Source organism: Kosakonia sp. YIM B13571 (genome assembly GCF_042788095.1).
GTDB lineage: Bacteria > Pseudomonadota > Gammaproteobacteria > Enterobacterales > Enterobacteriaceae > Kosakonia > Kosakonia quasisacchari.
On sequence record NZ_JBHZPL010000013.1, the window covers coordinates 55,397 to 110,009 of the forward strand.

Annotated in this window: 47 protein-coding genes, 1 tRNA gene and 1 riboswitch (1 of these 49 only partly in view); of the genes, 22 read left to right on the forward strand and 26 right to left on the reverse strand. The window is 53.9% G+C overall.

The window, feature by feature from the left end; genetic code table 11:
* From yqjA to ACFX4O_RS21580, 3 genes are all read right to left on the reverse strand, one after another.
* Nucleotides 1-123: the beginning of a DedA family general envelope maintenance protein YqjA gene (yqjA, locus tag ACFX4O_RS21570; protein WP_017457404.1), read on the reverse strand. 540 nt of this gene lie to the left of the window's left edge; 123 of the gene's 663 nt are visible here — the first part of the coding sequence; its start codon is at nt 121-123; the stop codon falls past the left edge of the window.
* A gap of 325 nt (nt 124-448) precedes the next feature.
* Nucleotides 449-1,225 (reverse strand): transcriptional regulator ExuR, encoded by a 777-nt coding sequence (exuR, locus tag ACFX4O_RS21575; RefSeq protein WP_380211152.1) that lies wholly within the window; start codon nt 1,223-1,225, stop codon nt 449-451.
* A gap of 123 nt (nt 1,226-1,348) precedes the next feature.
* On the reverse strand, nt 1,349-2,650 hold the full coding sequence (locus ACFX4O_RS21580) for an MFS transporter (protein ID WP_131407681.1): 1,302 nt from the start codon (nt 2,648-2,650) through the stop codon (nt 1,349-1,351).
* Nucleotides 2,651-3,115: 465 nt separating this feature from the next.
* Between ACFX4O_RS21580 and uxaC the strand changes: the two genes are divergently transcribed.
* The 3 genes from uxaC to ACFX4O_RS21595 all read left to right on the forward strand — a co-directional run bounded on the left by uxaC (nt 3,116) and on the right by ACFX4O_RS21595 (nt 6,751).
* Nucleotides 3,116-4,528, forward strand: a complete 1,413-nt coding sequence (uxaC, locus tag ACFX4O_RS21585) for a glucuronate isomerase (RefSeq protein ID WP_380211154.1) — start codon at nt 3,116-3,118, stop codon at nt 4,526-4,528.
* Between the two features lie 17 nt (nt 4,529-4,545).
* The gene (locus ACFX4O_RS21590; RefSeq protein WP_131407677.1) at nt 4,546-6,033 is read left to right on the forward strand and encodes a UxaA family hydrolase; all 1,488 of its coding nucleotides are present in this window, start codon (nt 4,546-4,548) and stop codon (nt 6,031-6,033) included.
* Between the two features lie 163 nt (nt 6,034-6,196).
* Nucleotides 6,197-6,751 carry a YgjV family protein gene (locus ACFX4O_RS21595; protein ID WP_131407675.1) on the forward strand — a complete coding sequence of 185 codons (555 nt, stop codon included), beginning with the start codon at nt 6,197-6,199 and terminating at the stop codon, nt 6,749-6,751.
* A 14-nt stretch (nt 6,752-6,765) separates the two neighbouring features.
* Here the strand turns inward: ACFX4O_RS21595 and ACFX4O_RS21600 are convergent, their stop codons facing one another.
* The 3 genes from ACFX4O_RS21600 to ACFX4O_RS21610 form a co-directional block, all read right to left on the reverse strand.
* Nucleotides 6,766-7,734: a TerC family protein gene (locus tag ACFX4O_RS21600; protein ID WP_380211156.1), complete on the reverse strand. Its 969-nt coding sequence runs from the start codon at nt 7,732-7,734 to the stop codon at nt 6,766-6,768.
* Between the two features lie 247 nt (nt 7,735-7,981).
* On the reverse strand, nt 7,982-8,980 hold the full coding sequence (locus ACFX4O_RS21605; RefSeq protein ID WP_131407671.1) for a Gfo/Idh/MocA family protein: 999 nt from the start codon (nt 8,978-8,980) through the stop codon (nt 7,982-7,984).
* 106 nt (nt 8,981-9,086) lie between these two features.
* Nucleotides 9,087-9,587 (reverse strand): M48 family metallopeptidase, encoded by a 501-nt coding sequence (locus ACFX4O_RS21610; protein ID WP_380211158.1) that lies wholly within the window; start codon nt 9,585-9,587, stop codon nt 9,087-9,089.
* 70 nt (nt 9,588-9,657) lie between these two features.
* Here ACFX4O_RS21610 and rlmG point away from each other — a divergent pair, with 70 nt between their 5' ends.
* Nucleotides 9,658-10,788: a 23S rRNA (guanine(1835)-N(2))-methyltransferase RlmG gene (gene rlmG / locus ACFX4O_RS21615; protein WP_380211160.1), complete on the forward strand. Its 1,131-nt coding sequence runs from the start codon at nt 9,658-9,660 to the stop codon at nt 10,786-10,788.
* Nucleotides 10,789-10,821: 33 nt separating this feature from the next.
* Here the strand turns inward: rlmG and ACFX4O_RS21620 are convergent, their stop codons facing one another.
* Nucleotides 10,822-12,843 carry an FAD-dependent oxidoreductase gene (locus tag ACFX4O_RS21620; RefSeq protein ID WP_380211161.1) on the reverse strand — a complete coding sequence of 674 codons (2,022 nt, stop codon included), beginning with the start codon at nt 12,841-12,843 and terminating at the stop codon, nt 10,822-10,824.
* Nucleotides 12,844-12,984: 141 nt separating this feature from the next.
* Complete coding sequence (lsrK, locus tag ACFX4O_RS21625) at nt 12,985-14,559, reverse strand: autoinducer-2 kinase (protein ID WP_380211163.1); 1,575 nt, start codon at nt 14,557-14,559, stop codon at nt 12,985-12,987.
* A 138-nt stretch (nt 14,560-14,697) separates the two neighbouring features.
* Here lsrK and lsrF point away from each other — a divergent pair, with 138 nt between their 5' ends.
* Both lsrF and lsrG read left to right on the forward strand, forming a co-directional pair.
* On the forward strand, nt 14,698-15,585 hold the full coding sequence (lsrF, locus tag ACFX4O_RS21630) for a 3-hydroxy-5-phosphonooxypentane-2,4-dione thiolase (RefSeq protein ID WP_380211165.1): 888 nt from the start codon (nt 14,698-14,700) through the stop codon (nt 15,583-15,585).
* On the forward strand, nt 15,582-15,875 hold the full coding sequence (gene lsrG / locus ACFX4O_RS21635; RefSeq protein ID WP_131407660.1) for a (4S)-4-hydroxy-5-phosphonooxypentane-2,3-dione isomerase: 294 nt from the start codon (nt 15,582-15,584) through the stop codon (nt 15,873-15,875). The genes lsrF and lsrG overlap by 4 nt, the downstream gene beginning before the upstream one ends.
* Nucleotides 15,876-16,059: 184 nt before the next feature.
* Here the strand turns inward: lsrG and ygjG are convergent, their stop codons facing one another.
* Nucleotides 16,060-17,439 (reverse strand): putrescine aminotransferase, encoded by a 1,380-nt coding sequence (gene ygjG, locus ACFX4O_RS21640; RefSeq protein ID WP_380211167.1) that lies wholly within the window; start codon nt 17,437-17,439, stop codon nt 16,060-16,062.
* Between the two features lie 431 nt (nt 17,440-17,870).
* Here ygjG and ACFX4O_RS21645 point away from each other — a divergent pair, with 431 nt between their 5' ends.
* Nucleotides 17,871-19,391, forward strand: a complete 1,521-nt coding sequence (locus tag ACFX4O_RS21645) for a PAS domain-containing methyl-accepting chemotaxis protein (RefSeq protein WP_131407656.1) — start codon at nt 17,871-17,873, stop codon at nt 19,389-19,391.
* 445 nt (nt 19,392-19,836) lie between these two features.
* Nucleotides 19,837-21,399 carry a methyl-accepting chemotaxis protein gene (locus ACFX4O_RS21650; protein ID WP_380211170.1) on the forward strand — a complete coding sequence of 521 codons (1,563 nt, stop codon included), beginning with the start codon at nt 19,837-19,839 and terminating at the stop codon, nt 21,397-21,399.
* On the opposite strand, the gene ACFX4O_RS21655 is transcribed toward ACFX4O_RS21650, so the two are convergent.
* A complete protein-coding gene (locus ACFX4O_RS21655) occupies nt 21,396-21,920 on the reverse strand; it encodes a PadR family transcriptional regulator (protein WP_380211171.1) in 525 nt (174 codons plus the stop codon). The two genes, ACFX4O_RS21650 and ACFX4O_RS21655, sit on opposite strands and share 4 nt — an antisense overlap.
* Before the next feature lie 240 nt (nt 21,921-22,160).
* Between ACFX4O_RS21655 and ACFX4O_RS21660 the strand changes: the two genes are divergently transcribed.
* Entirely contained in the window at nt 22,161-22,931 is a 771-nt protein-coding gene (locus ACFX4O_RS21660; RefSeq protein WP_380211173.1) for a siderophore-interacting protein, read from the forward strand.
* A 36-nt stretch (nt 22,932-22,967) separates the two neighbouring features.
* Here ACFX4O_RS21660 and ACFX4O_RS21665 read toward each other — a convergent pair whose 3' ends face one another.
* The 6 genes from ACFX4O_RS21665 to ACFX4O_RS21690 all read right to left on the reverse strand — a co-directional run bounded on the left by ACFX4O_RS21665 (nt 22,968) and on the right by ACFX4O_RS21690 (nt 29,732).
* Nucleotides 22,968-24,137: a DNA repair protein gene (locus ACFX4O_RS21665; protein WP_131407649.1), complete on the reverse strand. Its 1,170-nt coding sequence runs from the start codon at nt 24,135-24,137 to the stop codon at nt 22,968-22,970.
* 277 nt (nt 24,138-24,414) lie between these two features.
* Nucleotides 24,415-25,548, reverse strand: coding sequence for a response regulator (locus ACFX4O_RS21670; protein WP_131407647.1), 1,134 nt, complete (start codon nt 25,546-25,548; stop codon nt 24,415-24,417).
* On the reverse strand, nt 25,541-26,635 hold the full coding sequence (locus tag ACFX4O_RS21675; protein WP_380211176.1) for an HDOD domain-containing protein: 1,095 nt from the start codon (nt 26,633-26,635) through the stop codon (nt 25,541-25,543). Before ACFX4O_RS21675 ends, ACFX4O_RS21670 begins: the two co-directional genes overlap by 8 nt.
* Nucleotides 26,626-27,735, reverse strand: coding sequence for a sensor histidine kinase (locus ACFX4O_RS21680; protein ID WP_380211178.1), 1,110 nt, complete (start codon nt 27,733-27,735; stop codon nt 26,626-26,628). The genes ACFX4O_RS21675 and ACFX4O_RS21680 overlap by 10 nt, the downstream gene beginning before the upstream one ends.
* Before the next feature lie 5 nt (nt 27,736-27,740).
* Nucleotides 27,741-28,853: an FIST N-terminal domain-containing protein gene (locus ACFX4O_RS21685; RefSeq protein WP_380211179.1), complete on the reverse strand. Its 1,113-nt coding sequence runs from the start codon at nt 28,851-28,853 to the stop codon at nt 27,741-27,743.
* A gap of 803 nt (nt 28,854-29,656) precedes the next feature.
* A tRNA-Ile gene (locus ACFX4O_RS21690) sits at nt 29,657-29,732 on the reverse strand.
* Nucleotides 29,733-29,858: 126 nt separating this feature from the next.
* On the opposite strand from ACFX4O_RS21690, the gene mug reads away from it, so the two are divergent.
* A complete protein-coding gene (gene mug, locus ACFX4O_RS21695; RefSeq protein ID WP_131407639.1) occupies nt 29,859-30,365 on the forward strand; it encodes a G/U mismatch-specific DNA glycosylase in 507 nt (168 codons plus the stop codon).
* A gap of 58 nt (nt 30,366-30,423) precedes the next feature.
* Here the strand turns inward: mug and rpoD are convergent, their stop codons facing one another.
* The 3 genes from rpoD to rpsU all read right to left on the reverse strand — a co-directional run bounded on the left by rpoD (nt 30,424) and on the right by rpsU (nt 34,551).
* On the reverse strand, nt 30,424-32,265 hold the full coding sequence (gene rpoD, locus ACFX4O_RS21700) for an RNA polymerase sigma factor RpoD (RefSeq protein WP_131407637.1): 1,842 nt from the start codon (nt 32,263-32,265) through the stop codon (nt 30,424-30,426).
* A 156-nt stretch (nt 32,266-32,421) separates the two neighbouring features.
* The gene (gene dnaG / locus ACFX4O_RS21705; protein ID WP_380211181.1) at nt 32,422-34,167 is read right to left on the reverse strand and encodes a DNA primase; all 1,746 of its coding nucleotides are present in this window, start codon (nt 34,165-34,167) and stop codon (nt 32,422-32,424) included.
* Between the two features lie 168 nt (nt 34,168-34,335).
* Complete coding sequence (gene rpsU / locus ACFX4O_RS21710; RefSeq protein ID WP_001144069.1) at nt 34,336-34,551, reverse strand: 30S ribosomal protein S21; 216 nt, start codon at nt 34,549-34,551, stop codon at nt 34,336-34,338.
* 238 nt (nt 34,552-34,789) lie between these two features.
* Here rpsU and tsaD point away from each other — a divergent pair, with 238 nt between their 5' ends.
* Nucleotides 34,790-35,803: a tRNA (adenosine(37)-N6)-threonylcarbamoyltransferase complex transferase subunit TsaD gene (gene tsaD / locus ACFX4O_RS21715; RefSeq protein WP_017457433.1), complete on the forward strand. Its 1,014-nt coding sequence runs from the start codon at nt 34,790-34,792 to the stop codon at nt 35,801-35,803.
* 39 nt (nt 35,804-35,842) lie between these two features.
* Here the strand turns inward: tsaD and plsY are convergent, their stop codons facing one another.
* On the reverse strand, nt 35,843-36,466 hold the full coding sequence (gene plsY, locus ACFX4O_RS21720) for a glycerol-3-phosphate 1-O-acyltransferase PlsY (RefSeq protein ID WP_131407631.1): 624 nt from the start codon (nt 36,464-36,466) through the stop codon (nt 35,843-35,845).
* Between the two features lie 163 nt (nt 36,467-36,629).
* Between plsY and folB the strand changes: the two genes are divergently transcribed.
* Nucleotides 36,630-36,998 carry a bifunctional dihydroneopterin aldolase/7,8-dihydroneopterin epimerase gene (gene folB / locus ACFX4O_RS21725; protein ID WP_065370028.1) on the forward strand — a complete coding sequence of 123 codons (369 nt, stop codon included), beginning with the start codon at nt 36,630-36,632 and terminating at the stop codon, nt 36,996-36,998.
* Between the two features lie 107 nt (nt 36,999-37,105).
* The gene (gene bacA, locus ACFX4O_RS21730) at nt 37,106-37,924 is read left to right on the forward strand and encodes an undecaprenyl-diphosphate phosphatase (protein WP_131407629.1); all 819 of its coding nucleotides are present in this window, start codon (nt 37,106-37,108) and stop codon (nt 37,922-37,924) included.
* Nucleotides 37,925-37,935: 11 nt separating this feature from the next.
* On the opposite strand, the gene ACFX4O_RS21735 is transcribed toward bacA, so the two are convergent.
* Both ACFX4O_RS21735 and ACFX4O_RS21740 read right to left on the reverse strand, forming a co-directional pair.
* A complete protein-coding gene (locus tag ACFX4O_RS21735; protein ID WP_380211182.1) occupies nt 37,936-39,177 on the reverse strand; it encodes a multifunctional CCA addition/repair protein in 1,242 nt (413 codons plus the stop codon).
* Between the two features lie 67 nt (nt 39,178-39,244).
* On the reverse strand, nt 39,245-39,859 hold the full coding sequence (locus tag ACFX4O_RS21740) for a TIGR04211 family SH3 domain-containing protein (RefSeq protein WP_131407625.1): 615 nt from the start codon (nt 39,857-39,859) through the stop codon (nt 39,245-39,247).
* Between the two features lie 239 nt (nt 39,860-40,098).
* Between ACFX4O_RS21740 and ACFX4O_RS21745 the strand changes: the two genes are divergently transcribed.
* From ACFX4O_RS21745 to hldE, 3 genes are read left to right on the forward strand one after another with little or no spacing between them, the layout of a single operon-like run.
* Complete coding sequence (locus ACFX4O_RS21745) at nt 40,099-41,400, forward strand: inorganic triphosphatase (RefSeq protein ID WP_131407623.1); 1,302 nt, start codon at nt 40,099-40,101, stop codon at nt 41,398-41,400.
* Between the two features lie 16 nt (nt 41,401-41,416).
* On the forward strand, nt 41,417-44,266 hold the full coding sequence (glnE, locus tag ACFX4O_RS21750) for a bifunctional [glutamate--ammonia ligase]-adenylyl-L-tyrosine phosphorylase/[glutamate--ammonia-ligase] adenylyltransferase (RefSeq protein WP_380211184.1): 2,850 nt from the start codon (nt 41,417-41,419) through the stop codon (nt 44,264-44,266).
* A gap of 46 nt (nt 44,267-44,312) precedes the next feature.
* Complete coding sequence (hldE, locus tag ACFX4O_RS21755; RefSeq protein ID WP_380211185.1) at nt 44,313-45,743, forward strand: bifunctional D-glycero-beta-D-manno-heptose-7-phosphate kinase/D-glycero-beta-D-manno-heptose 1-phosphate adenylyltransferase HldE; 1,431 nt, start codon at nt 44,313-44,315, stop codon at nt 45,741-45,743.
* A 55-nt stretch (nt 45,744-45,798) separates the two neighbouring features.
* Here hldE and ubiK read toward each other — a convergent pair whose 3' ends face one another.
* Entirely contained in the window at nt 45,799-46,098 is a 300-nt protein-coding gene (ubiK, locus tag ACFX4O_RS21760) for a ubiquinone biosynthesis accessory factor UbiK (protein WP_131407616.1), read from the reverse strand.
* Between the two features lie 122 nt (nt 46,099-46,220).
* Nucleotides 46,221-46,370, forward strand: a riboswitch (FMN riboswitch).
* 106 nt (nt 46,371-46,476) lie between these two features.
* On the opposite strand from ubiK, the gene ribB reads away from it, so the two are divergent.
* Together ribB and ACFX4O_RS21770 are read left to right on the forward strand one after the other, a co-directional pair.
* Nucleotides 46,477-47,130, forward strand: a complete 654-nt coding sequence (gene ribB, locus ACFX4O_RS21765; protein ID WP_017457444.1) for a 3,4-dihydroxy-2-butanone-4-phosphate synthase — start codon at nt 46,477-46,479, stop codon at nt 47,128-47,130.
* 240 nt (nt 47,131-47,370) lie between these two features.
* Nucleotides 47,371-47,544: a hypothetical protein gene (locus ACFX4O_RS21770; RefSeq protein WP_380211187.1), complete on the forward strand. Its 174-nt coding sequence runs from the start codon at nt 47,371-47,373 to the stop codon at nt 47,542-47,544.
* 27 nt (nt 47,545-47,571) lie between these two features.
* Here ACFX4O_RS21770 and zupT read toward each other — a convergent pair whose 3' ends face one another.
* The gene (gene zupT / locus ACFX4O_RS21775; RefSeq protein WP_131407614.1) at nt 47,572-48,348 is read right to left on the reverse strand and encodes a zinc transporter ZupT; all 777 of its coding nucleotides are present in this window, start codon (nt 48,346-48,348) and stop codon (nt 47,572-47,574) included.
* A 196-nt stretch (nt 48,349-48,544) separates the two neighbouring features.
* On the opposite strand from zupT, the gene ygiD reads away from it, so the two are divergent.
* The 4 genes from ygiD (at nt 48,545) to ACFX4O_RS21795 (ending at nt 52,509) form a co-directional block, all read left to right on the forward strand.
* Nucleotides 48,545-49,333: a 4,5-DOPA dioxygenase extradiol gene (gene ygiD / locus ACFX4O_RS21780; RefSeq protein ID WP_170312054.1), complete on the forward strand. Its 789-nt coding sequence runs from the start codon at nt 48,545-48,547 to the stop codon at nt 49,331-49,333.
* A gap of 309 nt (nt 49,334-49,642) precedes the next feature.
* Nucleotides 49,643-50,620 (forward strand): TRAP transporter substrate-binding protein, encoded by a 978-nt coding sequence (locus tag ACFX4O_RS21785; protein ID WP_131407610.1) that lies wholly within the window; start codon nt 49,643-49,645, stop codon nt 50,618-50,620.
* A 62-nt stretch (nt 50,621-50,682) separates the two neighbouring features.
* Nucleotides 50,683-51,192: a TRAP transporter small permease gene (locus tag ACFX4O_RS21790; protein ID WP_131407608.1), complete on the forward strand. Its 510-nt coding sequence runs from the start codon at nt 50,683-50,685 to the stop codon at nt 51,190-51,192.
* A 30-nt stretch (nt 51,193-51,222) separates the two neighbouring features.
* A complete protein-coding gene (locus tag ACFX4O_RS21795) occupies nt 51,223-52,509 on the forward strand; it encodes a TRAP transporter large permease (RefSeq protein ID WP_131407606.1) in 1,287 nt (428 codons plus the stop codon).
* A gap of 45 nt (nt 52,510-52,554) precedes the next feature.
* Here the strand turns inward: ACFX4O_RS21795 and ACFX4O_RS21800 are convergent, their stop codons facing one another.
* Together ACFX4O_RS21800 and ACFX4O_RS21805 are read right to left on the reverse strand one after the other, a co-directional pair.
* Complete coding sequence (locus ACFX4O_RS21800; protein WP_380211191.1) at nt 52,555-53,715, reverse strand: glutathionylspermidine synthase family protein; 1,161 nt, start codon at nt 53,713-53,715, stop codon at nt 52,555-52,557.
* Between the two features lie 5 nt (nt 53,716-53,720).
* On the reverse strand, nt 53,721-54,389 hold the full coding sequence (locus ACFX4O_RS21805) for a DUF1190 family protein (RefSeq protein ID WP_131407602.1): 669 nt from the start codon (nt 54,387-54,389) through the stop codon (nt 53,721-53,723).
* Nucleotides 54,390-54,613: the final 224 nt, after the last annotated feature.

Below are 54,613 nucleotides of genomic sequence, written 5' to 3' on the forward strand. Positions count from 1 at the left end.
GCCGTTTTCAAGAAATAAAATGACAAATAAAACAAAATAAAGCATGCCGATCATACCGGGCTGCGAGAGTGTCGCGAAATCCTGGCTCCAGAGGGCATGGAGTAATTGGCTTAAAAGTTCCATTCAATGTTCCTGGTACATCGGTTTACGTCACGCCCAGCACAGCACGGCGATTATCTTTAATACATTATGGTCGCTCGTGGCACACTCGATACGGCATATTCTGGTAACGGACGTTGTGAGCAAGCACTAACTTACATGATGACAAATGCATCCAATTGTAACAAATGCCGACGTTATGAGTCAGTCAGAAAAATGAGTTTCGGTGATGATTTTGCTTGTCGCGGCAGGGGGAGGCGAGGCTATTTACAAAGGCTGACACTCTAGACGGTTTACTTACCTTAAACCGAGGCAGGCGCAGCGTAAGTGTGCGCCTTGTAGGACATTTTTATTTACTGCCGGTTGCGGCGGTATCGAGATGCACCACCGGGTTTTCCGCAAACAAATAGCGATCGGCGTTGAATTCGAAATCATCACTGGTTTCGTTAAACAGCATCTGTTTGGTGTTTTCCAGATGTTGCCACATTGCCACTTTCGCCGCGTGTGGGTCTTTGCGAATCAGCGCGCGGAGGATCTGGTCATGATCATCACACCAGTTATCCACGGTGCGTAAGTCGATATGATCGTGCAGTTTTTTCCAGTACGGGTTGTGCACACGCTGTGTCCACATTTTCTCGACGATGGCTGCAAGCGCCGTGTTCTGCGTGGCCAGCGCTACCTGCACATGGAACTGCAAATCCCATTCAGAATCGCGGAAGCACTTCTCTTTACGCGCGTTATCCTGAATTTCCATCAGCTTCATGATGTCCTGTTTCGTCACCTGGGTGGCGGCGAACTCAGCAATATTACTTTCGATAAGCTGGCGTGCCTGAAGCAGTTCAAACGGGCCGTAATTGGCGAACTCAAGGTTTTCATCCGGCACCTGAGTATGGCGCGCCACGTTGGAAATAACATGAATGCCGGAACCTTTGCGAACTTCAACATACCCTTCCACTTCGAGCATGATAATGGCTTCACGAACCACGGTCCGGCTTACGCTTTTTTCATCGGCGATGAAGCGCTCGGCGGGCAGTTTGTCTCCCACAAGATAGACGCCTTGCTCAATACGGCTTTTAAGCTCGGCGGCAAGTTGCTGGTACAAACGTCGTGACTCGGCGATTTCCATATGTGAGCTCCAGGAAAAAGAAGGGCAATAATAGATTTGTTATACCACTTTTACTGCTTTCTCACCATCGCAGATAGTAAAAAAGCCGCATCAGGCGGCTTTTTTACGTATCAGAATCGAGGTTTAACTTTGTGCGGCGGGGCCACCAAGCGAGTGCTCTTTCACGACCTCGTCGGCGGTTTTATTTTTCAGTACGGTCCAGATAACCACTGCACCCATCAGGTCGAACAGCGCCAGCACGGCAAACAGCGGGCTAAAGCCGATGGTATCTGCCAGTGCACCAACTACCAGGGCAAACATGGTACTTGCCGTCCATGCCGCCATACCGGTCAGGCCGTTCGCAGTTGCCACTTCGTTACGACCAAATACGTCTGAAGAGAGTGTAATCAGCGCGCCGGACAGAGACTGGTGAGCAAAACCACCGATACACAGCAGGCCGATTGCCACATACGGGCTGGTGAACAGGCCGATCATGCCTGGGCCAATCATCAGTACCGCACCCATGGTCACAACCATTTTACGGGAAACAATCAGGTTCACACCGAAGACACGCTGGAACAGCGGCGGCAGGTAACCACCCACGATACAACCCAGGTCAGCGAACAGCATCGGCATCCAGGCGAACATGGCGATTTCTTTCAGGTTAAAACCATAAACCTTGAACATGAACAGCGGGATCCAGGCGTTAAAGGTACCCCAGGCTGGTTCTGCCAGGAAACGCGGCAGCGCGATGCCCCAGAACTGACGGGTACCCAGAATCTGCCAGACAGACATTTTCTTACCGTTGTTGGTCTGGTGTTGTGCTTCCTGGCCGCCAATAATGTACTCGCGTTCTTCTTCGCTCAATTTTTTCTGATCGCGCGGGTGTTTGTAGAAAATCAGCCAGGCCATCGCCCATGCAAAGCTCAGCACACCAGAGATGATGAACGCCATTTCCCAGCTGTGCATGACAATTGCCCACACCACCAGCGGCGGCGCAATCATCGCACCAATAGAAGAACCCACGTTGAAGTAGCCCACCGCGATAGAACGTTCTTTCGCCGGGAACCACTCGGACGCTGCTTTCAGGCCAGCCGGGATCATCGCTGCTTCAGCGGCACCCACTGCGCCACGCGCCAACGCCAGACCACCCCAGCTGCCCGCCAGCGCAGTCGCGCCGCAGAACACTGCCCAGGTAATCGCAAAGAAGGCATAACCAATTTTGGTGCCCAGAACGTCCAGTACGTAGCCTGCAACAGGCTGCATTACAGTATAAGCCGCGGAATACGCCGCAATGATGTAAGAGTATTGCTGAGTCGTAATGTGCAGCTCTTCCATCAAGGTTGGAGCGGCAGCCGCTACGGTGTTACGTGTCAGGTAGCCCAGCACGGTGCCGACCGTCACCAGTGCTATCATGTACCAACGTAATCCTTTGATTTTACGCATGTAAACCTCATCGTTATGTTATTACCGCCTGCGCGGCCATCCTTCGATCGCGTTCGGAGGATGAAACGGGGAGGACGTAACCGGGACAACTCCCGGTACGGCCCAAACCTTGCCATAAGTAAGCGTGTTTAAGTCGGTATCCGTACCCAAAAAATCCGATTAACTTTTTATCGGGAATGCATTCCGTCGGCTTATGTGTTCGACGGCAGGAAAGATAACTTGTCATACAACTTGAAAAGGTGAGTGACATCACAAAAGTGTTTTTCTTTGTGTGGTCTTTAACTTTGCCGGGATAAGCCAGAAACGGCGCGGGTTGGCGGGATATTTGCGCGATTAGATTGTCAGTTTTTGTCTGCTTTTATTGATCCAACTCACGAAAATATCCTCGGTCTATAGAAATTGGTGTGATAACTTTGGCAGCATTAAAGGTAAGCATCAGACGCACTCGTTTAGAGGAAGACGATAATGACCCCGTTTATGACTGAAGATTTTCTGCTTGATACCGAATTTGCTCGCCGTCTGTACCACGACTACGCAAAAGACCAGCCGATTTTTGACTATCACTGCCACTTGCCACCGCAACAGATCGCTGACAACTACCGCTTTAAGAACTTGTATGACATCTGGTTGAAAGGCGACCACTACAAATGGCGCGCCATGCGCACCAACGGCGTACCTGAGCGCCTGTGTACTGGGGATGCTTCCGATCGTGAGAAGTTTGACGCTTGGGCAGCGACCGTGCCGCACACCATTGGTAACCCGTTATACCACTGGACGCATCTGGAACTGCGTCGCCCATTTGGTATTACAGGTAAGGTGTTGTCGCCGTCTACCGCCGACGAAATCTGGAACCGGGGTAATGAACTGCTGGCGCAAGATAAATTCTCTGCGCGCGGCATCATGCAGCAGATGAACGTGAAAATGGTCGGCACCACCGACGATCCGATTGACTCGCTGGAACACCACGCCTCGATCGCCAAAGACGGCTCCTTCCACGTTAAAGTGCTGCCGAGCTGGCGTCCGGACAAAGCGTTCAACATTGAACAAGCCACCTTCAACGATTACATGGCAAAACTGGGTGAAGTGTCTGATACCGACATTCGCCGCTTTGCCGATCTGCAAACTGCGCTGGGCAAACGCCTGGATCACTTCGCCGCGCACGGCTGTAAAGTTTCCGACCACGCGCTGGATGTGGTGCTGTTCGCTGAAGCCAGCGAAGCCGAGCTGGATCGTATCCTGGCACGTCGCCTGGCGGGTGAAACGCTGAGTGAGAAAGACGTGGCGCAGTTTAAAACTGCGGTGCTGGTATGGCTGGGTGCGGAATACGCCCGTCGCGGTTGGGTGCAGCAGTACCACATCGGCGCGCTGCGTAACAACAACCTGCGTCAGTTCAAATTGCTGGGGCCAGACGTTGGTTTCGACTCCATCAACGATCGCCCGCTGGCGGAAGAGCTCTCTAAACTGCTGAGCAAGCAGAATGAAGAGAACCTGCTGCCGAAAACCATTCTGTACTGCCTGAACCCGCGCGATAACGAAGTGCTGGGCACCATGGTTGGCAACTTCCAGGGTGAAGGTATGCCAGGCAAAATGCAGTTCGGTTCCGGCTGGTGGTTTAATGACCAGAAAGATGGCATGGAACGTCAGATGACGCAGCTTGCGCAACTGGGTCTGCTGAGCCGCTTTGTCGGCATGCTGACCGACAGCCGCAGTTTCCTGTCTTACACCCGCCACGAATATTTCCGTCGCATCCTGTGCCAGATGATTGGTCGCTGGGTCGAAGCGGGCGAAGCCCCGGCAGATATTCAACTGCTGGGCGAAATGGTGAAAAACATCTGCTTTAACAATGCGCGTGACTACTTCGCGATTGAACTGAACTAAGGCCGTTTGAGGTTGATATGCAATACATCAAGATCCATTCGCTGGATAACGTTGCGGTAGCACTGGCGGATCTCGCTGAAGGCGCGGAAGTCGTAATCGACAACCAGACCGTTCGGCTGCGCCAGGCGGTGGTTCGCGGGCACAAGTTTGCCCTGCAACCCATCGCTAAAGGTGAAAATGTTGTCAAGTATGGTCTGCCAATTGGTCATGCGACAGCAGATATCGCGTCGGGCGAGTACATCCATTCCCATAATGCCCGTACTAATCTGAGCGATGTGGACGAGTATAGCTATCAACCTGATTTTCAGGAGGAAGGCGCACAAGCGGCGGATCGTGACATTCAGATCTACCGCCGCGCTAACGGCGAAGTGGGGATCCGCAACGAGTTGTGGATCCTGCCGACGGTCGGCTGTGTAAATGGCATTGCCCGTCAAATTCAGACCCGTTTCCTGAAAGAGACGCAGGACGCCGAAGGTATCGACGGCGTTTACCTGTTCAGCCATACCTACGGTTGTTCACAGCTGGGTGACGATCACATTAACACCCGCACCATGCTGCAAAACATGGTGCGTCACCCGAACGCAGGTGCGGTACTGGTGATTGGTCTGGGCTGTGAAAACAACCAGGTCGACGCCTTCCGTCAGACGCTCGGTGAATTCGATCCGGAACGCGTCCACTTTATGGTCTGCCAACACCAGGATGACGAAGTGGAAGCCGGTCTTGAGCATTTGCATGAGCTTTATCAGGCAATGCGTAACGACAAGCGTGAACCGGGCAAACTGAGCGAGCTGAAATTCGGCCTTGAGTGCGGCGGTTCCGATGGCCTTTCTGGCATCACCGCCAACCCGATGTTGGGCCGTTTCTCGGACTACGTAATCGGCAATGGTGGCACCACCGTGCTGACCGAAGTACCGGAGATGTTCGGCGCGGAACGTATCCTGATGAGCCACTGTCGCGACGAAAGTACTTTTGAGAAGACCGTTACCATGGTCAACGACTTCAAACAGTACTTTATTGCGCATAATCAGCCGATTTACGAGAACCCATCGCCGGGTAACAAAGCGGGCGGTATTACGACGCTGGAAGAGAAATCACTGGGCTGCACGCAGAAAGCGGGTGCCAGCCAGGTGGTGGATGTGCTGCGTTACGGTGAACGCCTGAAAACCCACGGCCTTAACCTGCTGAGCGCACCGGGTAACGATGCCGTTGCTACCAGCGCGCTGGCCGGGGCGGGCTGCCATATGGTGCTGTTCAGTACCGGTCGCGGTACGCCTTACGGTGGTTTTGTGCCGACGGTGAAAATCGCCACCAACAGCGAACTGGCGGCGAAGAAAAAACACTGGATCGATTATGATGCCGGTCAGTTGATTCATGGCAAAGCCATGCCGCAACTGCTGAACGAGTTCGTGGATGTTATCGTCGATATCGCTAACGGCAAAAAGACCTGCAACGAGAAAAACGATTTCCGCGAACTGGCCATTTTCAAAAGCGGCGTCACGCTCTAATTTACCTTCATCTTTCGCGCCATGTCTGTGTTGGCTACGCCCATTCAGCCCGGTCGCTTACTTGTGTAAGCTCCCGGGGATTCGTGAGCTTGCCGCCTTGCCCTGGCGCGAAATCTTTTGGTAAATCGACACCCCTCCACTTCAGACCCAACAAGGAATTTCCATGACCACGTATTGGCTTGCCCAGGGCGTTGGGGTGATTGCCTTTCTGATTGGTATTACAACTTTTCTCAACCGTGATGAACGGCGCTTCAAAAAACAACTCTCGGTCTACAGCGCCATCATTGGTGTGCATTTCTTTCTGATGGGCGCATTTCCTGCGGGTTCCAGCGCCATGCTTAACGCCATTCGCACCCTGATTACTCTGCGTACCCGTAGCCTGTGGGTGATGGCGCTATTTATTGTGCTTACCGGTGGGTTGGGGCTGGCGAAATTTCACCATCCGATGGAGTTGTTGCCGGTTGCCGGGACGATTGTCAGTACCTGGGCACTGTTTCGTTTTAAAGGCTTGCCGATGCGCTGCGTGATTTGGTGCTCGACTGGCTGCTGGGTGATCCACAATATTTGGCTCGGATCGATTGGCGGTTCGCTGATCGAAGGCAGCTTTTTAGTAATGAATGGCCTGAATATTATTCGCTTCTGGCGAATGCAACAGCGCGGCATCGACCCGTTTAAAGTCGAAACCGCGCAGCAAAAAGAGACGCCTGCCGCACATTGACGGCAGGTTAGCCCTTATTCCAGCCGTTTTTTCTTGTCGTTCTGGTGGTTAACCCACGCGTTGAGCAGCATGGTCAGCACGAGGATGCCGCCCACTACGCCAAGTGAGATGGCGATGGGAATATGGAAGAAGTCGACAATCAGCATCTTAATGCCGATAAACACCAGAATTACCGACAAGCCATATTTCAACATCGAGAAGCGTTCTGCCACGCCCGCCAGCAGGAAATACATTGCGCGCAGGCCCAGAATCGCAAACAGGTTTGAAGTCAGTACGATAAACGGATCGGTGGTCACGGCAAAAATCGCCGGGATGCTGTCGACCGCGAAAATCACATCGCTCAGCTCAACCAGAATCAACACCAGCAGCAATGGCGTGGCGAACAGCAAGCCATTTTTGCGCACGAAAAAGTGCTCATTTTCGATGGTATCGGTCATGCGTAAATGGCTGCGCAGCCAACGCACCAGCGGTTTGTCGCCGATCCCCGTTTCGTCCTCTTTCGCCAGCGCCATTTTCACGCCGGTAAACAGCAGGAATGCGCCAAAGACATAGAGCAGCCACGAGAACTGAGTGATAAGCCAGCTGCCGGCGAAAATCATAATCGTGCGCAGCACAATCGCGCCGAGCACGCCGTAAACCAGCACCCGGCGCTGCAACGCGGCAGGCACGGAGAAGTAGCTAAACAGCATCAACCAGACGAAGACGTTATCGACTGCCAGCGCTTTTTCAATCAGATAACCGGTGAGAAATGCCAGCGCCTGTGTGTCGGCAACGGCGCGTCCTTCGGTTTGCGTGAGATACCACCAGAAGGCGGCGTTGAACAGCAGGGAGAGGCTGACCCAAACCACAGACCAGGCGGCCGCCTGCTTCATGGTCATCGTATGGACGCCGCGACGCCCCTGAAGCAGAAGGTCGATGGCCAGCATAATCGCCACTACAACAGCGAAGCCGCCCCATAACATCGGTGTGCCGACAGTATTCATTGCGTGAATCCTTACCTAAAAACAAAAACGGCTAACGTCGGAAGAGGTTAGCCGTTTGCTTTAGGTGCAATGGATCCTCGCCTTCCGGCAAGGTCTCACTTACGTCTGTGAAGACGCCCGGCGACCGGATGCATATACGCATCGTAATGACGATCCACCGGCAATGAAGTTACTCCCCTTTGCAGGTAACAAAATATGTCAGCACATTGATTCCGTCAATGTGAAGCCATGCATGCTTTACGAACCTTTACGCGGGGAGCTGTTCACCGACATCATCCGCCGGGAAGACGACGCCAATCTGGCGGCGAATTTCCGTTTGCAGTTTGGCCGTGACCCGGCTGACATCCAGGCCCGGATGGTTCACTTCGTTTTCTTCCACCAGGCGGGCAAAAGTTTCCGCTTCATACAGCATGGTATTGATATGCTGCGGCTGCGTCAGTTCCTGCGCTTTGCCGCCGCGCGGCACGAACGAGATTTTCTGGCATTCGGAGATTTTCTCGATCACCAGCGATCCGGCTTCGCCCTGAATTTCGCTCGGCAGCACGGAATCACTTACTTTTGAGTGTTGCAGCGTGACGCTGAAATCACCGTAATCCATGACCACCACGCCGTGCGCATCCACACCGCTTTCCAGCAGGCTGGCGGTGGCCTGAACGCTGTGCGGCTCGCCCCACAGCGCCACGGCGGATGCCAGGCAGTAGAAACCAATGTCCATAATGGAACCGTTAGAAAACGCCGGATTAAAGGTATTCGGGTTTTCTCCGTCCAGGTAGCGCTGGTAGCGTGACGAGTACTGGCAGTAGTTGATAAAGGCTTTACGCAGCTTGCCCGCTTTGGCAAGCGTTTGTTTCAGCAAGATAAAATTCGGCAGGCTGGCGGTTTTGAACGCTTCAAACAGCACCACCTGATTTTCCCGGGCGCAGGCGATGGCCGCTTCCACTTCACGCAGGTTAGAGGCCAGCGGTTTTTCGCAGATCACATGCTTTTTGTGACGCAGGAAAAGCTGCGTCTGCGGGAAGTGCAGGGAATTCGGGCTGGCAATATAAACCGCGTCAATCGCATCGCTTTGCGCCATATCTTCTAGCGAAGTAAACAGATGCTCGACAGGGTAGTCGTTAGCGAACGTTTGCGCCTGTTCAAGGCTGCGGGAAAAAACGGCGGTGAGTTTATATTTGCCCGTTTCATGGGCGGCATCGACAAACTGGCGGGTGATCCAGTTCGTACCTATGACAGCGAAACGTATCATACAGGCGCTAATTCTCCGTAAGGGGGGTCTTTGATCACTCTAGCATGACGAGATGACAAAACCAGTGCACTGCCCCGCACAAGCACAAAAGGTGATGGCTAAAACCTCAGCCGTGACGATCCAACGATAGATGCGTCAGCCACAACCGCGTATCAAACTCGAGCTGGTGGTACTGCGGCTCCATATAGCAGCACAACTGGTAGAACGCTTTGTTGTGATCTTTCTCTTTCAGGTGCGCAAGCTCGTGAACCACGATCATCCGCAAGAAGGCTTCTGGCGCGCCGCGAAACACCGTCGCGACGCGGATTTCTGCTTTGGCTTTTAACTTACCGCCCTGCACGCGGGAGACCGCAGTGTGCAGGCCGAGCGCATTGTTCAACACGTGGATTTTGCTGTCATACATCACTTTATTCACCGGCGCAGCGTTACGCAGGTACTGATTTTTCAGCTCTTGCGTATAGTGATAAAGCGCTTTATCAGTGGTGATGTCGTGGCTTTCCGGGTAGCGCTTTTTCAGCACCTCGCCCAACCGGTTCTGTTCAATCAGGGTAGTAACCTGCGTAAGCAGGGATTCAGGGTAGCCCTGAAGATAGGTCAGCTTGTTCATGGCGAAATGTGTTTACATCTCCGGATAATTAAGCGATAAAACGCGCGAATTTTAGCATTACGGAGGGTCGATGAGCCAGGTTGAGTTAAACGGACAGTCATTCACTTTAGACAGATTCCCTGTCGGCGTGGAAGAGGCGTCGCTACAGGCGTGGGACGCGGCGGATGAGTATCTGCTGCAACAGGTGAATGAGGTCGATGGCCCGGTTCTTATTTTTAACGACAGCTTCGGCGCGCTGGCGTGTGCGCTGGTGTCGCATCGCCCGGTTTCCGTCAATGATTCCCATATCGCTGAGCTTGCGGCGCAGCACAACTTGCGCATTAACGATCTGGATGAAACCGCCGTCACGCTGCAAGACAGCCTGAGCCCACTGCCTGCAAACCCGGCGTTAGTGCTTATCAAAGTGCCAAAACAGCTGGCGCTGCTGGAGCAGCAACTGCGCGCGCTGCGCAACGTGGTGACGTCGCAAACGCGGATTATCGCCGGGGCGAAATCGCGTGATGTCCACAACTCGACGATAGCGCTGTTTGAAAAAATCCTCGGGCCGACCACCACCACGCTGGCATGGAAAAAAGCACGGCTCATCAACTGCACATTTAGCGCGCCTGCGCTTGACGAGAGTTCGATGCTCGCCAGCTGGAAGCTGGACGGTACGAACTGGACTATCCATAACCATGCCAACGTCTTTTCCCGCAGCGGGCTGGATATCGGTGCGCGATTTTTCCTGCAACATCTGCCGGAAAACGTCGAAGGCGAGATGGTTGATCTGGGCTGCGGCAATGGCGTAATTGGTTTAAAACTGCTGGCGCAAAACCCGAACAGCCGTGTGTTGTTCGCCGATGAGTCGGCAATGGCGGTCGCTTCTGCGCGGCTTAATGTGGAAGCGAACCTGCCGGAAGCGGTCGAACGCAGCGAGTATATGATTAATAACTCGCTGTCCGGCGTGGAACCGGACAGGTTTGATGCGATAGTGTGTAACCCGCCGTTCCACCAGCAGAGCGCGATCACCGATCATATTGCCTGGCAGATGTTTAACGATGCGCGTTTTTGCCTGAAATATGGCGGCGAGCTGCGCATTGTTGGCAACCGCCACCTCGACTATTTCCGCAAGCTAAAACGTGTTTTTGGCAACTGCGAAACACTAGCCACCAACAACAAGTTCGTGGTGCTGAAAGCGGTGAAAGTGCGTAAAAAGCGTTAATTGAAAGTGGCCCGCTCTGCGGGCCACTTCGTTTTAAATCGTCAGCGCCAGTTTTGTCCCTTGTGCAATCGCCCGGCGGGCATCCAGCTCTAGCGCCACATCGCAGCCACCGATTAAATGTACCGTTTTACCTGCTTCACGCAGCGGTTCTGCCAGCTCGCGTTTCGGCTCCTGGCCTGCGCAGATCACCACATGATCCACAGTTAAGAGTTGAGGTTCGCCGCCGATCAATAGATGCAGACCAGCATCGTCGATCTTTTGATAACTTACCGACGGGATCATTTTTACCCCGCGCGATAGCAACGTGGCGCGGTGGATCCAGCCTGTCGTTTTCCCCAGACCTTCACCAGGTTTACTGGCTTTACGCTGCAACATCACAATGCGGCGCGGGCTTTTCGGCAACTGCGGTCCTTCCGGGCGCAGACCGCCGACTTCATTCAGGCTGGTATCAATACCCCATTCCACACAAAACTCGGCGATATTCTGGCTGGTTGGCTCACCCGGCTGGCTTAAATACATCGCCGTATCAAAGCCGATCCCGCCGCAGCCAATAATGGCCACACTTTCGCCCACCGGCACTTTATCGCGCAGTACATCAAGGTAGTTCAGCACTTTCGGATGGTCGATCCCGTCGATCGGCGGCATTCGTGGTTCAATGCCGCTGGCAAGGATCACCTCGTCAAACTCCAACAGTCGGGCCGAATCGACGCGTTGATTCAGGCACAGCGTAACACCGGTCAGATCGATCATCCGGCGGTAGTAACGTAGCGTCTCGTAAAATTCCTCTTTTCCGGGGATCTGTTTGGCGACATTAAACTGCCCGCCGATCTCCGCCTGTGCGTCAAACAGCGTGACGCTGTGCCCGCGTGCGGCGGCATTAATGGCGAACGCCAGCCCGGCAGGGCCTGCGCCGACCACCGCCAGGTTTTTCTTGTGCAGAACGGGAAGCACCGGCATCTGGGTTTCATGGCAGGCGCGCGGGTTAACGAGGCAGGAGGTGACTTTACCGACGAAGATCTGATCCAGGCAGGCTTGGTTACAACCGATGCAGGTATTGATCTCATCCGCGCGGCCGCTTTGCGCTTTCGACACAAACTCGGCATCGGCCAGAAACGGGCGCGCCATCGATACCATATCCGCATCACCACGTGCGAGGATCTCGTCCGCGACCTGCGGATCGTTAATGCGGTTGGTGGTGATCAGCGGCACCTTCACTTTGCCTTTCAGCTTGCGCGTCACCCAACTGAATGCGCCGCGCGGCACCGGTGTGGCAATGGTTGGGATGCGCGCTTCGTGCCAGCCAATACCGGTATTAATCAGCGTCGCGCCTGCGGCTTCCACTGCCTGCGCCAGCGCGATGGTTTCCTCAAGCGTACCGCCGCCTTCAACCAGATCCAGCATCGACAGGCGATAGATAATAATAAAGTTGCTCCCCACGCGCTCGCGCACGGCGCGCACCACTTCCAGCGCAAAGCGCATGCGTCGGGCATAATCGCCGCCCCATTCATCATCGCGGTGGTTAGTACGCGCGGCGAGAAATTCGTTAATCAGGTAGCCCTCAGAACCCATCACCTCAACACCGTCATAACCGGCCTGCTGCGCCAGCGCAGCGCAGCGGGCGAAATCATCAATCAGCGTGAGAATTTCATCATGGCTCAACGCATGAGGTGTAAAGCGGTTGATCGGCGCCTGTAATGCCGACGGCGCGACCAGCTGCGGTTGGTAGCTGTAGCGCCCGGTGTGCAGAATTTGCAGGGCGATCTTGCCACCTTCCTGATGCACCGCTTCGGTGATTTGCCGGTGGTGAGGAAGCTGGCTGGTATCGTGCAGCACCGCGCCGCCTTCCATGGTGACGCCGGAAAGCGCAGGCGCAACGCCACCGGTGACAATCAGCGCGACGCCATGACGGGCACGTTCGGCATAGAATGCCGCCAGCCGCTCGGCGCCGTCCGGGCGCTCCTCCAGCCCGGTGTGCATCGAACCCATCAGCACACGGTTTTTTAGTGTGGTAAAGCCCAGATCGAGTGGGGCGAACAGCGACGGGTAGTGGCTCATGCTCTCTTCCAATGTAAAATTATTGTTATGTGGTCGGATGAGTTCTACTTTAGCCGTCGCAGCAGAAAAGGGAAAAAGCGGAGCGAATGATTGTGATGGGATTCAAATATCCCTCTCCCGCGCGGGAGAGGGAAAAGCGCTTCAGCTACCGGTTGTCAGGCCGGGTGCCTGCCACAGGGATGTGGTTAAACCGCTGTCGACCAGGCCGAGCTGCTCCGCGTAGATTTTTTGCCACTTCAGCATCATGGTGTCGTACAGCTCGCGGTGTTCCGGGTTCGGCGTAAATTCCCGGCTCCAGCACACCAGTCGTTCGCCGGTGGTGGCCATATCGTCGTACAACCCGGCACCTACACCCGCGGCGATAGCGCAGCCCAGCGCAGTGGCCTCTTTCACTTCCGGCACCCGTACCGGCAAACCTGTGACATCGCTTAAGATCTGGCTCCACAGCGCGCCTTTCGCACCGCCTCCTGCGAATACCAGGCTGTCGAACTGCACGCCGGAGAAACGCGAAATCTGCGCCAGATTGCAGGCGGAGACAATAGCGGCGTTCTCTTCCAGCGCGCGGAACAGCGTGGCTTTGTTGCATTTTTCCGGGTCGATGGAGAGATTAATAAACGACGGTGCGGCGTGATACCACTGCTTAAAGTGCATGGCATCGGAGAAAATCGGCATCACGCCCCATGAACCTGCCGGCACCCGGTTGGCCATCTCTTCCAGTAAGGTGTAGGCGTCAATGCCCATCCGTTCAGCAATCAGCTTCTCTTCGGCGCAAAACGCATCACGGAACCAGCGCATGGTCAGGCCGGTGAAAAAGCTAATCGACTCTGCTTGCACCATGCCGGGAATGACATGCGGATTGACGCGGATATTCATCTCCGGGTCGGTGCGCACTTGCGGCAGGTTTACCACTTGCTGCCAGAATGTGCCGCCGAGCACGGCGGTTTGCCCGGCGCGAACCACGCCAAGTCCAAGGCTGCCGAGCTGCACATCACCGCCGCCCATCACTACCGGCGTGCCTTCCCGCAGACCGCACTCCTGCGCTGCCTGGTGAGTCACTTCGCCCAACAGGCTGCCGGTCTCTTTCACGGGTGACAATAGATCCGGGCGTAACCCGGCCATATCCAGAAAGTCGAGCCGCCAGTCACGGGTAAAAAGATCGAGCATGCCGGTGGTGCCAGCGTTGGAGGGATCAACCGCTAACCAGCCGGAGAGACGTGAGGCCAGCCAGTCGCTGATCATGGTGATGGTGGCGGTATCGCGGTAAATATCGGGGCGGTGGTGAGCCAGCCATAGCAGACGCGGCATGGCGCTCAGCGCCAGCGTCTGCCCGGAAACGCGGTAGACTTCGGCTTCAAACTGCCAGTCATGAATCTCTTTTAACTCGGCAACTTCATGGCTGGCGCGGGAATCAACGTTGGCACATGCCCAGATGGCGTCGCCGTTGTTGTTATACAACACAATCCCTTCGCGCATGGAGCAGCAGGCTACTGACTGGATATCTGCGCCGCTCAGACCGGCGGTTTTCAGCGCCTGCCGGATGCACTGGCAGGCAAGTTGCCAGTTGGTGTTGATGTCGAACTCCATTGAACCGGGGACATTTTCTACGCTCAGGTGTTTCCACTCGGCCTGGCCGACAGCGATTTGCCGCCCGCTTAAGTCGAAGATCACTGCCCGAATGCTGCCAGTTCCTGCATCTAACGCTAAAAGGTAACTCATGGGTTTTGCCCCCTCGCAAGCATCATAGATAAAACTGTGATCCTCGTACGGTCGTAAATATAGTTCAGCGCCTACGCTTTTGAACGTTCTTCAGTCACAAAATCACTTGTTCTATCACAGCTTTTTGCGGGAGGGAGGATGGCAGATTTAGATGACATCAAAGATGGCAAAGACTTTGGATTGGGCACAGCGCAGCAAAATGTGCCTTTCACGCTGAAAGGCTGCGGTGCACTGGACTGGGGGATGCAATCGCGGCTGGCAAGGATCTTTAACCCGCAGAGTAATCGAACGGTGATGTTGGCCTTCGATCACGGTTATTTCCAGGGGCCGACCACCGGCCTTGAACGCATTGATTTATCGATAACGCCGCTGTTCGCGCAAACCGATGTGCTGATGTGTACGCGTGGCATTCTGCGCAGTGTGGTGCCGCCAGCCACCAATAAACCGGTGGTGCTGCGTGCTTCTGGCGGCAATTCAATACTTGCAGAGCTTTCTAACGAATGTGTGGCGGTAGCGATGGAAGATGCGCTGCGGCTTAACGTTTGTGCAGTGGCGGCGCAAATCTACATTGGCAGCGAATACGAGCACCAGTCGATTAACAACATCATTAAGCTGGTGGACGCGGGTAACCGCTACGGTGTGCCGACGATGGCGGTGACCGGCGTGGGTAAAGAGATGACGCGCGATGCCCGTTACTTTTCGCTGGCTAGCCGTATCGCCGCCGAAATGGGTGCGCAGTTTGTGAAAACCTACTTTGTTGAAGAGGGGTTTGAAAAAGTCACCGCCAGCTGCCCGGTACCGATCGTGATTGCTGGCGGGAAAAAGTTGCCCGAGCAGGAAGCGCTGGAGATGTGTTTCCGCGCTATCGATCAGGGCGCGTCGGGCGTGGATATGGGGCGCAATATCTTCCAGTCCAGCGCGCCACTCGCCATGCTCAAAGCGGTGAAAAAAGTGGTACACGAGCATATGCACGCCCGTGAGGCGTACCAGTTCTGGCTGGAGGAAAAACAAGGAGAGCAACCATGAATGTGACGCTGGTGGAAATCAATATCAAACCGGACCGTGTAGAGGAGTTTTTAGCCGTGTTTCGCGCGAACCATGAAGGCGCGATCCGCGAGCCGGGGAACCTGCGTTTTGATGTATTACAGGATCCGAAAGTGAAAACCCGCTTTTTTATTTATGAAGCGTATCAGGATGATGCTGCCGTACAGGCGCACAAAGCGACACCACACTACCTGGCGTGCGTGGAAAAGCTGGAGGAACTGATGTCGGAGCCGCGTAAAAAACGCAGCTTTATTGGTTTACTGCCGCAGTAAACATCCGCTTTCATGGTGGGATTGATTGCGCCTGGAAGCGCATACCACACCTGTAAAAGCCGTTTCTGCGTGAGATTGAAATCTCAAGGTAATAGGGCAGAAAACCTGAACGTGGTGATGACTACGGGTTTTCAATGAGCAATAAAAACCCCTCTCCCGCAGGGAGAGGGGTTTATGCGTACATCTACGCCAGCTCTTCAGTAACCCGCAGCGCTGCAAGCGCGTTGGCTGCCGCTTTCAGCACTTCCTCACACTGCTCGATTGTCAGCGTTAGCGGCGGTTCGATACGAATGGTTTTCGCGTTATTGAGCGTCCCGGCGACCAGCACACGCTGGCGGAACATCTCACTGGCAAAGTTGTAGCCCGTTTCGTTATCGACAAATTCAATAGCCATCAGCATCCCACGGCCGCGTGCATCCTGCACCAGATCCGGGTATTGACGCACCAGCGCGCGGAAACCGTCCAGCAACATGTCGCCTTTCTGCTCCGCCTGAGCGGGCAGGTTCTCTTCCAGCAGTACGTTGATGGTCGCCAGCGCTGCCGCACAGGCCAACGGGTTACCGCCAAACGTCGTGGTATGCAGGAATGGGTTGTCAAACAACACCGAGAACACCTCTTGTGTGGCAACCGTTGCGCCAATCGGCATAACGCCGCCGCCCAGCGCTTTCGCCAGGCACAAGATGTCTGGTTGCACGTTTTCGTGTTCGCAGGCGAACATTTTCCCCGTACGACCCATGCCGGTTTGCACTTCGTCAAAAATCAGCAGCGCGCCAAATTCATCGCACAGCTTGCGAACCGCTGGCAGGTAACCTGCTGGCGGTATGATCACGCCACCTTCACCCTGAATTGGCTCCAGGATCACTGCGGCGACATCATCACCGGTTTTCTGGCATTCGCTAAGCAGCGTACGCATCGCGTCGATGTCGCCAAATGGCACATGACGGAAGCCCGGCAGCAGCGGCATAAAGGGTTTGCGGAAGGTCGATTTTGCCGTTGCCGACAATGCGCCCAGCGATTTACCGTGGAACGCACCGCTGGTGGCGACAAAGGTGAATTTGCCGCGCGGTGACTGGTACGCTTTGGCCAGTTTCAACGCCGCCTCGACGGATTCTGTTCCGCTGTTGCTAAAGAAGCTGTATTTCAGTTTGCCGGGCGTCAATGCCGCCAGCGTTTTGGCCAGCATCGCTCGTAATGGATCGAGCAGTTCCTGGCTATGCAGAGGTTGTTTTGCGAGTTGATTCTGTACGGCGGAAACCACAACTGGATTACGGTGCCCCACATTGAATATTCCAAATCCACCCAGGCAATCTAAAAACTCCTGCCCCTGGGTGTCGACAAGCGTGTTCAAACTGCCAGCTTGCCACTCTACGGCTCCGTAATCCCCGCCGGCGGTAACAGATTTTCGATACTCTAGAAACCCCGGATTTACATGCTCTTTAAAGTAATCCACCACCTCTCGATTTAATGCTTTCATCTCCTCATGGTCGAGCGTTCGCTTTTCAATGAGATTCAGTGCGTGAGCGCTGCACGCTAATGCCGATGCGCTGGAAGGTAACCTGTTCAAAATGGGCTCCGGGGGCTCGCGTATCACATGATACCGATTTAAGTATTGCAGGGATTACGCCACTTCGGTGCGGGAAGCATAAATCGGGATAAATGCCAGGAGAAAATGGAGGCGCACAAAATTTAATCATGCCGTTGCGTTAATATTTTGTATCTTTTGTGATTAAAAATTGTTCACTTCTAGAGAGGGGATGAACGTATTGCGCCAATATAGTGCAATAAATGCGCGATTATAGGGCGTTTGTGTTAGAAAAACTCAGTGATAACATGGTGAAATTATTAAACTCATAACGTTAACAAGCCCACGAAAAGCAGGGTTTTATTGTAAATTGCGATCTAAATCAAATTTAACAACTAAAGATAAACTCATTATCGCCGAAATAACATTCGCAGTAATTTTTAACAGCAATATAACCTGCATAGGACGCAACCATGTCTTCTCTTCCTTATGTCAGCCAGCAGCGCTTTATGCTGGACGATGACACCACGCTCATGTCGACGACTGACCTGCAAAGTTACATCACCCACGCCAACGACGCGTTTATCCATGCCAGTGGTTATACCCAGAATGAACTGCTCGGCCAGCCCCACAATCTTGTTCGCCACCCGGATATGCCCAAAGCGGCATTTGCCGATATGTGGTACACCCTGCAACAGGGCGAGCCCTGGAGCGGCATCGTCAAAAACCGGCGTAAAAATGGCGACCATTACTGGGTGCGAGCCAATGCTGTTCCGATGGTGCGCAATGGCAAAGTCACCGGCTATATGTCGATTCGCACCGAGGCGAAAGATGAGGAGATCGCCGCCGTTGAACCGTTGTACAAAGCGTTAAACGAAGGGCGCTGCAACAAACGCGTCTATAAAGGCCTGGTCATTAGCAAGCGCTGGTGGGGAAAACTGGCAGGCATGCCGCTCCGCTGGCGTGCGCGTAGCGTCATGACATTATTGTGGGCGGCGCAATTTGCTGGATTGTGGTTTACCGGTGCAAGTGGCCCGGCGCTGGCGGTAAGTACGTTGGCGATGCTGCTGGGCTGCCTGGCATTTGAGTGGCAAATCGTTCGCCCAGCGGAAAACGTGGCGCGTCAGGCGCTGAGTGTGGCCACCGGGGAGCGCAATAGTGTGCAACCGTTGAACCGCAGCGATGAATTGGGGCTGACATTGCGGGCGGTCGGGCAACTGGGGCTGATGTGTCGTTGGTTGATCAATGACGTTTCAACCCAGGTTCATAGTGTGCGTAGCGGCAGTGAAACGCTGGCGAAAGGTAATGAAGATCTTAATGAACGCACGCGCCAAACGGTGGTGAATGTGCAGCAGACGGTTGCCACAATGAGCCAGATGGCAGCATCGGTACAAAACAACTCACAAACGGCATCGGCGGCAGACGAGCTCTCCAGCTCCGCCAGTAGCGCCGCTACGCACGGCGGCAAGGCGATGGAGACGGTGGTGAAAACCATGGATGAGATTGCCGATAGCACCGGGCGTATTGGTTCTATCACCAAGCTGATTAATGACATCGCTTTCCAGACCAATATCCTGGCACTGAACGCGGCGGTAGAAGCCGCCAGAGCGGGCGAGCAGGGTAAAGGGTTTGCGGTAGTGGCAGGTGAAGTGCGTCACCTGGCGAGCCGTAGTGCCAACGCGGCGAATGATATTCGCAGGCTGATCGACGCCAGCGCCAGTAAAGTGCAGTCTGGTTACGACCAGGTGCATGCCGCAGGTCGGACGATGGAGGATATTGTTACCCAGGTGCAAAACGTCACTGCGCTGATTGGGCAGATTAGCCAGTCGACGTCGGAGCAGGCGACGGGGCTTTCCGAGCTTACGCGTGCGGTGGCAGAGCTGGATGCCATCACGCAGAAAAACGCCGGTTTGGTAGAGGAAAGCGCTGCGGTTTCGGCAATGGTTAAACATCGCGCAGACCGCCTGCAGGATGCTGTTTCCGTATTGCACTGATCGCTGGTAAACGAATTAAAAACCGCCTGTGGCCTCACTGGCGGTTTTTTTAGCTGCTTTTTCCCCGTATTCTCGCCTTGATGTAATAATGTTGTATATTCTTTGTTAATTAATTATTAAATACAATTCGCATTGCCAAATATTAATATATCTCAGTTTTATTTATTTAATTCTGAATAAAATTCAATGTAGCGACGTTAATATAGGTTGCGCAAATCTATTTTTTTGCACATATAACGATCGATAAATAACAATTAATCGTTGTTGGCTATCAGAAGATTCATTAAGTAATTAAAAAAACGATCAATCTCATAAAGTTAGCGCTAACGTTACCGATAACGGCTAGTGGCTGCATTCTTTTAATTTGCGCCAGGGACTTAAGCGTGCCATTAGGGTGAAGGCGCGGAACTTTCGTCAATAAAATAATCAAACCCATGGAGAATATATGTTTTTACACGATGTAAAAATCGGCACGAAATTATTTCTGGCGTTCGGCTTTTTTATTGCGTTAATGGTAGTGAGTTCCTGCCTGTCACTTTTCAGCCTGAACCGCGCGAATAACGGAATGCAAGAGATCGTGCATGAAGATTACCCAACCACGGTAAAAGCGAATCAGCTTATTGATAATTTCCAGACCTTTGTCAGCACACAGCAACTGATGCTGCTGGATAGCGACGGCAAATGGACCGGTGAGTCACAAAAGCAGCTTGCTGAGATCAGCTCCCACATTACGGCTCTGCTGGAAGATTTATCTAAAAACCTGCGCGATGATAAATCACAGAAAATCCTCGCAGACATCCGCACCGTGCGCCAGCAGTATCTCGACTCTCGTTTCCGCATCCTCGATGCCGTTAAAAATAACGATCGCGCGGGTGCGATTCAGGAGATGATGACCAAAACCATTAACATCCAGAATGCTTACAAAGAGCGCGTGTTGGCGCTGATCGCCATTCAGGATGGGCAAATGCGCGCGGCGGGCGATCAGGTGCAGAACGATTTCAGTTCAAACCGCCTGATGCTGATTATGTTGGCGATTGTTAGCATCGGCATGGGCAGCCTGATTGGCTGGTATATCGTGCGGATGATCACTCGCCCGCTCAGAGAAGCCGTTACCTTTGCCGAAGCGATTGCCGACGGCGATTTGACGCGTACTATCGATTCTCGCCATCGTGATGAAACCGGCGTGCTACTGCGCGCGCTGATGGAGATGAAAAACCGTCTTGTTGAGATTGTTCATCAGGTGCAAAACGGTTCAGAGAATATCTCCAGTGCGGCGGCGCAGATTGTGGCCGGTAATCAGGATCTGGCGGCGCGTACCGAAGAGCAGGCCAGCTCTGTCGAGCAGACGGCGGCTTCCATGGAGCAGATCACCGCAACGGTGAAAAACACTGCCGATCATACCTCCGAAGCCACACACCTCTCCGCCGATGCGGCGACAGTCGTGAAGAATAACGGCGAGATGATGAAGCAGGTCACCGAGAAGATGCGCGTGATTAACGACACGTCCAACCGCATGTCGGACATCATCAACCTGATTGACGCAATTGCCTTCCAGACTAACATTTTGGCGCTGAACGCGGCGGTCGAGGCGGCGCGCGCCGGTGAACACGGCCGTGGTTTTGCCGTCGTGGCCGGTGAAGTGCGTCAACTGGCGCAGAAGAGTGCCTCCTCGGCCAACGACATTCGCCATCTGATTGAAAGCTCTACCAGCCAGACCCGCGAAGGCATGGCGCTGGTGGAAAAAGCCAGCGCGCTGATTAACGGCATGGTTACTAACGTAGAAGAGATGGATGTTATCCTGCGCGAAATTGGTCAGGCGAGCCGCGAGCAGACCGATGGTATTTCGCAGATTAACAGCGCGATTGGCCTGATTGACTCCACCACCCAGCAGAACTCCAGCCTGGTGGAAGAGTCTGTGGCGGCGGCAGCGGCACTGAATGACCAGGCGTTGCATCTGCGCGAGCTGGTACAGGTGTTCCGCCTGCGCGAGGCGCCACAGGCCGTTTAATCGAGTTGTGAAATCTCCAGCGCTGCGCGGTCGATAATGCCAATTATCTGTTTAAGCTGCGTGGCGCTGACTTCCCCCTGATTCACCCGTAAATCCAGCACGGCTTTAAAGTTCTCCAGCGCCCGCTTCATCTGTGGGTTTTTGCGCAGTTGATAGCCAACATTGCGCGCTTTAATCCGCTCTTCAATCTGTGCCAGCGATGGTTGATTTTCCGCCAGCCACTGCGTGCCCTGCGGTGTAATAGCGATCATCCTGCGTCCGTTTTCTTCATCGCCAACGGTAATAAGCTGCTGTTCTTGCAGGAAATCCAGTGTCGGGTAAATCACGCCAGGGCTGGGTGTGTAGTTACCCTGCGTCAGTGCTTCAATGGCTTTGATCAGCTCATAGCCGTGGCTGGCGTTTTGGCTGAGTAAATGCAGGATCACCAGACGTAATTCGCCGTGACCGAAAAAACGTTGGCGGCGGCCGCTGCCGTGCCCGTGGTGGCGCTCACTGTCGGTATTGCCATGATGATGGCGCATAGCTGCTTTCTCACATAATTTGATATATCTAATTTATATCTAAAATAACCTTTTTAAACAATGCTGACGTTGCTGTTTATATTAATTTTCTGATTTTTAATGACATTAATTGAGCCTTTAGCAACCGGTGCGTTTTTACGAGGCTATATCATAAAAACATCTTGCCTTCTTCCCAATCAACAATCATTATCATTTGCACAATATTTAGATATATCGTATTCACATTCACGAAGGCCGATTATGACTACTCACCCTCAACGCTATCCCCAGCGAGTGCGCAATGAGCTGCGCTTTCGCGAGTTAACTGTTTTGCGCGTCGAACGCGTTGGCACGGGCTTCCAGCGCATTGTGCTCGGTGGCGAGCAACTGGATGGCTTCACCTCCCGTGGCTTTGACGATCACAGCAAAGTTTTCTTCCCTCAGCCGGGTACGCACTTTGTACCGCCTGTGGTGACTGACGAAGGTATCGCCTGGGGCGATGGCCCGCGCCCGGCTACTCGTGACTATACGCCGCTGTACGATGCCAGCCGCCACGAGCTGGCGCTGGATTTCTATATTCACGACGGCGGCGTGGCGAGCAACTGGGCGATGCAGGCGCAGGTGGGCGATAAATTGACTATCGGCGGGCCGCGCGGTTCGCTGGTGGTGCCGGAAGATTACGCCTGGCAGCTGTACGTTTGTGACGAATCCGGTATGCCAGCGCTGCGCCGCCGCCTTGAAGCGCTCAGCCTGCTGACGGTACGCCCGCAGGTCACAGCGGTGGTAAGCATTGCAGATGCTGCCTATCAAGATTATTTCGCGGATATAAACGGGTTTGATATTCAGTGGGTCGAGGGCCATAACTCGCAGGCCGTTGCCGACAAACTGGCGGCGATAAGCGTGCCGGAACACGACTATTTTATCTGGCTGACCGGGGAAGGCGAGGTGGTGAAATCGTTGATGAACCGCTTTGAATCTGCTGACATTGATCCGCAACTGGTGCGCGCGCAAGCTTACTGGCACAAGAAATAAGCGGTAAGCCCGGTGCGATTACCGGGCTCGTTGCGCTCAGGCCACTTCGTCGTACTCGGCTTCGCTGACCTGCTGTTCCAGCGTCTGGCGGATCTCCGCCAGCGCTTTCTCCTGCTGGCGGAAGTAGGTTTCCCTGTCGCCAAGCGTGGAGATCAACTGCCAGGACTCCTCTTTTTCCAGCGTCGCCAGCTCTTCTATCAGGCTGGCGATATGCTGTTTGACCTCAAGAATACGCTGGCGCAGGCGCTGCAGGTCGTTGAGGCGATCGCTTGCCATTAATGGCTCCAGCCCTTTTTGCAGACGAGTCAAAATCGAACGGATAGCGCTAAGATCGCCGCGCTGGCGCGCCTGGTTAAGCTGCACCATCATACTGTGGGCGTCGTTTTTCAGTTCGTTGTCCACCAGATCCGGATGACAGAGCTTGCTAGCCTGGCGCCACAGGCGTTTCAGTTCATGACGCTCGTCTTCGCTCATCTTCTGCTCGAAGCTAAAGCGTTTTTCCGCGTCGTGCTGCTGCTCCTGGTAGCTTTCATACTCCTGACGCGCTTCGTCACGCGCCTGGCGCGCGGGTTCTTCTTCACGCGTGAGGCCGCGCTCCAGCTCCTGCGCTTCGGCGAGCAGCGAGGCAATTAGCTCGCTTTGCTGTTGCAGATGTTTACGCGCTTCCGCTGCTTGTAACGAGTGTGGCGGCATACTTTGCCAGCGCTGTGTCAATGTCACTAAGACTTCCACCGCTTGAGACAGGTATTTCTGGCAGCGCAGATAATCCGCCTCGCGACGGCGTGCTTCCGCTTCCTGGCGGCGCACTGCAGCTTCGGCCAGCGTTTTACGTAGCCGCAGGATCTGCGACATCAGCGGCCCAAGGCGAGTTAAGTAGAGATCGTTGAATTCATCCAACAGCTGGATACGCGCATTGCGTTTATCAATGAGCTCGCGCATTTGCTCTTCCAGCGCTTTTAGCTCCAGCTTGCTGGCGGCCACTTGCGGGTCTTGCCAACTGACCACTGAGCGCTGGTTTTGCAGCCAGACGGTGATGGCGCGCATCGCTTCGCTGTAATTTTTCTCTTCAAGCGCGTGAACGATAAACGCTAACTCCGGGTCCGTAACTTCATTTTTAAGTAAAGGAAGCTGGCTGAGGATGATGCCGTCATCCTCCAGTTCAATGGCGTATTTGATGATTTCAAGCCGTTTTATAGGTTTGTTCATGGCGTTTCGTCAAAGCGCTTTGAGTGTGTTAAAGGGAGTTGTTAATTCATCAAATCTGGACCATGGATACAAATCTCGCAATAGCCCGGAGCCATATTACATGGGACATATTTCAATGCGTTAGTCTTTCTGTGAAAATTGCGTTTATGGCGTCTTTTTGCCGCGAAACGAGCGAAAAGTTGCTTTATGGCGGGGCGTTAGCCCCGCCTGTCACCGTTTTTTGGGATGCGGTATCACAACATGTTTAGCCGTCTCGATCACGCGCAGTTTAAGCAGACTATGCGCTTTCCGGCAGACCGCGAACCCGGATGGGTTCCTCGATGGCGTTGGCGGCGAGCAAACGCTGCAGAGCCGAGATCGCGGTATCGGTCAATTCGTGCCCTTTGGTCAGCACCATCAAGCCATTGGTGGTGCGGATATCTTCGTCAACCACCCAACCCGGCATCAGTTCGCGAATACGCGCAGAGCGCACGCCGGTCACATTAGAGCGGAAATCTGACAGGGATTTAATGATGTATTCGGGTAACGGTGGGTGCGCCGCCCGCAGAATTTCCCATGGTCGCTCCAGGCTCCATCCCCGCGCCGCATGCCGCTCCAGCTCAAGGGCTGCGCGCAGCAGATGGGCACCACGTAAAACCTCTAGAGGCACGTTGGGTGAGGGCTCTTTTGCCTGGTGGCGAATGATGCCAGCGACCAGTTCAAGACGGGGAATATTTTCCACCAGTTTTCCCGCGACGTCGGGATGCCCCAGCAACAGCTTTTTCTCCTCCTCCGAGAGCTTGCGCTGAGCAGCATCGGCCTGAACGATATCGGCGGGAATGCCAACACAACCAATTTGGCTTAGTGACGCGGCAATGGTGTAGATCCACTCATCTGGCCACTCCAGCTTCGGCAGTGCGTGGCGGACGCAAGATTGTGCGAATGCCGCCCGCTGAAATGCCCATGGGGCGACCATGGCAAGCACTTCCGTTAGCGTTTTGACTGAGGCGGTAAGGGTAGTTGCCAGCAACTCTTTTTCCGCGCAGACGAGACGATACTGGCGCACGGCGTCGTTAAGCGCCGCGACCAGCTCGTCTTTCGGACACGGTTTGCAGAGATAGCGGAAAATGGCACCTTTATTGATGGCGGCAATAGAGGACTCCACATCGGCCTGGCCGGTAAGCAGGAGCCGCACGCTATCAGGCGAGAGTTCGCGTGCTTTCGCCAGGAACGTGGCGCCATCCATGCCGGGCATGCGCATATCGGACATGATCACCGCAAAGCGTTCTCCCCAACGAATAGCGTCCAGACCGGCTTCCCCGCTCGGCGCTACCACCACATCAAATTCGCCAAACAGGTTTCGTTCCATCGCGGCGAGTACGTTAGGTTCATCATCTACGCACAGCACCCTGGGCAAGGTGGTATCAGTCATGAAGAGTGTCCTGTAAGTTAGCGAGCATCTGTTGCCATAGAGGTAGCTGGTTAAGCACGCCTGCTTTTTCAAGGTAATCGCGGTCGGGGGCGCTGTTGTTGGCCAGCGCCACAGCGACATGTACCACACCAAGCGCACCGAACGTATCATGCGCGAAACGTGAGGGATGAGCGTGCCCGGCCACTATTTCGACGATATCCAGGGGTAACCCCCATACCGCCAGCAGGTAAGCGCCCACCGCAGCATGCATGGGAATATCATTACATGTGGTTACTTCGCTACCGATCTCGCTCATTTCGGGGATCAGCTTCGCAATATTTGCGAGCAGCGCGGCGGTAGGTTCCAGCCCCTGATGGCCTGCAATCCGGGCGGAAAGTGAGGAAGCAAGAAGAGAAACTCGCCGTAACTCGCTGACAAAAGGATCCCTTTTCGCGTCGGTAAAACAGTGTGACGTCAGCACCAGCAATTTCACCTGATCCATGCCGAGAAGTGTAATAGCGCTACCGATATCGTGGATTTGCGAACCTCTGTTGAACCAGGCTGAGTTCGCAAGCTGCATGATTTTGACGCTCAGCGCCGGGTCGCTGCCCAGCAATTCGGCAATCTGCCGGGTATCGCTATCGGGGTTATTGAGAAGATGTTGAACTTCGGTGAACACTTTCGGTGCGGCAGGTAATTGATTGATCCGACCGACCACGTCGAGCACCGCCGGATCGTTGAACATTGTGCGCAGAGAAAGCGCGCTTTCGATCATCTCTACTAATTTCGCGCTGTCGCAGGGTTTTGAGACAAATCGATGCGCGACTTCCAGCATACGCTGGGTTGCGCCAGGTTCTGAGTAGCCGGATAAAATGATACGTATTGTGCCTGGCCAACGGTTGCGCACCTGCGCCAGTAACTCTGCGCCATCCATAAAAGGCATTCGCATATCGGAGACCACGACATCCGCCGGGGTCTCTTCCAGCATGGTCAGCGCTTCAGGTCCACTGTTGGCGAAGCGGCATTCCCATTCGGTATCTTGCATCATGATGGCGCGCTCAATGCCGGAAAGCACACGGCTTTCGTCATCAACGAACATCACTTGCATGCAGGTTCATCCTCGGTGCGGCAATTGAGCGGAAATTGCAGGATAAACGTGGAACCCACGCCTTCTTCTGACTCGCAGCGAATTTTTCCATTATGTTTGTCCACCACGGTTGAATAGACAATCGCCAGCCCTTGTCCTGTCCCTTTCCCCACCGCTTTCGTGGTGAAGAAAGGATCGAAAATGCGGTCGCGGATGGCGGCCGGTATGCCACTGCCATCATCCTGGATGCGGATTTCAACATATTCGCCGTTCTGTAATGCTGAGATAACGATGCGGCCTTTCTCTTTCACCCCTTCCTGCAGGGTATCCGCAATGGCGTGGGCGGCATTGACCACCAGGTTGAGAATGGCTTGTCCGACCATGTCACGCAGGCAAGGGAGTTGCGGTAAGTTGTCAGCGATGTGCGTTTCGAGCTCCGCCACATATTTCCATTCGTTGCGGGCCACCGTGACCGTGGTGTTAATCACATCGCGCACATCTAGCATCTCCTTCACATTCTTCGAAGGGTGGGAAAATTCCTTCATCGCGGCGACAATGCGGGCAATGTGCTCAAGGCCTTCGAGAGATTCGTCCAGTGCACCGGGAATTTGCCGACGCAGAAAATCAATTTTTGTGCGTTTGAGCATCGTATCGAACTCTGCCATTGCGGGATCATCGGCCATTTTATCTCGTGCAACGTCAGCGAGCGCGAGGGCGGCATTCAGCAGTTTTAGCAGCGAGTCCGTGGCACCCTTTATGAAGCCAACATTATCGGAAACATACTGCGTCGGGGTGTTGATTTCGTGGGCGATGCCAGCGGCGAGCTGACCGATAGATTCCATTTTTTGCGCCTGAAGTAGCTGTATCTGCGCAAGACGCAGCTCGGCCAGCGCTTTTTCCAGCTCGTGCCGTTCGTTTTCTAATTCCATTGTCTTACGCGCGACCACTTTCTCCAGCCCGACATTTTGTTCGAGAATGGCAAATGGTGTGGCGTGACTGTGCCTGGCTTCCTGGGCGATGCGGCGTTTCAGCACATCAATGGTTTTATCCCGGGCAGCAAGTTTGCGCTCGTAGTCGACAGGGGACAGACCCGGGGTCGAGGCTTCGGAAAAGAGCGACATGATATTTACCCTCCAATGGCGACGCCGGTAAATGTCTGGTTGACATGCAACCCGTTGTACTGCTCACCGTAGGTTGAAAAACCTACCACCCTGTTCTGCACCATGATTTCGCCGATCTGCTGTTCCAGCCCCTCTTTTTCGAACTGGAGACGGCGCAGGATACAATCGCAGCCGATGATGACCGCAGGGTTTGGGATCGTCTCATGTACTTTTTCAAAAGCCTGGCTAAACGTCTGGATCGGATCCTCCGCTTTGCCGATCGAAACGATCAACCCCTCTTCGATAGCGCAATAACAGGTAAGCGAGAGATCGTCGTTCATTTTCTGTATGGAACGGACGTAGGGCTCATCTCCGAAGGAGAGCACCAGTGGATTGCGGGAAAAGACGGTCGGTGTCAATTCGTCGATGGTAAGACCCAGGGATTCGGCATAGACCTGAGCGGCAGGTTCACCGTTGATCTCCATAATGAGCCGTTTTTCCGCGTCTGCCTCGGTAATAACCAACTCGACATCGCTGGGTACGAAGTGTTGGATCTTAAACGTGGCGACCGGTGAACTGGTTTCGATAACCGCGAAAACGGCAGCGTCAGAAATAAAATGTCCATCATCATCATAAATAAAGCTTTTTTCGAAACGGAGGTCGTCACCGGCAGAGCCGCCAATGAGGGGCACATTACCAATCTGTTGATAAAGATTGGCCACCAACCGCTCTTCGGCCATCGAAAGACCATCCACCAGTAACAGACCAAAACGATACAGGTTTGGTCTTTCTTCGCTGTCGCGGCGAATGGTTTCCGCAATATCCGCAATCACCGAGGTGTATTCAAGCAGAGGATGAATGATAAACGCGCGGGCGTGAAAACCACTGCTCAGCCCAAGACCCAGCAGCCCCGAATGCTGAAAACCTTCAGTGCCAATATGGCCGGAGGAGGTACAACCGATGCAGGGGCAGGAGAAGGTGTTTTTTAATTCTCGGCCTAACACCTCCAGATCGTAATCCGGAGAGCAAAAGAAAAGGATGGTTTCAACATCTTCATGACCAATTTGGGCGGCAAACTGGGCAACAGCTTCGACCGGATCAGGTGATTCACTGCTGGCATATCTGGGCTGGAAACTCACGGCAAACACTCCCCACTTTGTGCAGCGGTTTTCGCCTCTGCGGTAGCATGGCCCAATGCATTGCTCATTGGTCTGATGAAGGAAGATTAGGAGTTGGATGAGTAAATATCAAATCGGCAGGTTGATAATTTGACAGGCTTTTTACTTCTCTTTTCTTTTTGCATCGGCACGGTTAATTCTGCTCATCTCCGTCGGTACAGAAGCGGCTGAAAGATTAACTTTCCTGAAGCTCAGAAGTTGCACGCCGAAGAGATAAGGAACTTCTTGAGTAGGTTATTAGGGGCAAAGAGCCACGTCGATATGTTGCGGTGTAAGCATGTCAAAGACATAATCATTCTGGATCATCCCGTGACAGTCGCCGGGTTTCTGCAATCTCGCGGATGTGCAGGATAAACATCTGGTCATTACGCGGGCACTGTATGCTGTCTGCCTGCGCAATTCTGGCGAACGGCAATACTGCGAAAGTGAAAAGAGCACCTTTACTCCACTACATCATCATTATCCCCGTTGTTTTCCGCGCGTGGTGTTTTATGAAAACGAATAATGCGTTTGCTGACAGGATGAGGAGCGGCCACCTTTTCACCAGAGGGTAAAGTTCAGCGAGAAACTCCTCTGTAATCTCCTTCCCCTGGATAAATAGCCGCATGAGAACTCCTGTTGGCATGATTACCCTATGCTTCTTTTGCAGAAGTCCTCGGCATTTATTTAAAACCTACCGCCATTTTTGTGGCTCACCAGAATCCAGAAACAAAAAAGCCACTTCAATGGAAGTGGCTTAGACATATGATTTTAAAGCTAAAATTTGGTGGCCCCTGTTGGGTTTGAACCAACGACCAAGCGATTATGAGTCGCCTGCTCTAACCACTGAGCTAAGGGGCCGTGGCGGGGAATTATAAAGTAACTTACCCCTGCAATCCAGCAGGAATCGCCTGGCTGATGTTTTTATAAACAACGCATTTTCAATCTCTTATACTGGAGTTTATCGCTTTTGTTCGGGAGTTAAGCATGATCCACGATATTCTGGCACCGGGGCTACGTGTGGTGTTTTGTGGCATAAATCCGGGTAAATCATCTGCCCATACCGGTTTCCACTTTGCCCATCCGGGGAATCGTTTCTGGAAAGTTATCCATCAGGCCGGTTTTACTGACCAGCAACTGCGCCCGGAAGATGAGCGGCATCTGCTGGATACCCGCTGTGGCATCACCATGCTGGTTGAGCGGCCAACGGTGCAAGCCACGGAAGTCGGGTTGCATGAGCTGCGTAGCGGGGGCAGAGAACTGGTCAAGAAAATTGAGGATTATCAGCCTGCTGCGCTGGCGGTGTTAGGAAAGCAAGCCTTTGAGCAGGCGTTTAGCGTGCGCGGTGCAAACTGGGGCAAGCAAAATATGACTATCGGCGTGACGCAGGTCTGGGTGCTGCCAAACCCCAGCGGGCTTAACCGCGCAACGCTGGATAAGCTGGTGGAAGCGTATCGTGAACTGGACGAGGCACTGGTGACTCGCGGCTTGTAACGGCAAATCGCGGGCAAAAAAAAGCTCCCATATGGGAGCTTTTTTATCGCCTGACGAATTAATCGTCGAGGAAGCTACGCAGCACTTCAGAACGGCTCGGATGGCGCAGTTTCCGCAGCGCTTTCGCTTCGATCTGACGGATACGTTCGCGGGTTACGTCAAACTGTTTACCCACTTCTTCCAGCGTGTGGTCGGTGTTCATATCGATACCGAAACGCATACGCAGCACTTTCGCTTCACGGGCGGTCAGGCCAGCCAGAACGTCGTGCGTTGCAGCACGCAGACTTTCAGTGGTTGCAGAGTCCAGCGGCAGTTCGAGGGTGGTATCCTCGATGAAATCACCCAGATGCGAATCTTCATCATCACCGATCGGTGTTTCCATGGAGATAGGCTCTTTCGCGATTTTCAGCACTTTACGAATCTTATCTTCCGGCATCAGCATACGCTCAGCCAGCTCTTCCGGCGTGGGCTCACGGCCCATTTCCTGCAGCATCTGGCGGGAGATACGGTTGAGCTTGTTGATAGTCTCAATCATATGCACCGGAATACGGATGGTGCGCGCCTGATCCGCGATGGAACGGGTGATCGCCTGACGGATCCACCAGGTTGCGTAGGTGGAGAACTTGTAACCACGGCGGTATTCGAACTTATCAACCGCTTTCATCAGACCGATGTTGCCTTCTTGAATCAGATCGAGGAACTGCAGACCGCGGTTGGTGTATTTCTTGGCGATAGAAATAACCAGACGTAAGTTCGCTTCCACCATCTCTTTCTTCGCACGACGCGCTTTCGCTTCGCCGATAGACATACGACGGTTGATGTCTTTCACCTGCTCAATGGTCAGGCCGGTTTCTTCTTCAATTTGCTGCAGCTTCATCAGGCCGCGTTGAACTTCTTCTGCAACTTCATGCAGTTTTTCCGACCACGGTTTGTTCATGGCCAGCGCAGCGTTGAACCAGGTTTCATTGGTTTCGTTGCCGGTGAAGAGCGTAATGAAGTTTTTCTTCGGCATTTTGCACTGTTCAACGCACAGTTTCATGATGATGCGTTCCTGGGTACGCACGCGATCCATCATGACTCGCATGCTGTTAACCAGGTAATCGAACTGTTTTGGCACCAGTCGGAACTGTTTGAACACTTCAGACAGCTTTAGGATCTCTTCCTGCGCGGCAACGTGGCTGCGTCCTTTGGCTTTGATGGTGTCGCGAGTCAGTTCGTACTGGGTACGTAGCTCAGCGAATTTTGCACGCGCCAGTTCAGGATCGATGCTGTTGTCATCATCGCTGTCGTCGTCTTCTTCATCTTCTTCGTCTTCATCATCATCCATCTCTTCGCTGGAGAGTTCAGAACCGACATGGGTCGCGGTTGGCGCCATGTCTTCTTCAGCATTTGGATCGACAAAGCCAGTGATCAAATCAGAGAGGCGAGCCTGCTCAGCTTCAACGCGATCATACTGCTCCAGCAGATAGGTGATCGCTTCCGGGTACTCGGCAACGGAGCACTGAACCTGGTTGATGCCATCTTCGATGCGTTTAGCGATGTCGATTTCGCCTTCGCGGGTCAGCAGTTCAACGGTGCCCATTTCGCGCATGTACATGCGCACCGGGTCAGTGGTTCGCCCGATTTCAGATTCAACGCTGGAAAGCACTTGTGCGGCGGCTTCTTCCGCATCTTCGTCAGTGTTGTTGGAGTTTTCGGCCAGCAACAGATCATCGGCGTCCGGTGCTTCTTCCATCACCTGGATGCCCATGTCGTTGATCATTTGGATGATGTCTTCGATCTGATCGGAGTCGACGATATCTTCCGGCAGATGGTCATTGACCTCGGCATAGGTCAGATAGCCTTGCTCCTTACCACGGGTGACAAGAAGCTTCAGCTGTGACTGCGGGTTTTGCTCCATAAGACGGTATCCACACTTAATTCATGAGGGTTGGTGTCGGTCGGCGAAATAAACCGCCAACATTTAACTCGAGGGTGTATTTATATTTTTGCCGCTGGCCCTCATCGCGGCTGTCGGGATCTTCCCGATCGGTTATCGGCACTTAAGCCGTTGAATTCACTTTTTTGCCAGTTCCTGGTTCAATTGCCAGAGTTCCCGGCGTTCTTCACTGCTTAAACCATGTGTGCGGTCACGAGCGATTAACTCTTCCTGCCGCCGTTCAAGCATCGAATCAAACATATGATTGAGCGCGTCGGTGAACGTTTTTTCAGCGATGTCTTTATCTGCTATATCGTCCCACATCGACAGTTTTTCAAGGGTTGCGGCCTCTTTTGTGCCGCGATAGTGCTCCAGCAACTGGCCGGTAGTCAGACCTGGCTGTGACAAACAAGTGTTGACCAGTTCTGTAAATAAGCCAAGCCCGGCAAGCCTTGATTGATCCAAACCCTCTAACGGCGGAACCTTCGGAGCCAGTTCCGGGTTCTGGATCAATAACCCTATCAGTATACGCATGGTTGTGCGTTTTAGCTGCGGAGCGGGGCGAGTCGTCGCGCTTTCCACCTGTTTTGGCATTAATCGATCAAGCTGAGCATCGTCGAATATGCCAATTTTATTCCCCAACAACTGCCGCAACTGGATGCGTAGCGTTTCGCCCGGCACCTGGTTGATTAACGGCAGCGCTAATGCGGCAAGCTGCGTTGTACCGTCCGGCGTGGTTAAATCCGCCTGCGGCAACAGGCTGTTAAACAGAAACGTGGAGAGCGGCAATGCCTGCTCCATGCGCGCTTCGAACGCCTCTTTGCCTTCTTTTCGCACCAGCGTGTCCGGATCTTCACCGTCCGGTAAAAACATAAAACGCAGCTGACGACCATCGTTCATATAAGGCAGCGCGGTTTCCAGCGCTCGCCATGCGGCATCACGGCCAGCACGGTCGCCGTCGTAACAACAGATAACATTTTTCGTCACGCGAAAAAGTAACTGAATATGATCCGCCGTTGTTGATGTTCCGAGCGACGCCACCGCGTAGTTGATGCCGTATTGCGCCAGCGCCACCACGTCCATATAACCTTCGACGACCAACAGCCGTTGAGGTTCGTCATTGTCCTGTTGCGCTTCATAAAGGCCATACAATTGGCGGCCCTTATGGAAAATATCCGTTTCCGGGGAGTTCAGGTACTTAGGCGTATCGTTACCCAGAACGCGCCCACCAAAACCAATCACCCGGCCACGTTTGTCGCGAATGGGAAACATGACCCGTTCGCGGAAACGATCGTAACTGCGTCCCTGATCGTTTGTGACCAACATACCCGCATCAATCAGTGACTTACGGTTTTCGCTGTTGCCGCCAAAACGCTTTAATACATTGTCCCAGCCGGGAGGCGCGTAACCAATGGCGAACCGCTCAATGATTTCGCTGCTCAAACCGCGTCTGGACAGATACTGGCGTGCAGGCTCTGCGGCAGGTTGTGTCAACGATTGCTGATAAAATGCGTTTAGCCCATCCATTAATTGATAGAGCGTTTGCCGTTGATGGCGCTCTATCAGGCTGGGCCCACTGCCTGCTTCAAACGGTACTTCAAGATTGTGCATCGCCGCCAGTTCTTCAACGCTTTCCACGAACTCGAGCTTGTCGTAGTTCATCAGGAAGTCGAGGGCGTTGCCATGCGCGCCACAGCCAAAGCAGTGGTAAAACTGTTTTTCACCGTTCACGGTGAAAGAGGGCGTTTTTTCATTATGGAATGGACAGCACGCGTGATAATTCTTGCCCTGCTTCTTCAGCTTTACACGCGCGTCGATGAGATCGACGATGTCGGTGCGCGCCAGCAGGTCACTAATAAAGACACGTGGGATTCGTCCAGCCATAGGCCCCGTTTTGATCTTTTATAGCCGTCGTTTTCCGGGCCAACATAATGCGACCGAAATCCGCAGGTTATATCAGGTTATAAACGAAAATAAGCCGCGCATTCCTTTCGGAAGCACGGCCTTACAACTACAACTCGGTCTAAACGAAAGGGCGTTTGCCCTGACGGATTAGTACAGACGAGTACGGCGTGCGTTTTCGCGAGCCAGTTTCTTCGCGTGACGTTTCACTGCGGATGCTTTAGCGCGTTTACGTTCGGTAGTCGGTTTTTCATAGAACTCACGACGACGAACTTCCGCCAGAACACCTGCTTTCTCGCAGGAACGTTTGAAGCGACGCAGAGCTACGTCGAACGGCTCGTTTTCACGTACTTTAATTACCGGCATGTGCCTCTCACCTTTGATTAATTCGGTTTGCCGCTGGCGTTCACGCCAGCTTATTTCAAAATGGTGCGGAATTTTACTGCAAGTGCTGCTGCTTTGTAAAGCACCGCCGCCCTTTTTGAAAGGGGACTTTTGTAAGGGTGAGGAGTATACACGAACTCTGCTGCATGAGTGAGCAAAGTTTTACTTCGACCCGCATTCGCCCTACACTGCGCGCTATTGCAAAGAGGTAAACAGAGTCATGCGCATACTGGGCATTGAAACATCCTGCGATGAAACCGGCATCGCTATTTATGACGATCAACAAGGGCTGTTAGCCAACCAACTGTATAGTCAGGTAAAACTCCACGCCGATTACGGCGGCGTCGTGCCAGAACTGGCTTCGCGCGATCACGTGCGTAAAACCGTGCCGCTGATTCAGGCCGCGCTGAAAGAGTCCGGATTAACGGCGAAAGATATCGATGCGGTGGCCTATACCGCAGGGCCTGGTCTCGTCGGCGCGCTGCTGGTTGGCGCGACGGTTGGCCGCTCGCTCGCTTTTGCCTGGGACGTTCCCGCTATCCCGGTTCATCATATGGAAGGGCATTTGCTGGCGCCAATGCTGGAAGAAAACCCACCAGCGTTTCCATTCGTTGCACTGCTGGTTTCCGGTGGGCATACGCAGCTCATCAGCGTAACCGGCATCGGGCATTACGAGCTACTCGGTGAGTCGATTGACGATGCCGCCGGGGAAGCCTTTGATAAAACGGCCAAACTGCTGGGGCTTGATTACCCAGGCGGGCCGATGCTGTCAAAACTGGCGGCTCAGGGCACCGAAGGCCGTTTTGTCTTCCCGCGCCCAATGACCGATCGTCCGGGGCTGGATTTTAGCTTCTCCGGTCTGAAAACTTTCGCGGCGAACACCATTCGTAACAACGGCTCTGACGAGCAAACCCGCGCTGATATCGCGCGTGCGTTTGAAGACGCAGTGGTTGATACGCTGATGATCAAATGCAAGCGTGCGCTGGATCAAACCGGTTTTACGCGTCTGGTGATGGCGGGCGGTGTGAGCGCCAACCGTACGCTGCGCGCGAAACTGGCGGAAATGATGCACAAGCGTCGCGGCGAAGTGTTCTATGCGCGCCCGGAGTTTTGCACTGATAACGGCGCGATGATCGCCTATGCGGGAATGGTGCGTCTGAAAGCGGGTAATGATGCAGGGCTGGGTGTGACAGTGCGTCCGCGCTGGCCACTGGCGGAGTTGCCTGCGGCGTAAACCGTGATTGCCCGGTAGCACACTGTGCGCCGGGCGATATTATGACGCCTTTTCTTTCTCTTCTTTTTTCTTTTTCAGCTTCGACCAGATTTTGCCTTCCTGGTGTCGCCACAGGCGCTGAATATTGTCGTGATGGCGTAGCAGGATCAGGCAGGACAGCATCGCGACCGGGAAAGTGAACTGCGGTTTGAACCACCAGACATAAAAGGGTGCGATCAACGCGCTGACAATCGCCCCCAGCGATGAATAGCCGCTCAGCAGTACCGTTAACAGCCAGGTTCCCGCCATCACGCCTGTTAAATCCCAGCCGATAGGTGCAATAGCGCCAAATGCCGTTGCCACCCCTTTACCACCTTGAAACTTAAAGAAAACCGGCCAGATATGGCCAAGACAGGCGGCAATCGCAATAAGGCCGAGCCAGAACGGCGTTATGCCAAGCGCGTACGCGCCCCACACCGGCAGCATGCCTTTTAAGACGTCAAAAATCAGGACCGTTAGCGCTGCACCTTTGCCGCCAATGCGTAATACGTTGGTCGCTCCGGGGTTGCCGGAGCCACTCTCGCGCGGATCGGGCAGACCGGCGATGCGGCAGACCAGAATGGCGCTGGAAATAGAGCCACAAAGGTATGCAAGGAGAATCATCCCAGGCGCGATTGCACTCATAACGCTGTTCCGTTGTGAAAATGTCGTTTTATTCTCTGCATCCATGGATAATACGCATAAATGAGGGAAAGTGGTATCCAGGTTTTGCGCAAAATCTGACAGGTAGCCAAGAAAGATGCGGCCTGGCAGCGGCAATGGCGGGGCAAATAGCAGGCGAGGTGAAATGGACATTGTATTTATAGAGCAGCTTTCGGTTATTACCACTATTGGTGTTTACGACTGGGAACAGACCATTGAGCAGAAGCTGGTGTTCGATATCGAAATGGCCTGGGATAACCGCGTTGCGGCGAAAAGCGACAATGTGAACGATTGTCTGAGCTATGCGGATATCGCAGATGTGATTATCGGCCATGTCGAAGGCGGGCGTTTTGCGCTGGTTGAACGCGTTGCGGAGGAGGTGGCTGAGCTGTTGCTGGCGCGCTTTAACTCGCCCTGGGTGCGTATCAAATTGAGCAAACCAGGTGCGGTTGCGCGGGCGTTGAATGTGGGCGTAATCATTGAGCGTGGCTTAAATCCGAAAGAAAGTATTTAAATTCATAATAGTTAAACCAAGCGCTAGTATTCAGGTCATAGATCTCGGTCTTTCACGGCTTCTCCGCGGGATAAGCCGTTTTTTATATCTTTTTAGGGGTTTATTTGATGGGCGATATGCATTCATTGCTGGTAGCAGCCATTCTGGGTGTCGTTGAAGGTCTCACAGAATTTCTGCCCGTATCCAGTACCGGTCACATGATCATCGTGGGGCATTTATTAGGCTTTGAAGGTGATACGGCAAAAACGTTCGAGGTGGTGATCCAGTTAGGTTCGATCCTCGCGGTAGTGGTGATGTTCTGGCGGCGTTTGTTTGGCCTGATCGGCATTCATTTCGGCAAGCAGCCGCATGAAGGCACTGGCACCGGCCGCCTGACGCTGATTCATATCCTGCTAGGCATGATCCCGGCGGTGGTGCTGGGGCTGGTATTCCACGATACCATCAAGTTGCTGTTTAACCCGCTAAACGTGACCTATGCGCTGGTGGTCGGTGGTGTCTTGCTGATTGCCGCTGAAGTGCTGAAGCCGAAAGTCCCGCGCGCGCAGGGCGTTGATGACATGACTTATCGCCAGGCGTTTATGATTGGTTGCTTCCAGTGTCTGGCGCTGTGGCCGGGTTTTTCCCGTTCCGGGGCGACGATCTCCGGCGGTATGCTGATGGGCGTTAGCCGCTATGCGGCGTCCGAGTTCTCTTTCCTGCTGGCGGTGCCGATGATGATGGGCGCGACGGTACTGGATCTCTACAAGAGCATGGGCTTTCTCACCGTGGGGGATATCCCGATGTTCGCCGTCGGTTTTATCACCGCGTTTATCGTTGCGCTGATCGCCATTAAAACCTTCCTGGAGCTGATTAAACACATCTCCTTTATTCCATTCGCGATTTACCGTTTTGTGGTCGCGGCAGCGGTTTATCTGGTTTTCTTCTAAGACTTGCGCCCTCAGTCTTTCGGCTGAGGGCAACGATGTTCCTTCCAGGCCGCCAGCGCCGCAATCCGCCGACGCGTCAGTTCTTCACGCACTTCCGCTCCCTTAAAACCTGCCTCTATGACTGGTTTAGTCGGCACGGCGCGCGCCACTTCCCAGGCTTCACGCAGTAAACGCCCCTGCGAATAGTCGCAGGCTTCAAAACCGGTGCGCCCACGCACGTCCGCTTCGCTGGTTAGTGCGATTTGCTCAACACGCTGCGGTTTACGCCACGCGTCGATAGAATCGAACAGTTTGACGATGGTTTTCGGCTGCAAAATGGGGAAGGTATGAATCAGGTCGTGAAACTCCGCCACCAGTTTGGCTAAATCGCGGATCTCGTTTGGGACGCGTAGCCGCTGGCACAACCCATCGACCAGTTTTACGCCCGCCGGGCCGTGCCCATGATGGCGCGGCCAGAGCGCTTTTGGCGTCAAGCCCTTGCCTAAATCGTGGCACAAGGTAGCGAAGCGCACGTCCACCTGCGGGCTGAGCATTGCCGCCATTGAGAGCGTCATCAGCGTATGTACGCCCGTGTCGATTTCTGGGTGCCATTTCGCCGGTGCCGGTACGCCAAACAGGGCGTCAATTTCCGGGAACAGCACTTTCAGCGCGCCGCAATCGCGTAACACCTGAAAATAAACCTGCGGATTGCGGGTTTGCAGCGCATTTTCGGTCTCTTTCCACACCCGTTCGGCTGTCAGGTGTTCAAGTTCGCCCGCTTCGGTCATCGAGCGCATTAAGGCCAGCGTTTCATCGGCGATACGGAAGCTGAGGTGTGCGTAACGGGCGGCAAAGCGCGCGACGCGTAACACGCGCAGCGGATCTTCACCAAAAGCCGGGGAAACGTGGCGCAGAATGCGGTTACGCAGATCCTGCTGGCCGCCATAGGGATCGATAATCTCGCCCTGGCTATCTTGCGCCAGCGCATTCACGGTTAAATCGCGGCGTAGCAGATCCTGCTCCAGCGTAACGTCTGGTGCTGCATAACAGGTGAAACCGGTATAGCCGGAGCCAGACTTACGCTCGGTACGCGCCAGCGCATACTCTTCGTGGCTTTGCGGATGGAGGAACACAGGAAAATCGCGGCCTACCTGCTGGTAACCCGCGTCAAGCATCGCTTGCGGCGTCGCGCCGACAACAACCCAATCTTTGTCTTTGACCGGCAGGCCCAACAACATATCGCGTACTGCACCACCGACCAGATAACTCTTCACGCCGCCACTCTCCTCTACACATTTGCTGACAGATAATACGTAAGTGTAGAGAAGATGGCGAATCTGCTTAGTTCATCCAGCGATCTTTGCGTTTACGGGTGGGGATCATATGCGGTAACAACAGACCGAGGATCAGGCCCGCGCCCAGCACACCGCCGCCATACATAAACCACTGCATAATGATGGTGCGCTGTTTGTCATCCAGTTGCAGGTTCGCGGCGCTCACCTTCTTCTGCGCCACGATTAACTCATTTTTGAGCTTTTGATTTTCATCTTTCAGCCCGCTAATCACGCCATCGCTCTGGGCGACTTTCTGCTGCATTTCGGCGGTTTTCTGGTTCCAGGTATTGTCGATATTGTTCAGTTTATCGGTCAGTGTTTTCACCTGGTTTTCCAGTTCCGGCACACGGGTGCGCAGGCTTGGCTGGCTGTTCAGCTCTTTCAAGGGGATCCACGCGGTACGCCCGGTGCTATCGCGCACCTGGCCGTAATCACTGTTTTCCTGCAACAGCGTGACTTCCTCGCCGGCATTCACCGTGCCGACAAGGCGATAATTATCGCCCGGGCCGCTACGTATCCAGGTATTCAGTTCGTCGGAAACATAACGTTTTTCTTCGGCGTGGGTACCAACAGACACGCTAAGTGCAAAAAGGGTCAATCCAATCAGGCGTAATTTTGGCATCAGGCAGTCATTATTTTCATTAAACGTGAGTGATAAACAGTGGCAACAGTCTGACGACACCCGGCTGCTGGCATCAATCGGAATCTTCCAGGTCAAACTGCACACTTACGCGAACTTTTGCACCCGTCAGATTGCGCATTGCATGGCAATTTGACACAAAATACTATCTACTGACAAACATCGGGCGCGTTAGTTCGCCGAAATTTTCACTGATGTGACATAACCATAAGTGCAAGGCCATGGCTCAGGAAATCGAATTAAAGTTTATCGTGAAGAGCGACAGCGTGGAAACGCTTCGTCAACATCTGCATACGCTGACCGAAGAACATATCGCGTCCAGCCAGTTACTCAACATTTATTACGAGACGCCGGATAACTGGCTGCGCAGTCACGATATGGGGCTGCGCATCCGCGGTTTTGACGGCCAGTACGAGATGACGATGAAAATCGCCGGGCGGGTGATTGGCGGTTTGCATCAGCGGCCTGAATACAATATTCCGCTTACCCAGCCCGAGCTTGATCTTGCGCGCTTCCCGGCGGAAGTGTGGCCTGATGGCGTGCTACCTGCAGATTTACAAGCGCGAGTGCAGCCGCTGTTTAGCACGGATTTCTACCGTGAAAAATGGCTGGTTAACGTTGGCGAGAGCCGCATTGAAATTGGCCTTGATTTAGGCGAAGTCAAAGCGGGTGAATTTGCCGAGCCGATTTGTGAACTGGAGCTGGAACTGCTGAGCGGTTCTCCGGCGGATATCCTCAAGCTGGCGCGCCAACTGGTAAATGTTTCCGGGTTACGTCAGGGCAGCCTGAGCAAAGCGGCGCGCGGTTATCACCTGGCGCAGGGCAATGCCGTGCGCGAACGCCGCCCAACGGCGATTCTGCAAACCCCCGCCAAGGCTAGCATCGAGCAGGCTTTTGCCGCCGCGCTGGAACTGGCGTTGTCACAATGGCAATACCATGAAGAGCTGTGGGTGCGTGGAAATGAGAAAGCGAAAGCCGACGTTCTGAGCGCCATTGCGTTGCTACGCCACACGCTGGCGCTGTTTGGCGGTATTGTTCCGCGAAAAGCGAGCGCTCACTTACGTGATCTGTTGACACAGTCCGAAGCGACCATTACTTCTGCCGTTTCAGCAAATACGGCGGTGTGGAGCGCACAATCTGCCCTGGCGAAACTGGTGCTGACCGAGTGGTTAGTGACGCAGGGCTGGCGAACCTTCCTTGATGCAAAAGCGCAGGCCAAATTCGCCGACTCTTTTAAACGCTTTGCTGATGTTCATCTGTCACGCAGCGCCGCTGAGCTGAAAAAAGCCTTTGCCCAGCCGCTGGGCGACAGCTATCGCGACCAGTTGCCACGCCTGGCGCGAGATATCGACAGCGCATTCCTGCTCGCCGGACATTATGACCGGGCGCGGGCCGTGGAATGGCTGGAAAATTGGCAGGGTCTTCAGTACGCCATTGAAACGCGCCAGAGAGTCGAAATCGAACATTTCCGTAATACCGCGATTACCCAGGAGCCGTTCTGGTTGCACAGCGGAAAACGTTAACGAAAGGATATTTCGCATGCCGCACCACGCAGGATTGTCGCAGCACTGGCAAACGGTTTTTTCTCGTCTGCCGGAATCGCTTACCTCGCAGCCATTGAGCGCGCAGGCGCAGTCAGTGCTCACTTTTAGTGATTTTGTTCAGGACAGCATCATCGCGCATCCTGAGTGGCTGGCGGAGCTTGAAAGCACGCCGCCGCCTGCGAACGAGTGGCAAAACTATGCGCCATGGCTGCAAGCGGCACTGGATGGCGTCACTGATGAAGCCTCGCTGATGCGTGCGCTGCGGCTGTTTCGCCGCCGGATCATGGTGCGTATCGCCTGGAGCCAGGCGCTACAGTTAGTGGCGGAAGAGGCTATCCTGCAACAGCTCAGCGTACTGGCGGAAACCCTGATCGTCGCCGCGCGTGACTGGCTTTATGACGCATGCTGTCGTGAGTGGGGAACGCCGTGCAATCCGCAAGGCGTGGCGCAGCCGATGCTGGTGCTTGGCATGGGAAAACTGGGCGGCGGCGAACTCAATTTTTCATCCGATATCGATTTGATTTTTGCCTGGCCGGAAAATGGCGCAACGCGCGGCGGGCGTCGTGAACTGGATAATGCCCAATTTTTCACCCGCCTTGGCCAACGGCTGATTAAAGTCCTCGACCAGCCAACGCAAGATGGCTTTGTCTACCGCGTCGATATGCGCTTGCGCCCGTTTGGCGATAGCGGACCGCTGGTGCTGAGCTTCGCCGCGCTGGAAGATTATTACCAGGAGCAGGGGCGCGACTGGGAACGCTACGCGATGGTGAAAGCGCGCATTATGGGCGACAACGACGGCGATCATGCGCGAGAGTTACGCGCGATGCTGCGCCCGTTTGTCTTCCGCCGCTATATCGACTTCAGCGTGATCCAGTCCCTGCGTAACATGAAAGGGATGATTGCCCGCGAAGTGCGTCGCCGTGGCCTGAAAGACAACATTAAACTCGGTGCGGGCGGGATCCGCGAAATTGAATTTATCGTCCAGGTTTTCCAGTTGATTCGCGGCGGTCGCGAGCCTGCGCTGCAATCCCGCTCGCTGTTGCCGACGCTTGCTGCCATAGATCAACTGCATCTGCTGCCGGATGGCGATGCAGCCCGGCTGCGCGAAGCGTATTTGTGGCTACGACGGCTGGAAAATCTGCTGCAAAGCATCAATGACGAACAGACACAGACGCTGCCGGGCGATGAGTTGAATCGCGTGCGCCTCGCCTGGGGAATGGGCAAAGAGAGCTGGGAAGCGCTCAGCGAAACGCTGGATGCGCACATGTCTGCGGTGCGTCAGATTTTCAACGATTTGATTGGCGATGATGAAACGGATTCGTCAGAAGATGCCCTTTCTGAGAGCTGGCGCGAACTGTGGCAGGACGCCTTGCAGGAGGAGGACTCTACGCCTGTGTTGGCACACCTCTCAGAGGATGATCGCCGTCGCGTGGTGGCGCTGATTGCTGATTTTCGCAACGAGATGGATAAACGCACCATTGGCCCGCGCGGGCGGCAGGTGCTTGATCACTTAATGCCGCATCTGCTCAGCGATGTTTGTTCGCGCGACGATGCGCCAGTGCCGCTGTCGCGCCTGACACCACTGCTCACCGGGATTATTACCCGCACGACCTACCTTGAGCTGCTGAGTGAATTCCCCGGCGCACTGAAACACCTGATTTCCCTGTGCGCCGCTTCGCCTATGGTTGCCAGCCAACTGGCGCGCTACCCGATCCTGCTCGATGAACTTCTCGACCCGAACACGCTCTATCAACCGACGGCAATGAATGCCTATCGCGATGAGCTGCGACAATATCTGCTGCGCGTGCCGGAAGATGATGAAGAGCAACAACTGGAGGCGCTGCGGCAGTTTAAGCAGGCGCAGTTGCTGCGTGTGGCGGCGGCAGATATCGCCGGTACACTGCCAGTGATGAAAGTGAGTGATCACTTAACCTGGCTGGCGGAAGCGATTATAGATGCGGTGGTGCAGCAAGCCTGGGGGCAGATGGTGGCGCGTTATGGCCAGCCGACGCATTTGCACGATCGCGAAGGGCGAGGTTTCGCGGTGGTTGGTTATGGAAAACTAGGTGGCTGGGAGCTGGGTTACAGTTCCGATCTGGATCTGGTGTTCCTGCACGACTGCCCGATGGATGTGATGACCGATGGCGAGCGTGAAATCGATGGCCGCCAGTTCTATCTGCGCCTCGCACAGCGCGTGATGCACCTGTTCAGTACGCGCACGTCGTCCGGCATTCTTTATGAAGTCGACGCACGTCTGCGCCCATCTGGCGCTGCGGGGATGCTGGTCACCACTACGGAATCGTTCGCCGATTATCAGCAACACGAAGCCTGGACGTGGGAGCATCAGGCACTGGCGCGTGCGCGCGTGGTGTACGGCGATCCGCAATTGACCGCCGAATTTGATGCCATTCGCCGCGATATCTTGATGACGCCTCGCGATGGCGCAACGCTGCAAACGGAAGTGCGCGAAATGCGCGAGAAAATGCGCGCCCATCTCGGCAACAAGCACAAAGACCGCTTCGATCTGAAAGCTGATGAGGGCGGTATCACAGACATCGAGTTTATCGCCCAATATCTGGTGCTGCGCTTTGCCCATGACAAGCCTAAACTGACGCGCTGGTCGGATAACGTGCGCATTCTCGAAGGGCTTGCGCAAAATGGCATCATGGAGGAGCAGGAAGCGCAGGCATTGACGCTGGCGTACACCACGCTGCGTGATGAGCTGCACCACCTGGCGCTGCAAGAGCTGCCAGGGCATGTGGCGCTCTCCTGTTTTGTCGCCGAGCGTGCGCTTATCAAAACCAGCTGGGACAAGTGGCTGGTGGAACCGTGCGCCCCGGCGTAAGTGTGGTATTATCGCGCGCAAATTTTGTATCTCTCAGGAGACAGGAATGAAAGTGACGCTGCCAGAGTTTAAGCAAGCCGGTGTAATGGTGGTGGGTGATGTGATGCTGGATCGTTACTGGTACGGCCCAACCAGCCGCATCTCTCCGGAAGCGCCAGTCCCGGTTGTTAAAGTCGATACCATTGAAGAGCGTCCGGGCGGCGCGGCAAACGTGGCGATGAACATCGCCTCGCTGGGCGCCACGGCGCGTCTGGTTGGCCTGACTGGCATTGACGATGCGGCGCGCGCGCTGAGTAAGGCGCTGGCGGATGTTAACGTTAAATGTGACTTTGTTTCTGTTCCGACGCATCCAACGATCACCAAATTACGTGTGCTGTCGCGCAACCAGCAACTGATTCGCCTGGACTTTGAAGAGGGCTTTGAAGGGGTCGATCCACAACCGTTGCATGAACGCATCAGCCAGGCGCTGAGCGGCATTGGCGCGCTGGTGCTATCGGATTACGCCAAAGGTGCGCTGGCAAGCGTTCAACAGATGATCGCGCTGGCGCGTAAAGCCGGTGTACCGGTGCTTATCGATCCGAAAGGCACGGATTTTGAACGCTATCGCGGTGCGACATTGCTGACCCCGAATCTGTCGGAATTTGAAGCAGTAGCCGGGAAATGCAAAAGCGAAGACGAGATCGTTGAACGCGGCATGAAAGTGATTGCCGATTACGAACTCTCTGCGCTGCTGGTTACCCGTTCCGAACAAGGAATGACGCTGTTGCAGCCGGGTAAAGCACCGCTGCATATGCCGACCCAGGCGCAGGAAGTGTATGACGTCACCGGCGCAGGCGATACGGTGATTGGTGTGCTGGCGGCGACGCTGGCGGCCGGGAATTCGCTGGAAGAGGCGTGCTATTTCGCCAACGCAGCCGCAGGCGTGGTGGTCGGTAAACTTGGCACCTCTATCGTGTCGCCAATCGAGCTTGAAAACGCGGTGCGTGGCCGTGCGGAAACTGGCTTCGGTGTGATGACGGAAGATGAACTGAAAGTCGCTGTCGCAGCGGCGCGTAAGCGCGGCGAGAAAGTGGTGATGACCAACGGGGTGTTCGACATTCTGCATGCCGGACACGTCTCTTATCTGGCGAATGCGCGCAAACTGGGCGATCGCCTGATTGTTGCGGTTAACAGTGACGCGTCCACCAAACGCCTGAAAGGGGAAACCCGCCCGGTGAACCCGCTGGAGCAGCGCATGATTGTGCTGAGCGCGCTGGAAGCGGTGGATTGGGTAGTATCGTTTGAAGAGGATACACCGCAGCGCCTGATTGCCGGGATCCTGCCGGATCTGCTGGTAAAAGGGGGGGATTACAAACCCGAACAGATCGCTGGCAGCGAAGAAGTGTGGGCGAACGGCGGCGAAGTGCTGGTGCTCAACTTTGAAGATGGTTGCTCAACCACCAACATCATCAAAAAGATCCAGAAAGATAGCCAATAACGGCGCTGTTGGTTAATGGTGAAAAAGAAAAAGCCCTCTTTATGAGGGCTTTTTACTATTGTTCATCAACCGGTGGAATGGCGGGTGCCGGTTTTACTTCGGCGACGTTGCCACTGTTGCGAGCTTCCAGCTCGCTGAGGCGCTGTTCCAGTAATGCCAGTTTCTCGCGGGTGCGCAACAGAACTTGTGTCTGCACGTCAAACTCTTCGCGGCTGACCAGATCGAGGCGGGTTAACTGCGATTGCAGCGTCTGGCGGATTTTCTTCTCAACGTCTTCCCCAAACTCACGGATCCCTTTCGGCATGGATTCGTGAACCTGTCGCGCAATCTGTTCAATTTTCTTCGGATCAATCATTTTGGGGTCCCTGTTCGGATAGGTTCATTGGGTTATTGTAGTGTGATAACCCAAGGTGATAAACCAGAATTGTTTGAAGCTTATGCATTGCCGAAGATTATCAATGGCGTTATAGTTATCCCGCTTATTCTCAGGGCGGGGCGAAATTCCCCACCGGCGGTAAATCAGCGAATGCTGAAAGCCCGCGAGCGCTTCAGGTTAACGCCTGAAGGTCAGCAGATCCGGTGTAATTCCGGGGCCGACGGTTAAAGTCCGGATGGGAGAGAGTAACGAATCTGTCGGGCAATGACGCCCGCTCGCGTTATTTTTTTGCCGCATTGCGACACTCCTAAGACTGCCCTGATTCTGGTAACCATAACTTTATTGAGGTCTTTTACCATGAATCAGACGCTGCTTTCTTCTTTTGGCACGCCTTTCCAACGTATTGAACACGCTCTTGCCGCGCTGCGCGAAGGTCGTGGCGTGATGGTGCTCGATGACGAGAACCGGGAAAACGAAGGCGACATGATTTTCGCTGCTGAAACCATGACCGTAGAGCAGATGGCGCTGACCATTCGCCACGGTAGCGGCATTGTTTGCCTGTGCCTGACCGACGAACGCCGTAAACAACTCGATCTGCCAATGATGGTGGAGAACAATACCAGCGCATTTGGTACCGGTTTTACTGTCACCATTGAAGCGGCGCACGGCGTAACTACCGGCGTTTCGGCAGCCGACCGTCTTACTACCGTGCGTGCGGCGATTGCTGATGGCGCTAAACCATCCGATCTGAACCGTCCTGGCCACGTGTTCCCGCTGCGCGCACAGCCGGGTGGCGTGCTGACTCGCGGTGGTCACACCGAAGCGACTATCGATTTAGTGACCCTGGCGGGCTTCAAACCGGCGGGCGTACTGTGTGAATTAACCAATGACGATGGCTCGATGGCGCGTGCACCGGAGTGCATCGCATTTGCGAAACAGCACAATATGGCAGTAGTGACCATTGAAGACCTGGTGGCCTATCGCCAGGAACATGAGCGCAAAGCCAGCTAATCTTTAGCCTTATCCATAAAAATCCGCAGCTATCGCCTGCGGATTTTTTTTGCCTGTTCTGCATCAAAGTTTGGCGCGCTTCTCATCGTCACGCATTGAAAATCTATTGTTCTACTTATAAAGTGGTAAGCGCTGTGGCGAGTATTAAAAGGGATTTGAGATTTTTCTAACTCGTTCAATTTAAGTGGCTTTGTAATTAATTTGTGAAGCAACTTTTGCCGAATATATGACGGAGGCAATGTGTTCATTTCCTGGTATTGGATTGTGGCTGTTGTTTTGATTGTCCTTGGCTATATCCACGTGCTTAAACGTAATTGCAAAGCCTGCCGCCATGATCGGGAAGCAATATATAAAGGCTATTTACGTGTGGTTGATGAGTTGAAAAAACGTCGGCGCGTTGGGCAGGGTGATTGATACGCCGCTGCCCACGATTACCCTAACTTAACCGCCAAACCCCATCGCCTGTAACGCCACCAGGCTTAATCCCATCACCGACATGCCGCACAGCACGCCGTAGCTGGGGTTGTTATTGGGATCGATCTCTTTTGCCAGCGGCATCAGCTCATCGACCGACAGCGCCACCATAATCCCCGCGACCGCAGCCATTATCGCCGCCATAACGACTGGCGAGACCAGGCTTCCCAGAATCAGCCACGCCAGCACGCCACCAAGGATTTCTGCCATACCTGAAATGCCTGCCCAGAACACCGCACTGCGTTTTGACCCGGTTGCCGCATACACTGGCCCGGCGACCGCCAGCCCTTCAGGAATATTGTGTAACGCGACCGCAAAGGCGATGCCAAAGCCGAGCTCCAAATCGTTGCTGGCGGTAACGTAAGTGGCGATCCCTTCAGGGAAGTTATGCAGGCTAATACCAAGCGTCAGCAAAATGGCGGTACGGCGAATGCCGCGCGGAAAAGTTTGCTGTGTGCCCTGCATTAAATCTTGCGGATGCGCGTGTGGTAGCATGCGATCCAGCGCGAAATAGCCCAGCAGCCCGACCACAAACATGCCGTAACCCAGCATGGGCGACATATTCTTCGTTGCCAGCGCGGCAGGCAGCATCTCCATCAGAGAGATCAGCAGCATGATCCCGGCGGCAAAACCGAGCGAAAACGCCAGTACGCGGTTTGAGGGCTTCTGGCCGATAACACCAAGAAGCGCGCCAATAAACGTCGCCGCGCCTGCCAGGATGGTCAGAATCAAAGGTACTGACATAAGTTGCTCCTTTATGATAATCATTCTCATTAATCTAAGTTTTTGTAGCAGGAAAAGCGAGACGGCTTAGCTACTTTTACGCATTCCTTACATTCAAAATTACTGATGATCTTCATCATGGTTATCTGAGTTCTTCGCCTACCGAAAAAGCGTAATCTACGTTTATCAAATAGACACACTCAGTAAGGATATCACCATGTCAGCACCTCGCATGCCTGCACTGTTTTTGGGCCACGGTAGCCCAATGAATGTGCTGGAAGATAACGTTTATACCCGCGCCTGGGGCGCTCTGGGCGAGACGCTGCCACGCCCGAAAGCGATTGTGGTGGTATCCGCGCACTGGTTTACCCGCGGAACCGGCGTGACCGCAATGGAAGCGCCGAAAACTATCCATGATTTCGGCGGCTTCCCGCAAGCGTTATACGATACGCATTATCCGGCTCCTGGCTCGCCGGAGCTGGCGCAACGCCTGGTGGAATTGCTCGCGCCTGTGCCGGTAACGCTGGATAAAGAAGCCTGGGGGTTTGACCACGGTTCATGGGGCGTGTTGATCAAAATGTACCCGAACGCGGATATTCCGATGGTGCAGCTCAGTATCGACAGCACCAAACCGGCGGCATGGCACTTTGAAATGGGCCGCAAGCTGGCGGCGCTTCGCGATGAAGGCATCATATTGGTAGCCAGCGGTAACGTGGTACATAACCTGCGTACCGCAAAATGGCATGGCGAGAATACGCCGTATCCGTGGGCAACATCGTTCAATGATTATGTGAAAGAGAACCTGACCTGGCAGGGGCCGACTGAGCAGCATCCATTGGTCAATTATCTTGACCATGAAGGCGGTTCGCTCTCTAACCCAACGCCGGAGCACTTCCTGCCTCTGCTGTACGTGCTTGGCGGATGGGATGGCAAGGAACCGGTGTCGATACCGATTGATGGTATCGAGATGGGATCGCTAAGTATGCTCGCGGTACAGGTTGGCTAAATGAATGGCGCATCAAGCGCCATTTCTTTGCCTGAAAATGGAAAATTTCGAGGAGGATCGCAAAAAATCGTATCTGAAATACGGTTTTTTTGAAAATAAAAAGAGCTCCGCTGCAAAAATGAAACGCTGTGCTGAATTTAGCTTCTTTTTGTGAACATCATCGTCGCAATAACCCACCCGAGTGACTACGCTTCAGAGTGTCTACTTTTTAGACATACCCATAAAAATAATCCGGTGTTATGCCACGAACATTCTGTTCGCGGTCGGTCTTTTGTGCCTAAAAATTAAACCCTCTGGAGACTCGGAAATATGAACTCAGCGAAAACCTTACTGAAAGTCTGTATTAGCTCCGCTCTACTGTTTATCTCCCACGCCTCTGTCGCCCAAACCTTTCGCGCCGCGGATGTTCATCCCGCCGACTACCCGAATGTGGTGGCGGTAAAACATATGGGGGAAAAGCTCAGCAAGGCGACAGACGGTCGGCTGGATATTAAGACCTTTCCAGGCGGCGTATTAGGTGATGAGAAGCAAGTTATTGAGCAGGCGCAAATTGGCGCGATTGATATTATTCGTGTCTCCATGACTCCCGTGGCGGCGATATTACCGGAGATAAACGTCTTTACGTTGCCCTATATTTTCCGCGATGAAGATCATATGCACAAAGTGCTTGATGGCATGATCGGCCAGGAAATTGGCAACCGTTTGTCGGAAAGCAGCAAATCGCGCCTGATCTTCCTGGGCTGGATGGACGCCGGTACACGTAACTTGATCACCAAAGCGCCTGTCACCAAGCCGGAAGATCTTAAGGGTATGAAGATCCGCGTGCAGGGTAGCCCAATTGCGCTCGATACCCTGAAAGCCATGGGGGCAAATTCGGTGGCGATGGGGGTCAGCGAAGTGTTCAGCGGAATGCAAACCGGCGTGATTGATGGCACGGAAAATAACCCGCCAACTTTCGTCGCGCACAACTATTTACCGGTCGTCAAAAATTATACCTGGAGTAAGCATTTTATTATTCCCGAGCTCTTTTTGTTCTCAAAAACCAAATGGGACAAGCTGAAAAAAGAGGACCAGGAATTAATTCTGCAACTGGCGAAAGAGGCACAAGTTGAGCAGCGTGAATTATGGAAAAGCTATAACGAAAAATCGCTTGAAGCGATGAAAACGGGTGGCGTGCAATTCCACGACATCGATACCAAAGCGTTTTATGAAGCGACACAGCCGGTTCGCGATAAATACGGTAAAGAACATCAGGAACTGATTACCCGCATCCAGCAAGTGCAATAACCTCTGCCGGGCAGGCGCGTTTTGCTGCCTGCCCATTTGCAACCTTCACCGGGGAAACTGCTATGGCTGAACGCTATTCGTTGTTGATGGATATTCTGTACCGGATATCGATGTGGATTGCAGGTCTGGCGCTGTTAATTATGGTGGCGATTATTCCGGTGGGCATTTTCGCCCGCTATGTCATGAACAGCGCATTATCGTGGCCGGAGCCGGTCGCCATTATTTGCATGGTGACGTTTACCTTTATTGGTGCCGCCGTGAGCTACCGTGCGGGTTCGCATATCGCGGTCAGCATGGTTACCGATCGTTTAAGCGAACCGCTGCGCAAAATGTGCTTTGTGGTTGCGGAGCTGATGTTGCTGGCGATCAGCCTTTTCATTCTCTGGTACAGCAGCGCGCTGTGCGCGGAGTTATGGGAACAACCGGTTGCCGAATTCCCGCTCTTTACTGCTGGCGAAAGCTATTTGCCGCTGCCGATCGGTTCTGCCATCACCCTATTGTTCATCGTCGAAAAAATGCTTTTTGGCGCGCAACATCACCGCCCGGTGGTGATGTTGGGTTCGTCGAGCTAATCCTCCGATCACATCCCGTAAGGAACGTTTATGGATGCTTTTATTCTGATCTTTACGCTGGCCATTATGCTGGCGGTGGGTGTACCGGTGGCTTACGCCGTGGGCATTAGCGCGGTGCTGGGGGCGTGGTATATCGATATTCCGCTGGAAGCGGTGATGATCCAACTGACTAATGGCGTGAATAAGTTCTCGTTGCTGGCGATCCCGTTTTTTATTCTTGCGGGCGCGATCATGGCCGAAGGGGGAATCGCCCGGCGATTGGTGAATTTCGCCTATATTTTTGTCGGCTTTATTCGCGGCGGACTGTCGTTAGTGAATATTGTTGCTTCGACGTTTTTCGGCGCAATTTCTGGATCGTCCGTAGCAGATACCGCCTCGATCGGTTCAGTGATGATCCCCGAGATGGACAAAAAAGGGTATCCGCGTGATTTTGCCGCCGCGGTCACCGCCAGTGGCTCAGTGCAGGCTATCTTAACGCCGCCGAGCCATAACTCGGTGATCTACTCGTTGGCGACCGGTGGTACGGTTTCTATTGCTGCACTGTTTATTGCCGGGATCCTGCCGGGTTTGTTGCTCAGTTTTACACTGATGGTCATGTGCGTCGCATTTGCTCATAAGCGCGGTTATCCAAAAGGGGAGCGCGTGCCGTTTCGCCAGGCGTTGAAGATCTTCGTGGATACGCTCTGGGGGTTGATGACTGTGGTTATCATCATGGGCGGCATCTTGTCCGGGATTTTCACCGCGACGGAATCGGCGGCGATCGCCTGTCTGTGGGCCTTTTTCGTCACCATGTTTATTTACCGCGATTACAAATGGTCGGAACTGCCGAAGCTGATGTACCGCACGGTGAAAACGGTGACGATCGTAATGATCCTGATTGGTTTTGCCGCCGCGTTCGGGGCGGTAATGACCTATATGCAATTACCTGCTCGCATTACGGAAGCCTTCACCCAAATCTCGGATAACAAATACGTTATTTTAATGTGTATTAACATCATGCTGCTGTTGCTCGGCACGCTGATGGATATGGCGCCGTTGATTTTAATTCTGACGCCGGTGCTGCTGCCGGTGACCAATGCGCTGGGCATCGATCCGGTACATTTCGGCATGATCATGCTGGTTAACCTGGGTATTGGGTTGATCACACCACCTGTCGGTTCGGTGCTGTTTGTCGCCAGTGCGGTGAGCAAGCAGAAGATCGAACAGGTGGTGAAAGCCATGCTGCCGTTCTATCTGGTCCTGTTTTTTGTATTGATGCTGGTGACCTATATTCCGGCGATCTCGCTGTTCCTGCCGAAACTGTTTGGTGTGTTGTAAGGCAATAAAAAACCCGGCTCGGTGGCCGGGTTTTCTTTTATCCCTTTATTCCACAAAGATATGCGGATAGAAGCGGGAGAGATCCTGGGTTATTAGCGCGCGATCTTCACGAATGCCGATCCCGGCGGGCTGATCGTTGATAAGCCAGCTGCCAATCAGCGTATAGCTGTCGCCGAACTTCGGCAGCGGGTAAAACTCTTGCACAATCATGCCTTCTTCGCCGTATGGCCCTTCAACGGCTTCCACCATTTTGCCGTTTTCAATGATCGACACATTTGCGCCTTCGCGGGAAAAAATAGGTTTAACGACGTATTTTTCCATCTCCGGGTGCGGATCTTCGGCAAAATAAGCGGGAAGCAGATTTGGGTGATTCGGGAACATCTCCCACAGTATCGGCAACAGTGCTTTGTTGGAAATGATGCTCTTCCAGGCGGGTTCCAGCCAGCGCACGCCGGCGTCTTCCAGCTTGGTTGAGAACATTTCGCGCAGCATATATTCCCACGGATAGAGCTTAAACAGATTACCAATCACCTGGTCTTGCAAGTCCGTGAACTGACCTTTTTCCCCGAGGCCAATATCTTCGATATAAAGGAATTCGGACGCCAGTTCTGCTTCTGCCGCACAATCCTGCAAGTACTGCACCGTACCGCGATCTTCGACCGTATCGCGGCAGCAGGTGAAATGCAGTAGCTGAAAACCGTGCTGCTCACGCAACTCGGCAAAGCGCTCAATCAGCTTCTCTTGCAGGCTATTGAACTGATCGCTGCCTTGCGGCAGGTTGCCAGCGTTAAGCTGATCTTCCAGCCAAATCCACTGGAAGAACGCTGCTTCATACAGCGAAGTCGGCGTATCAGCATTATTTTCCAGCAACTTGGGTTCGCCCACACCATCCCATGCGAGATCGAGGCGCGAATACAAAGAGGGTTGATGCGTGGCCCATGACTGGCGCACAAAACTCCAGGTGTGCTTAGGAATGCGGAACTTCGCCATCAGTTCATCGCTGGCAACGACTTTCTCGACCACCTTCAGGCACATCTGATGCAATTCTGCGGTCACGTCTTCCAGCTTCTCGACCTGCGCAAGCGTCAGCTTGTAATAGGCATCCTCACACCAGTATGGCTCGCCGTACATGGTGTGAAAATTGAAGCCGTACTCGGTGGCCTTTTCGCGCCAGTCCGGACGCTCGGTAATACTGATTCTTTCCATGGTGCTTAGCCGCCCATTGAACGGGTAGTTGTACCGCTGGCGCTACGCTGCATGGTGTTCTGCTTGGCCACAGACTCACCAAAACCGCCGCGCGTTACCGTGGTCGTGGTAGCCGGTTTCGGTGCCATCGCCGTTTTTGGTACGTTCATGGTACGGCCCGGCTGTGCCGCGCCATAACCTTTACCGGAAGCATCGGTGTACTGACCATAAGCCGGGCTTGCCGGGTTACGCGAGCTGAACAGCGGTTGCTGCGCAAAGCCCGCACCGCCGCCCATCATACGGCCCATCATGTAACCGGCCATCAGCGGCATCCAGAAGCTGCCGCTGGATTGCGCCTGTGCCTGGTTTTCCGGCGCTACGCCCGCCTGCACCGGTGCTGCCTGGCACTGACCTTCACCGAATTCGGCGACGCAATCTTCACGCGTGGCGTATTTCGGCGCGGTGCGCTCAGCTTCTTTCAGCGCATTGTTATAGGCAGTGGTACATTCCGCGCTTTTCCCCGGGTTTGCTGATGAGCAATCATCCGCGTTTTGATACAGGGAAACTGTCTCGTCACTTTTTTCACAACCCGCCAGCATAAAAACGGCGGTAACCGCCAGCGCGACAGGCGTCAGATGACGCGCGCTCCAGCTTTTGCGGAACGTCGAGTGTTGGATGTTTTTTGTCCGTTTCATTGTAATATTCCTGGACCCCAAAGGTATAAGTAAACGGTCAGGATAGAGGATGCGTGATGGAAGTTAAAGCAAGGAGGGGAGGCCTTTACGTTGCCTTACGTAAAAACGGGGGCTGGATGCCCCCGTTGTCGAAAAGTACTGCTTAACGCTTAACGCTTAACGCTTAACGCTTAACGCTTAACGCTTAACGCTTAACGCTTAACGCTTAACGCTTAACGCTTAAC

Excerpts from the sequence above, each read along its gene's own strand:
- exuR (WP_380211152.1), bottom strand. The coding sequence starts at position 1,225 with ATGGAAATCGCCGAGTCACGACGTTTGTACCAGCAACTTGCCGCCGAG.
- ACFX4O_RS21580 (WP_131407681.1), bottom strand. The coding sequence starts at position 2,650 with ATGCGTAAAATCAAAGGATTACGTTGGTACATGATAGCACTGGTGACG.
- uxaC (WP_380211154.1), top strand. The coding sequence starts at position 3,116 with ATGACCCCGTTTATGACTGAAGATTTTCTGCTTGATACCGAATTTGCT.
- ACFX4O_RS21590 (WP_131407677.1), top strand. The coding sequence starts at position 4,546 with ATGCAATACATCAAGATCCATTCGCTGGATAACGTTGCGGTAGCACTG.
- ACFX4O_RS21595 (WP_131407675.1), top strand. The coding sequence starts at position 6,197 with ATGACCACGTATTGGCTTGCCCAGGGCGTTGGGGTGATTGCCTTTCTG.
- ACFX4O_RS21600 (WP_380211156.1), bottom strand. The coding sequence starts at position 7,734 with ATGAATACTGTCGGCACACCGATGTTATGGGGCGGCTTCGCTGTTGTA.
- ACFX4O_RS21605 (WP_131407671.1), bottom strand. The coding sequence starts at position 8,980 with ATGATACGTTTCGCTGTCATAGGTACGAACTGGATCACCCGCCAGTTT.
- ACFX4O_RS21610 (WP_380211158.1), bottom strand. The coding sequence starts at position 9,587 with ATGAACAAGCTGACCTATCTTCAGGGCTACCCTGAATCCCTGCTTACG.
- rlmG (WP_380211160.1), top strand. The coding sequence starts at position 9,658 with ATGAGCCAGGTTGAGTTAAACGGACAGTCATTCACTTTAGACAGATTC.
- ACFX4O_RS21620 (WP_380211161.1), bottom strand. The coding sequence starts at position 12,843 with ATGAGCCACTACCCGTCGCTGTTCGCCCCACTCGATCTGGGCTTTACC.
- lsrK (WP_380211163.1), bottom strand. The coding sequence starts at position 14,559 with ATGAGTTACCTTTTAGCGTTAGATGCAGGAACTGGCAGCATTCGGGCA.
- lsrF (WP_380211165.1), top strand. The coding sequence starts at position 14,698 with ATGGCAGATTTAGATGACATCAAAGATGGCAAAGACTTTGGATTGGGC.
- lsrG (WP_131407660.1), top strand. The coding sequence starts at position 15,582 with ATGAATGTGACGCTGGTGGAAATCAATATCAAACCGGACCGTGTAGAG.
- ACFX4O_RS21645 (WP_131407656.1), top strand. The coding sequence starts at position 17,871 with ATGTCTTCTCTTCCTTATGTCAGCCAGCAGCGCTTTATGCTGGACGAT.
- ACFX4O_RS21650 (WP_380211170.1), top strand. The coding sequence starts at position 19,837 with ATGTTTTTACACGATGTAAAAATCGGCACGAAATTATTTCTGGCGTTC.
- ACFX4O_RS21655 (WP_380211171.1), bottom strand. The coding sequence starts at position 21,920 with ATGCGCCATCATCATGGCAATACCGACAGTGAGCGCCACCACGGGCAC.
- ACFX4O_RS21660 (WP_380211173.1), top strand. The coding sequence starts at position 22,161 with ATGACTACTCACCCTCAACGCTATCCCCAGCGAGTGCGCAATGAGCTG.
- ACFX4O_RS21665 (WP_131407649.1), bottom strand. The coding sequence starts at position 24,137 with ATGAACAAACCTATAAAACGGCTTGAAATCATCAAATACGCCATTGAA.
- ACFX4O_RS21670 (WP_131407647.1), bottom strand. The coding sequence starts at position 25,548 with ATGACTGATACCACCTTGCCCAGGGTGCTGTGCGTAGATGATGAACCT.
- ACFX4O_RS21675 (WP_380211176.1), bottom strand. The coding sequence starts at position 26,635 with ATGCAAGTGATGTTCGTTGATGACGAAAGCCGTGTGCTTTCCGGCATT.
- ACFX4O_RS21680 (WP_380211178.1), bottom strand. The coding sequence starts at position 27,735 with ATGTCGCTCTTTTCCGAAGCCTCGACCCCGGGTCTGTCCCCTGTCGAC.
- mug (WP_131407639.1), top strand. The coding sequence starts at position 29,859 with ATGATCCACGATATTCTGGCACCGGGGCTACGTGTGGTGTTTTGTGGC.
- rpoD (WP_131407637.1), bottom strand. The coding sequence starts at position 32,265 with ATGGAGCAAAACCCGCAGTCACAGCTGAAGCTTCTTGTCACCCGTGGT.
- dnaG (WP_380211181.1), bottom strand. The coding sequence starts at position 34,167 with ATGGCTGGACGAATCCCACGTGTCTTTATTAGTGACCTGCTGGCGCGC.
- rpsU (WP_001144069.1), bottom strand. The coding sequence starts at position 34,551 with ATGCCGGTAATTAAAGTACGTGAAAACGAGCCGTTCGACGTAGCTCTG.
- tsaD (WP_017457433.1), top strand. The coding sequence starts at position 34,790 with ATGCGCATACTGGGCATTGAAACATCCTGCGATGAAACCGGCATCGCT.
- plsY (WP_131407631.1), bottom strand. The coding sequence starts at position 36,466 with ATGAGTGCAATCGCGCCTGGGATGATTCTCCTTGCATACCTTTGTGGC.
- folB (WP_065370028.1), top strand. The coding sequence starts at position 36,630 with ATGGACATTGTATTTATAGAGCAGCTTTCGGTTATTACCACTATTGGT.
- bacA (WP_131407629.1), top strand. The coding sequence starts at position 37,106 with ATGGGCGATATGCATTCATTGCTGGTAGCAGCCATTCTGGGTGTCGTT.
- ACFX4O_RS21740 (WP_131407625.1), bottom strand. The coding sequence starts at position 39,859 with ATGCCAAAATTACGCCTGATTGGATTGACCCTTTTTGCACTTAGCGTG.
- ACFX4O_RS21745 (WP_131407623.1), top strand. The coding sequence starts at position 40,099 with ATGGCTCAGGAAATCGAATTAAAGTTTATCGTGAAGAGCGACAGCGTG.
- glnE (WP_380211184.1), top strand. The coding sequence starts at position 41,417 with ATGCCGCACCACGCAGGATTGTCGCAGCACTGGCAAACGGTTTTTTCT.
- hldE (WP_380211185.1), top strand. The coding sequence starts at position 44,313 with ATGAAAGTGACGCTGCCAGAGTTTAAGCAAGCCGGTGTAATGGTGGTG.
- ubiK (WP_131407616.1), bottom strand. The coding sequence starts at position 46,098 with ATGATTGATCCGAAGAAAATTGAACAGATTGCGCGACAGGTTCACGAA.
- ribB (WP_017457444.1), top strand. The coding sequence starts at position 46,477 with ATGAATCAGACGCTGCTTTCTTCTTTTGGCACGCCTTTCCAACGTATT.
- zupT (WP_131407614.1), bottom strand. The coding sequence starts at position 48,348 with ATGTCAGTACCTTTGATTCTGACCATCCTGGCAGGCGCGGCGACGTTT.
- ygiD (WP_170312054.1), top strand. The coding sequence starts at position 48,545 with ATGTCAGCACCTCGCATGCCTGCACTGTTTTTGGGCCACGGTAGCCCA.
- ACFX4O_RS21785 (WP_131407610.1), top strand. The coding sequence starts at position 49,643 with ATGAACTCAGCGAAAACCTTACTGAAAGTCTGTATTAGCTCCGCTCTA.
- ACFX4O_RS21790 (WP_131407608.1), top strand. The coding sequence starts at position 50,683 with ATGGCTGAACGCTATTCGTTGTTGATGGATATTCTGTACCGGATATCG.
- ACFX4O_RS21795 (WP_131407606.1), top strand. The coding sequence starts at position 51,223 with ATGGATGCTTTTATTCTGATCTTTACGCTGGCCATTATGCTGGCGGTG.
- ACFX4O_RS21800 (WP_380211191.1), bottom strand. The coding sequence starts at position 53,715 with ATGGAAAGAATCAGTATTACCGAGCGTCCGGACTGGCGCGAAAAGGCC.
- ACFX4O_RS21805 (WP_131407602.1), bottom strand. The coding sequence starts at position 54,389 with ATGAAACGGACAAAAAACATCCAACACTCGACGTTCCGCAAAAGCTGG.